The organism is Pseudonocardia sulfidoxydans NBRC 16205 (genome assembly GCF_007989085.1).
Classification (GTDB): Bacteria; Actinomycetota; Actinomycetes; order Mycobacteriales; family Pseudonocardiaceae; genus Pseudonocardia; species Pseudonocardia sulfidoxydans.
In genome coordinates this window covers 1-57,671 of the sequence record NZ_BJVJ01000027.1, presented here as the reverse complement: position 1 = coordinate 57,671, position 57,671 = coordinate 1, and the positions used below count along the sequence as shown (strand labels likewise).

The window sequence follows — 57,671 nt, the reverse complement described above, 5'->3', positions numbered from 1 at the left end:
CACCCGATCATGTCGCCGAGTTCGACATGGCGCTGGTCCGATCATGGTCGGGGCCAGTGTCACGTCGAGCTCGGCGCCTCATCGGGGTCGCCGGCCGGACTCCCGTTCGGACAGGACCGCCGCGAGGCGGGTGTGTCCGGCGTGCTCGGCCCAGCCGGCCGGGGTCGCGTCGAAGCGCGCGTCGCGGAGCGTCGGGTCGGCCCCGCGGTCCAGCAGCAGAGCGGCCAACGGCTCGTCGCCGCGGAACGCCGCCTCGTGCAGCGCGGTGTTCCACCGCTCGTGCCCCCCGGCGTCGCCCCGGCCCGAGGTGTCCACCGGAACCCCCAGCTCGAGGAGCAGCTCCACCGCGCGGGGCCGGCCGTCGGCGGCCGCGACGACGACCGCCCCGGCGTGCTCGGCGACGACCTGTGCCCGCACGCCGGCCGGGGCCGCCGCCACCGCCGCCGCGTCGCCGGACAGCGCGGCGGCCAGCAGGGCGTCGACCGGGGTCAGCTCGGGGCGCCGGGCACCGTGCGCGACGAGGACGTCGACGATGTCGGGGTAGCCGAGGCGGGCGGCGGTCCCCACGACCGACGTGTCCGCCGGCCGGCGACCCCCTTCTGCGCCGACACCGTTGCGCGCCAACAGTTCGACGCGCGCCGTCATGCCGTGCAGGACCGCCCAGTCGAGCTGGTCGGCCAGCATCCGCGCCGGCGTCGGCAGGGTGTGTCCCAGCCGGGCCTGCCACACCCCGCCGTCGCCCCGTCCGAGACCGTGCGCGAACAGCAGCTCCAGGTGCGCGTCGTCGGCACCGAACATGCGGTTGTAGAGGGTCTGCGCGTCGTTCGGGTCGGCACCGCGCTCCAGCAGCAGCGTGGCGAGCGGCTGCTCGGCCGGGTGCCGCGGCTGCGCGACGGGCCCACCCTCGCCCTCGCCGAACACCCCGGTGAGCACCGTGAACGGCGACGGCAGCCCGTGCCAGAGCCGGCCCGCATCGGGGTCGGCGCCGTGGTCGAGCAGGATCGTCGCCGCCTCGACGACGGAGGCGACGTCGATCCGCGGGTCGTGACGGGCGTAGGCCAGGTACATCAGCGGCGGCCACCGGTTCGGCCCACCCTCCCGGTCGGCCGTGTCTGGCCCCGCGAGCCGGCGCAGCGCGGCGACGTCGGCGGTCGCCGCGGCCGCGTGCACCGACGCCGACCCGAGCTCCGGGTGCGCGCCGAGCAGCGCGGCCGCCGCCCGCACGTGGGCCGGGTCGTCACCGTCGTAACGCAGGCAGGCGAGCGACAGGAAGTCGTCGACGGGATCGGCGCCCGCCGGAGCGTCACCGGTGGGCGGCACCCACGTCAGGCGCAGCACCGTCTCGACGTGGCGGACCAGCGGTGGCCAACCGTCGAACCCGTGCATCCGGGCCAGCACCAGCTGGGCCAGGTGCAGCGGGACGTCGCCGCCGGCCCGGTCGGGCGCCCAGCGGGCCACCAGCTCCAGCGCCCGGGCGTCACCGGCCCGGGCGGCGCGGCTCAGCTCACGCGCGCGCAGGCGCAGCTGACCGAGATCGGGATCCTGCGGGAGCGGAACAGGGGTGGGCACGGTGGCCTCCTCTCACCCGCCGGGGTCCGCGTACCGGGGGCTCGGGAGGAGGGTGTGCGGCACACGCATCCACGCGAGGACCTCCCAGGTGGGCTCAGCCCTGCCCGCGGACCCGGTGGCGCCCTGGCACGCCGGGCGCGACGCTACCAGCCGGTCCCCCGTGTGGACCCCGGGAAAGACGGACGCCCACGTCCGGCCGGGGCCGGGACGCGGGCGTCCGTGGAGAGTGCGTGTCAGCGCGTGGCGCGCAGCTGCTCCGCGATGTCGGCGATCCGGCCGAGGACACCGTTGAGGAACCGCGGCGAGTCGTCGGTCGACAACGTCCGCGCCAGCTCGACGGCCTCGGTGATCGCGACCGGGTCGTCGATCTCGTCGACCCACAGCAGCTCGAACACGCCGATCCGCAGCAACGAGCGGTCGACCGCCGGCATTCGCGCGACCGTCCAGCCCTCCGCGTGCTCCGCGAGCAGCTGGTCGATCCGGTCGCGGTGCTCGACCACGCCCTGCACCAGCAGCGCCGCGTAGTCCGAGACGGGCGGCGCGTCGTCGGTCTCCCGGCGGTCGGCGAGCACCTGCAACGGGTCGTCGCCACGCGCCTCGGACTCGAAGAGGATGTCCAGCGCGCGTTTGCGTGCCTTGGTGCGGGCCCTCACGTCAGGAACTGACGCGGCCGAGGTACCGGCCGTCGCGGGTGTCGACCTTGACCTTCTCGCCCGTGGTCACGAACAGCGGGACCTGGATCTCCGCGCCCGTCTCCAGCGTGGCCGGCTTCGTGCCACCGGTGGACCGGTCGCCCTGCAGGCCCGGGTCGGTGTGGGAGATGACCAGCTCCACCGACGTGGGCAGCTCGATGAACAGCGGCACGTCGTCGTGCAGGCTGATCTGCGCGACCTGGTTCTCCAGCAGGTAGTCGGCGTTGCCGCCGACGGCCGACGCCGGGATGTTGAGCTGCTCGAACGTGTCGCCGTCCATGAACACGAAGTCCTGGCCGTCGCGGTACAGGTAGGTCATGTTGCGGCGGTCGACCGTCGCGGTCTCGACCTTCGTGCCGGCGTTGAACGTCTTGTCGACGACCTTGCCCGTCATGACGTTCTTCAGCGTCGTGCGGACGAACGCGCCGCCCTTGCCCGGCTTGACGTGCTGGAACGCCGTGACCGACCACAGCTGGCCGTCCAGGTTGAGCACCAAGCCGTTCTTGAGGTCGTTGGTCGTGGCCACGTGCGGATGACTCCTACTGTCGAAACGGGGCGAGCGAGGAAACACTGCGCTGCCGGGAGGGCGGGCCCGGCCGGAACCGGGCCCCGGGCGGACCGCTGATCGACGCCGCCGCGAATGCCGGGGAACAGGATAGCGCCGCGCCGGGCGTACGGACGCGACGGCCCTGGTCGGCGACCCGCCCCGGTCCGCGGACCGGTCCGCTCAGACCTCGACGAGCTCGTGCGGGGCGAGCGTGAGCGGCTCGGTGCCGCCGTCGAGCACGGCGAGGGTGTCCTCGATCCGGACCCCACCACGGCCCTCCAGGTAGACGCCCGGCTCGACCGTCACGACCATGCCCGCGGCCAGCTCACCCGCCCCGCCCGACGACAGCCACGGCGCCTCGTGGATCTCCAGACCGACGCCGTGCCCGAGACCGTGGACGAACCGCTCCCCCTGTCCCGCCGCGACGACGACGTCGCGTGCCGCCGCGTCGACGGCGGCCACGGCCGCGCCGGGGGCGAGGGCGGCGCAGCCCGCACGCTGGGCCCGCGCGACCAGGTCGTGCAGGTCGCGCTGCCAGCCGGCGGCCGGGCCGAGGACGAACGTGCGCGTCGTGTCCGAGTGGTAGCCGTCGACGATCGCCCCGAAGTCGATCTTCACGAGGTCACCGCGGCGCAACGGGGCGTCGGTCGGGCTGTGGTGCGGGATCGCCGAGTGCGCACCCGCGGCCATGATCGTCTCGAACGCAGGGCCGCTCGCGCCGTGGCCGCGCATCCGGTTCTCCAGGTCGAGCGCCACCTCGCGTTCGGTGCGGCCCGCCGCGATCCCGCCCGCGGCGACCAGGTCGGCCAGGGCGGCGTCGGCCACCGCGCACGCCGTGCGCAGCGCCGCGATCTCCACGTCGTCCTTCACCGCGCGCAGCCCCGGCGTCAGGCCCGGGGCGCGGACGAGCTCCACCCCCTCCGAGGCCGCGTCGACCGCGGTGAGGCCGTCGACGGTGACGACGTCGGACTCGAACCCGAGGCGTGTGATCCCCAGCCCCGGCGCCCGCCGCGCCAGCGCGAGGACGCTGCCCCGGTCGACCACCGTCTCCAGGTCGGGGACCTCCTCGGCCGACTGCGTCACATACCGGCCGTCGGTGCAGAACCGGCTGCGCGCCTCGCCGTCGGCGGCGACGAGCAGCGCCGCGTTGGAGCCGGTGAAGCCCGTCAGGTAGCGGACGTCGACCAGCGCGGTGACCAGCAGCGCGTCGACACCGGCCGCGCCCAGCAGCGCCCGGAGGCGGTCGCGGCGCGCCCCGAACGGCCGCACGACCTCACGCCCCGCTGATCGCGGCGTAGGCGCGCTCGATCAGCGCCGCATCGGGCCCTTCGAGGCGGCCCGGCGTCGCGAGGCCGTCGAGGACGACGAACCGCAGCATCCCCGCGCGCGCCTTCTTGTCGCCCGCCATCGTCGCGACCAGCTCGGGCAGCACACCCGGCTCGTAGGTGACCGGCAGCCCGATCGAGGTGAGGACGCTACGGTGCCGCTCCACCGTCGCGTCGTCGAGGCGCCCCGCCGCGCGGGCGAGCTCGGCGGCGAACACCATGCCGACGCTGACCGCCGCGCCGTGGCGCCACGTGTACTGCTCGCGCCGCTCGACGGCGTGCCCGAGGGTGTGGCCGTAGTTGAGGATCTCGCGCAGGTGCGACTCGCGCAGGTCGGCGCCGACGACGTCGGCCTTGACCCGGATCGCCCGCTGCACCAGCTCGGGCAGCACCTCGCCCGTCGGGTCGAGCGCGGCCACCGGGTCCTTCTCGACCAGGTCGAGGATCACCGGGTCGACGATGAACCCGGCCTTGACGACCTCGGCCATCCCCGCCGCCAGCTCGGGCGGCGGCAAGGTCTCCAGCGTCGCCAGGTCGACCAGCACCGCGGCCGGCTCGTGGAAGGCACCGACGAGGTTCTTGCCCGCCCCGGTGTTGATACCCGTCTTGCCGCCGACCGCCGCGTCGACCATCGCGAGCAGGGTCGTCGGCACGTGGACGACGTTCACCCCGCGCATCCAGGTGGCCGCGACGAACCCGGCGAGGTCGGTGACCGCGCCGCCGCCGAAGCCGACGACGACGTCGCGCCGGGTCAGCCCGACGGTGCCGCACACCTCCCAGCAGTACCCGGCGACGGCCAGGGCCTTGCCCTCCTCGGCGTCGGGGACCTCGACGCGGTGTGCGTCGAGCCCGGCGGCCTCCAGGCTCTGGCGGACCTGCTCGGCCTCGTCGGCCAGGGGTGGCTGGTGGACCAGCACGACCGTGCGCGCCCCCGTGCCGCTGACGACCTCGGGCAGCATCCCCCGGACGCCGCGGCCGACCACGACGTCGTAGGGCCGCTCGGCCGCGACGTGGATGCGGACGGGCTCGGCGGTGCTCACGGGGTCCTCCAGAGGTCGTGCGGGACGATCGGGCCGGGGCGACCCGGCCGGGGTCAGTGACTCGACGGGTCGCGGACGAACGGGTCGGGCAGGGCGACGCCGTCGTGCGGGGTGGGCTTGTCGAGCGGGTCGTCGGCGACCGGCTCCGGCTCGGGGGTGTTCTCCCCGAGCGCGGCCAGTACCGCGGTGGCGACCTGGTTGGCGCTGCGCTTCGCCGTGTCGACCGTGACCATCGCGACCTCCGCGTACAGCGGGGCGCGCGCGTCGAGCAGGGCCTTGAACGTGGCCCGCGGGTTCACCCCCGCCAGCAGCGGCCGCGCCGTCGACATCCCGGTGCGGCGCATCCCGTCGGCCAGCGACACCGTGAGCGCGACGACCCGGTGCCCGCGCAGCACCTCCCGGGTCTCCGGGGCCAGCACCGCGCCGCCGCCGAGGGCGAGGACCCCGCAGTCGCGGCCGAGGGCCTCGGCCACGACCTCGCGCTCCATCGCCCGGAAAGCGGGCTCGCCGTCCTGGGTGAACATGTCGGAGATCGCCTTGCCGGCGCGCTCCTCGATCAGCGCGTCCGCGTCGGTGAACGCGACACCCAGCCGGCGTGCCACCACCTTGCCGACGGTGCTCTTGCCGGACCCGGGCGGTCCGACGAACACGACGACCGGCCGGCCCTCGCTCACCCCTCCGCCCCGAAGGTCGGCGCCGCCTGCTCGTAGGAGCGCAGGTTGCGGGCGGTCTCGGCGATCGAGTCACCGCCGAACTTCTCCAGCGCCGCGTCGGCCAGCACGAGGGCCACCATCGCCTCGGCGACGACCCCGGCCGCGGGGACCGCGCAGACGTCGGAACGCTGGTGGATGGCCTGGGCCGGCTCGCCCGTGGCGACGTCGACGGTGCGCAGCGCCCGCGGGACCGTCGAGATGGGCTTCATCGCGACGCGCACGCGGACCGGCTCACCGTTGGTCATGCCGCCCTCGATGCCGCCGGCGCGGTTGCTGAGCCGGTCGACCGGGGCGCCGGGGACCATCTCGTCGTGCGCGACGCTGCCGCGGCGCCGCGCGGTGCGGAAACCGTCGCCGATCTCGACGCCCTTCATCGCCTGGATGCCCATGAGCGCGGCGGCGAGCCTGGCGTCGAGGCGGCGGTCGGAGTGCACGTAGGAGCCGACGCCGACGGGCATGGCGTAGGCGATGACCTCGACGACCCCGCCGAGGGTGTCGCCGTCGGTCTGCGCCGCGTCGACCTCGGCGATCATCGCCTCGGCGGCGGCGGGGTCGACCGCGCGGACCGGGTTGGCGTCGACCTTCTCGAGGTCGTTCGGGCCGGGGACGACGTCGTCGGGCGCCTCGGCGGCACCGAGCGCGACGACGTGGGACACGATGTCGACACCGAACGCCTGCTTGAGGAACGCCTTCGCGACGGTGCCGAGCACGACGCGCGACGCCGTCTCCCGGGCGCTGGCGCGCTCGAGGACCGGCCGGGCGTCGTCGAAGCCGAACTTGGTCATGCCGGACAGGTCGGCGTGACCGGGACGCGGCCGGGTGAGCGGCGCGTTGCGGGCACGGTTGGCGATCAGCTCCGGGTCGACCGGGTCGGCGGCCATGACCGTCTCCCACTTCGGCCACTCGGTGTTGCCGATGCGCACCGCGACAGGGCCGCCCTGCGTGAGACCGTGGCGGATGCCGCCGATGATCTCCAGCTCGTCGGCCTCGAACTTCATCCGGGCGCCACGGCCGTAGCCGAGGCGGCGCCGGGCCAGCTCGGCCGCGATCTCCTTCGACGTGACCTCGACGCCGGCGACCATGCCTTCGAGCACGGCGACCAGGGCCGGACCGTGCGACTCCCCTGCGGTGATCCAACGCAACACGCCGACCATCCTCTCACCCGCCCACCTGCACTCACGCCGCGGTCGTCCCTGCTGTGCGCCGGGGTCAGCCGGGCGGCCCGGCACCGGTGACGACGGCGAGCGCGCCGCCGACCATCGCGGGCCCGAAGGGCACCTCCACCCCGCGTGCCCGGCCCACGAGCACGGCCGCGGCGACGGCGTGGACCGCGCCCAGGACCGTCGTCGTGACACCGGCGAGGGCGAGCGGGGCCCAGCCGTCCCGGCCGGCCGCGGCGCCGAGGCCGGGGGCGAGCGCGCAGTCCCCGCCACCGATCCCGCCCCGCGTGAGGGCGCGGAGCAGCAGCAGGACCCCGGCGGCCACTCCCGCGGCGGCGACGGCCCGTCCCGCCGCGGCGGGATCGTGGCCGGCGGTGAGCAGCAGAGCCACCCCCGCACCGGCGGCGGTCGCGGCGGTCAGCGGCGCGGGGAGCCGGTGCACGGCGGCGTCGACGGCGACCAGCACGATGCCGCACAGCACGACCCAGCAGCCGAGCACCGCGGCCGGCCCGTCCCGCGCGGCCGTGACGACGCCGCATGCGAGCGCGGCCACGATCTCCACCGACGCCGCGGGTAGGCCGACGGGCACCCCGCAGCAGCGGCTACGGCCGGAGACCGCAGAACCGCCGAGGGGCGCCGCACACCGTGGGCACGTGGACCGGCGCGCTCCGGGCCCGGGCACGGCGTGCCGCACGATCGCCGCGCGCAACCACGGCCCCGCACAGAACCCGGCCACGCCGGCGAGCGCCATTCCGTCGATCCTCATGCCGTCGATCATCGAGGCTCTCCCCGCGCGCAGCGGCCCGAGCAGCGTCGCCTGTGGACGGTTCCGCGGCATGTGGACAACCGCCCGGGACACCGCACGCAACCTCACTGCTGTGAAGCGGCGCCCGCACGACCGTGAGGTTGCGCGCGGACCATGGCGCGCAACCTCATCGCCGGCCGACCCCCGCCGCGACGACCATCGGGTTGCGCGCGGCCGGGGACGACCCCGCCCGGCGACACGTCCGGAATCGTCGGTGCCGTGTGCTACCCGGCCGCCGGGGCCAGCGTTCCGGGCGTGGCCGACGACGACGCACTCCTCGCCCTGATCGTGCAGGGTGAGCACCCTGACTGGGACGACTACCGGTCCGCGATGGTCGCGGAGCGCCGCGTAGCTGACGCTGCCGCTGGACCGGGTCTACGGCTGGGGCGGCATGCGAGCGGAGCCTTCCGGGCCCTGGTCCTCGGCGGGGCGGCCGAAGAACCCTGCGGGCGGTACGGGTGACGGGGTCGCCGTCCGGTCGGTGACGACGGCCGCGGTCCGGGTGAACCGCCGCAGCTCCGCGCCGTGGCGCACCGACGACGGGAACGGGTCGCCCGCGCAGGCGCGGGCCAGCTCGGCGAGCGGCAGCTCGGTGTGCGAGGCGAGCAGCACCAGGTTGCCGAAGCGGCGGCCGTGCCAGACGTCGGACGCGGCGACGACCCCGCGGTGGCCGAACACCGCGGCGACGGTGGCGACCTGGCCACGGACGAACCCGAGCGGACCGCCGTCGGCGAGGTTCACGGCGAGCACCCCGCCGGGGGCCAGCGCGCGGTCGACGAGCGTCGCGAACTCGACCGACGTCAGGTGCGCGGGGATACGGGCGCCGGCGAACACGTCGACGACGACGAGGTCGGCGGCCCCGGCCGCCAGGGCGAGGGTCTCGGCGCGGGCGTCGCCGATACGCAGGTCGAGCAGCGCGTCGTCGGCGGGGAGGCGGGTCCGGACGAGGTCGGCGAGCGCCCCGTCGAGCTCGACGACGGTCTGCGGCGACCCGGGCCGGGTGGCGGCGACGTAGCGGGCCAGGGTCCACGCGCCGCCGCCGAGGTGGGCGACCCGCAGCGGGGCGCCGGGCGGGGCGAGGGCGTCGACGACGTGCCCGAGGCGCCGGACGTACTCGAACTCCAGGTGCGTCGGGTCGTCGAGGTCGACGTGGGACTGGGCGGTGCCGTCGACGAGCAACGTCCACGACGAGGGCCGGTCGGGGTCGGACACGAGCTCGGCGAGGCCGTGGTCGACCTCGGCCCGCACGACGAGCGACGCGCCGCCGGGCGTGCCCGGTGCATCGGTCACGTCAGATCGCACCGTCGGCGATCGCCTGCCGGATGTTGGCCTGGTGCTCGGCGAGCGTCGTGCCGAAGCAGGAGGTCCCGTCGGGCTTGCAGCGCACGAAGAACAGCCACGGCCCGGGCTCGGGTCCGAGCGCCGCTGTCATGGCCGCCTTGCCGGCGGCCGCGATCGGGGTCGGGGGCAGGCCGGCGACCGCGTAGGAGTTGTAGGGGCCGACGCGGGCGCGGGCCTCCGCGGTGGTGCGCAGGGCCTGCACGTCGAGCGGGTAGTTGACCATCGAGTCGAGCTCGAGGCGCTGGCCCGCGGCGAGCCGGTTGTAGACGACGCGCGCCACCCTCGGCATGTCCGGCGTGATGCCTTCCTTCTCGACGAGCGAGGAGATGATCAGCGCCTGGTAGGGGGTGACGCCGCTGCGGGCGGCCGCGTCGCCGATGCCGGCGGCCTCCAGGCGCGGGACTGACGCGGCGAGCAGCTCGCGCCACACGTCGGGGGCGGCGGTGCCGGGGGCGATGTCGTAGATGCCCGGCGAGACCAGGCCCTCGAAGCGGCGCGCCGGCTCGGCCTTGCGGATGTCCTCGAGCGCCCAGGTGGGGGCGCCGAGCTCGCCGGGGTCGGTCTGCTCCATGGTGGAGCGCAGGTCGTCGACGCTGACGCACCGGCGCTGCCCGTCGATCTGCCCGCAGCTGGCCTGCGAGATGAGGCTGATCACGCCGGGGGCGGTGGCGCCGTCGGGTGAGCGGGTGTCGTCGAGCTGGGTGCCCCCGCGGACCTCGAGGCGGCCGACGCGGGCGGCGGGGTCGACGAGGCGGGCGACGGCCGACTCGGCCGACATCTGTCCGCTCATCTGGTAGTAGCCGGGCTGGATCGCGAGGATCCGGGCGTCGTCGGCGGCGGCACCGGTGAACGCGCCGGAGCTGGCGACGACGCCGCGACGGGTGAGCATCTGCCCGATCTGGCTGGTCGAGTCGCCGGAGACGACCTGGACGATGACGTCGCCGGTGCCGGTGCCGTCGTAGTCCTTGTCGAAGAACGAGGAGCCGACGACGTAGGCGCCGCCGCCGACGACGCCGAGGAGCACGACGGCGGCGAGGACGAGGACCCCGATGCGGCGGCGTCTGCGGGTGACGGCCTCCCGGCGGGCGGTCCGCGCGGACGTGCCGGCGGTGCGGCGGGGCCCGACCCGGGCGTCGTCGTCGGAGGGGGAAGAGGTGGTCGACGAGGACGCGCTGGTCGCGGAGGCGGCGGCTGCGACGCGGCGGGTCCCGTCGGTGCGGGGGCCGGTGCCGGAGTCGGCGCGGGAGTCGGCGCGGGAGTCGGAGCTGCGCGAGGACCGGACCGGCGCGTCGTAGCTGTCGTAGGGGTCGTCGTGGCCGGTCGCGGCGGCCTGCAACGTGGTGTCGTCGGACGAGCGGCGGGGACGGACATGGCGCGCGCGGACGGTCTCGGCGACGGCGTCGGGCGGCGGGACCGGCTCGGGGGCCCGCCGGGGTCGGCCCGGATCGCGCGGCGCGTCCGCGGCGCGGCGGCGCCCACCGGTGCGGGGGGCGGACGGGTCGTCGGGACGGTTGCGGCGGACGGCCGGGACCCGGTCGGTGCGCTGCTCGGTCTCGTTCTCGGGGCGCCTGCGACGGCCCGGCGGCGGGACCGCACCACGACGGCCCTGGTCGGGGTCCCCGGAGCGGGCCGGCCGGTGGGGCTCGCCCTGGCCTGGGGTGCGCCGGTCGTCGCCACGGGGGCCGACACGGCGCGGCCCGGGGGGCGGCGCCCATCCCGTGTCGTCGCGCCACTGATCACGCTCGCCCCGCCCCGGCACCCGGCGGGGCGGGCGGGCGTCGTCGTGGCCGTCCATCCCGCCGGTCACCGGGTACGACCGCAGCGGCGGGAGCGGACAGGCGTGGTCACGAGGCCCGACAATACCGACGGCACCTGTGTGCCGGACGCGGTCGCCTCCCGGCTCGCCGCGACATCCGGCACGAACCCGGCGATCCGGCCCCGTTCACCGGCTGCCGGCGGCTCACCGGCGGCAGCGTCTCACCGGCTGCGGCGGCTCACCGGCTGCGAGCGGCTCACCGGCTCCGGGCGTCGAGCCACCCCTGCAGGATCGCGACGGCGGCGGCCTGGTCGACGACGGCGCGCTGCCGCTTGCCCTTGACGCCGCGCTCGCGCAGCTGCCGGGTGGCGACGACCGTCGTGAGCCGCTCGTCGGAGAACTCGACCGGCACCTCCAGCACCGACGAGAGGTCCTCGGCGAACGCGCGCGCCGCCTGCGCCGCAGGGCCTTCGGCACCGGCGAGGGTGCGGGGCAGCCCGACGACGACCTGGACGACCTCGTGCTCCGCGACGAGTGCGGCGATCTCGCGCAGGTCGGAGCCGCCGCGGTCGCCGGGCTCCCGGAGGTCTCGGGCGACGGTGACCAGCGGCGTCGCGATCATGCAGTCGGGGTCGGACAGCGCCACCCCGACCCGGACGGCGCCGACGTCGACACCGAGGCGTCGGCCCCGCCCGGGAGCGGCTGCGGTCACGCGTTCGCGAGTGCGGCGCGCAGCGCGGCGATCGCGTCGGGGACGCCGGCGGGGTTCTGCCCGCCGCCCTGCGCGAGGTCGGGCTTGCCGCCGCCGCGGCCGCCGACGGCCGCGGCGAACGACGGGATGAGCTTCCCGGCGGCGAGGCCGCGGTCGCGTGCGGCCGCGGTGGTGGCCACGACGAACGACACCTTGTCGTCGTCGGCGCCGAAGAGGGCGACGACGCCGGGGCGCTCGCCGAGGCGGGCACGGACGTCGGAGGCCAGGGCGCGCAGGTCGTTGCCGCTGACCCCGGCCGGCGCGGCGACCGCGACGAGGGCGATGCCGCCGACGTCCTCGGCGCCGTCGGCGAGCGCACCGGCGGCACCGAGCGCGGCGTCGGCGCGGTGCTTCTCGAGGTCGCGCTCGGCGGTGCGCAGCCGCTCGACGAGCGCGGCGATGCGGTCGGGCAGCTCGTCGGGGCGGGCCTTGAGCTGGTCGGAGATCTGGGACAGCAGCAGGTGCTCGGTGGAGACCTGGCGCAACGCGTCGTTGCCGACGAGCGCCTCGACGCGGCGCACACCCGAGCCGATGGAGGCTTCGGAGAGGACCTTGACGATGCCGATCTCGCCGGTGCGCCCGACGTGGGTGCCACCGCAGAGCTCGCGGGAGTAGTCGCCCATGTCGACGACGCGGACGCGGTCGCCGTACTTCTCGCCGAACAGCATCATCGCGCCGAGGGTGCGGGCCTCGTCCATGGAGGTCTCGTACGTCTCGATCTCGCGGTTCTGCTGCAGGACCGTGTTGACCTCCTCCTCGATCTCGGCGAGCGCCGCGGCGGGCACGGCACCGGTCGGGGAGGTGAAGTCGAACCGCAGCCGGCCGGGAGCGTTGAGCGACCCGGCCTGCGCGGCGGCGGCGCCCAGCGCGCCGCGGACACCCGCGTGCACGAGGTGGGTGGCGGTGTGGGCGCGCGAGATCGAGGCGCGGCGGGCGACGTCGATCTCGGCGACGACGGCGTCGTCGACGGCGATGGTGCCGGCCTCGACGGTGCCGCGGTGCACGCGCAGGCCCGCGACCGGGGACTGCACGTCGTCGACGCGGACAATCGCGGACCCGGCGCGCAGCACGCCGTGGTCGGCCTGCTGACCACCGGACTCGGCGTAGAACGGGGTGCGGTCGAGCACGACCTCGACCTGCTGTCCCTCCGACGCGGCGGGCACGGCCACCCCGTCGGCGACGAGGCCGACGACGGTGCCCTCGGCGGTGAGGTCGGTGTAGCCGAGGAACGTGGTGGTGCCGTGGGCGTCGAGCAGCGGGCGGTAGACCGACCCGTCGTGGTGGCCGGTCTTGCGCGCCTTCGCGTCGGCCTTGGCGCGGGTGCGCTGCTCGGCCATCAGCGTGGCGAACCGGTCCTGGTCGACCGACAGCCCGGCCTCGGCGGCCATCTCCAGCGTCAGGTCGATCGGGAAGCCGTAGGTGTCGTGCAGCGCGAACGCCTGGTCGCCGGCCAGCGTGGTGCCGCCCGCCTTGCGGGTGTCGGCGACGGCGGTGTCGAAGATGCGCGAGCCGGCGGTCAGCGTCTGCAGGAACGCCTCCTCCTCGGCGCGCACGACCGCGGAGATGCGCTCGAAGTCGGTGACGAGCTCCGGGTAGGAGGGGGCCATGACGTCGCGCACCACCTCGGCGAACGAGCCGAGGACCGGCTCCTGCACACCCAGCAGCCGCGACGAGCGCACGATGCGGCGCAGCAGCCGGCGCAGCACGTAGCCGCGACCGTCGTTGGACGGGGTGACGCCGTCGCCGATGATCATGACGCCGGAGCGGGCGTGGTCGGCGATGACGCGGAAGCGCACGTCGTCGGAGTGCGAGGCACCGTAGCGGCGGCCGGAGAACTCCTCGGCGCGGGCGATGACGGGCCGGACCAGGTCGGTCTCGTACACGTTGTCGACGCCCTGCAGCAGGTAGGCGACGCGCTCGACGCCCATGCCGGTGTCGATGTTCTTGGCGGGCAGCTCACCGATGATCGGGAAGTCGTCCTTCGTCCCCCCGGCGGCCCGCTCCTTCTCCATGAAGACCAGGTTCCAGATCTCCAGGTAGCGGTCCTCGTCGACGACCGGGCCGCCGTCGCGGCCGAACTCCGGCCCGCGGTCGTAGTAGATCTCCGAGCAGGGTCCGCAGGGGCCGGGGACGCCCATCGACCAGTAGTTGTCGGCCATGCCGCGGCGCTGGATGCGCTCCGTGGGGATGCCGGCGATCTGCTGCCACAGCCGGACGGCCTCGTCGTCGTCGAGGTAGACGGTGACCCAGATGCGGTCGGGGTCGAACCCGTAGCCGCCGTCGGACGTCGGCGAGGTGATGAGGCGCCACGCGTGCTCGATGGCGCCTTCCTTGAAGTAGTCGCCGAAGGAGAAGTTGCCGGCCATCTGGAAGAAGGTGTTGTGCCGCGTGGTGCGGCCCACCTCGTCGATGTCGCCGGTGCGCACGCACTTCTGGATCGATGTGGCCCGCGGGTAGGGGGCCGGCGCGTCGCCCAGGAAGTACGGCTTGAACTGGACCATGCCGGCGTTGACGAACAGCAGGGTCGGGTCGTCGAGGATCAGCGACGCGCTGGCGACGCGGGTGTGGCCCGCGCCGGTGAAGTGGTCGGTGAAGCGGCGGGCGATCTCATGGGTCTGCACGGGAACAGCTCTCTGCGTGGTGCGGTCGGTGGGCCGTGGTCGGGCAGGACGCGACGCCCGGGACGGGTCAGCGTCTTGCCCGGCGCGCTCGCTGCGGGCGCGACGCGGGGTCCTCGGCGACGGCGTCGGCGAACGTGGGGACGGTCTGTCCGGTGCGGCGCTCGACCATGTCGGCCAGCTCCTGTTCGCGCGACTCCATGCCCGCGCGGACCTCGGCGCCGAACGCGCCCAGGCCGGCACCGAGCTCGCGCAGCCCGTCGGCCAGGTTGGCCCCGACCCCGGCCGGGGTGAGGCTCTGCGCGGCGCGGGTGGCGCGGCGGCTGCCGTACACGCCCGCCGCGACGCCGACGCCCAGCCAGAAGAGGCGCTTCACTTGCGGCCCTTCCGGGTCCCGGCCGCGGCCTTGCCGCTGCGGCGGGCCTTGATCGCCTTGTTGACCCCGTAGGAGAACGCGGCGGCGCGCACGAGGGGGCCGCCGAGGGTCGCGGTGAACAGCGACGACAGGACCGACACGTTGGCGGTGACGGTGCGGGCGCCCGCGGTGATGCCGTCGACGCGCTCGAGCTGGGTGTTGACCTGGTTCAGCGTGGTGTGCGCGTCGGAGAGCAGCGGTGCGCTGCCCTCGTGGGCCTTGCGGATCGCGACGGTGGCCTCGTCGAGCGTGCGGCCCAGTTTGAGCAGCGGCACCGCCACCAGCAGGACCAGCACGACGAACGCGCCGGCGGCGATCAGCGCGGCGATCTGACCAGCCGACACGTGTCCTCCTGACCCGGACGACGAGGGCCCGGTGACGATGGTGGGTGATCGTCGCCAGGCTACTCCCCGACCGGGTCCGGCCTCAGCCGACCCGGAAGTCCGGCTCCCCCTCGACGCCGGGCTCGGCGGCGGCCGCGGCGACGGCCCTGCCGAGCGGCGAGCCGGCTACCGTCGCGGCGGCCTCGTGCTCGACGAGGACCTGGCGGAGCCGGGTGAGCGCGCGGTGCTGGGTGACCCGGACGGCGCCCGGCGTCGACCCGACGGCGTGCGCGGTCTCCTCGGCCGACAGGCCCACGGCGACGCGCAGCACGATCACCTCGCGCTGGCGCGGGGTGAGGGTGTGCAGCAGCTCGCCGAGCCGCTCGCCCAGTTCGACGGCGAGGGCGCGGTGCTCGGGACCCTCGGCCCCCGACACCGAGTCCGGCACGTCGGGCACCGGCTCGGACCGGTTGCGGCCGATGGCCCGGAACGCGTCGGTGACCTTGTGCGCGGCGATGCCGTAGACGAAGGCGCGGAACGACAGCCCCTTGACCGTGTAGTTGGGCAGCGCGCGGACGACGGCGAGGCAGACGTCCTGGGCGACGTCCTCGGCCGCGCCGACGACGCACTCCTGGCGGCCGAGGCGGGCCCGGCAGTAGCGCAGCACCATGGGGTGGATGACGGACAGGAGCGCGTCGCGGGCCCGGGTGTCGCCGCCGACGGCGTCGCCGACGAGGGCCTCGATCATCTCGGCGGGCCCGTGGGGCTCGTCGTCCGCGGCGTCCGTGACACCGTCGTCGGTGACAGCGTCGTCGGCGACGGCATCGGTGACGGCGTCGTCGGTGACAGCATCGGTGACGGCGTCGTCGGTGACAGCATCGGTGACGGCATCGTCGGTGACAGCATCGGTGACGGTGTCCGGCACGACCACGGAGACGCGGTCCGGTTCCGGGGCGCGGGGCGCCGGGATCGACACCGCGATCACGGGACCGAGGGCATCGGGACCGAAGGTGTCGGGGCCGAGGATGTCGGCGTCGACGACGTGGGCGTCGAGGAGCGGCAGTGGAGCGGCCGCTGCGGTGGTCATCGCGGTGCGGCGGCGGTGGCCGCGCGCGTGAGGTCGAACATGGGGGTCCCCTCCCTGCACCGGACCGCGCCGGCTTCCCCACCGGCGCGATTCGAGAGATGCGTCCGGGCTCCGACCCGCGGCAGGGGTCGACGCAACCCGTAGTACGCGAAGGACGTCCCGACAGACCGGTCCACACACCGCGGTCCCCCGACCGCCGGCGAGCGAGGCCTCCCCCGTTCGGTTCCGACACGCTCCGCTGTGCCCTGCACGAGCGCATCGTTCAGCTCTCACCTACAGCTCCGTATTCTGGGTGAATGCCGAGTTGGAGTCAAGGGTACTTGGGCCCGAATTGGTTACGCTGAGTGCAATGATTCCGCCACGCGACCCCCATTCGTAGGATCCGCGCGCCCGCGCCGCGGCCACGAAGCGCAACCGAACGCGCCGGGCGCTGCTGGATGCGGCCGACGCGGCGTTCACCGCGCGCGGCTGGGCACGGACCCGGATCGAGGACGTCGCCACGACCGCCGGGGTGAGCCCGGCGACGGCCTACAACCACTTCCCCGCCAAGCACGCGCTGATCGCGGAGGTCTACGCCCCGCTGATCGCGCCGCTCGTCGCCACCGAGCAGGCCCGCGCCGCGAACGGCGACGACACCACCGACACCGATCCGGCCACGCTGCTCGTCGAGCAGATCCGGGCACTTGCGCGCGTCTGTGTCCGCAACCGCGGACTCACAGCGGCCTACTGGGCCGCGGTCCAGGACTACGCGGTGCGCGTCGAGGCGCCTCCGGAGCCCGACGACGAGCAGGACCCGCGCACGATCGCGCCCGTCGCCGACGTCCTGCACGACCTGGTCGAACGTGGTCAGGCGGCCGGCGAGCTGCGGCCCGACCCGTCCGCGGACACGCTCTGCCCGATCCTCGTCGACATCCTGCTGACCCGCATCGCGCTGTACCCGGCCGAGACGGCCGAGCCGCTCACGCGCCTGGTCGCGGGCCTGGCCCTGGGCGTGCTGGCCCCGGAGCGCGTCGCCGACTGACCGTCGCCGACCGCGTCGCCGTCCGACCGACCGCCGTCAGCCCCGGCGGGAGCGGTCGCGGCGCATGTCCGACAGCACCTCGCCCATGACGCGCACCGCGGTGCGCAGGTCGTCCTCGGAGATCACCAGCGGCGGGGACAGCCGGACGGTCGCGCCGTGGGTGTCCTTCACGAGCACCCCGCGGGCGCACATCCGTTCGCAGACGTCGCGCCCCGAACCGAGTTCCGGGTCGATGTCGACGCCCGCCCACAGCCCGGTGTGACGGAACGTGACGACGCCGCGACCCACGAGCAGATCCAGTTCAGTGCTCAACAAGTGACCGAGGGTCACAGCTTGACGGAGCAACGACCCTTCCGCCAGAAGGCCGATCACCACCCTGCCGACGGCCGCGGCGAGCGGGTTCCCGCCGAACGTGCTGCCGTGCTGGCCCGGCTTCAGGACCCCCATGACAGCCTCGTCGGCCACGACCGCGGACACGGGCAGGATGCCGCCGCCGAGGGCCTTGCCGAGCAGGTACACGTCGGCGTCCACACCGCCGAGGCCGCGGGTGGCCAGCACGTGGCCGGTGCGGCCCAGCCCGGACTGCACCTCGTCGGCGACGAACAGGATCCCGGCCTCGGTGCACGCCGCGCGGACCTCGGCCAGGTAGCCCGGCGGCGGCACGACCACGCCGGCCTCGCCCTGCACCGGTTCGATCAGCACCGCGACCGTGTCGGGGCCGATCGCGGCGCGCAGCGCGGCGGCGTCGCCGTGGGGCACGACGTCGAAGCCGTCGGGGAAGGGGCCGAACCCGTTGCGCGCCTCGGGATCGGTGGAGAAGCCGACGATGCTGATCGTCCGGCCGTGGAAGTTCGCGGCGGCCACGACGATCCGCGCCCGGTCGCGCGCCACACCGCGCACCTCGTAGCCCCACTTGCGGACGAGCTTGAGTCCCGACTCGACGGCCTCGGCGCCGGTGTTCATCGGCAGCACCATGTCCTTGCCGACGAGCGCGGCCAGCTCGGCGCAGAACGGGCCGAGCCGGTCGTTGCCGAACGCGCGGCTGGTCAGGGTCAGCCGGTCGAGCTGGGCGTGCGCGGCCGCGAGCAGGTCGGGGTGGGCGTGGCCGAAGTTGAGGGCGGAGTAGCCGGCGAGGCAGTCGATGTAACTGCGGCCCTCGACGTCGACGACCCGGGCGCCGCTGCCGTGGGAGAGGACGACCGGGAGCGGGGCGTAGTTGTGGGCGGAGTGCGCGGCGAGCAGGGCCTCGTGGTGCGCGGTGGCCTCACCCGGGCCGGCGTGCTGGTGCGGGGTCGTGAGGGTCATGGCGGCGCCTCCCGTCGTCGTCCTCCCACGCTAGGAACGGCCCGGACGTGCCACAACGCCGCGATGTTGCCCATCCGCGCGGGATCGTTGCGCGCTTCCCCGGCGCGGCGGTGGATCGTTGCGTGGCCGGTCAGACGGCCCGCGGGCCCGCCCCGCGGCGCAGCAGCGGTGACAGCACCAGCACCGACTTCGTGCGGGCGACGAACGGCTCCGCCCCGATCCGCTCGAGCACCCGCTCGAAGTCGCGCATGTCGGCGGCCAGGATGTGCAGCAGCGCGTCGGCCTCGCCCGAGATCGTGCTCGCGTCGACCACCTCCGCGTGCTGCTCGACCGCGGCCCGGATCGTCTCCGGCGGGGTCGACGAACGGCAGTACAGCTCGACGTAGCCCTCGACGGTCCAGCCCAGCGCGGCCGGGTCGAGCGTCACCGTGAACCCGGTGATCGCCCCGCCCTCGCGCAGCCGGTCGACGCGCCGCTTCACCGCCGACGCCGTCAGCCCCACCCGCGCTCCGAGGTCGGCGTAGCTGCGCCGCGCGTCGGCGACGAGCAACGCGAGGAGCTGCTCGTCGAGCCGGTCCAGCCGCATCGGCCCATCATCGGCCACGATGTGCCCATGGTGTCCCCCACCTTCAGGGTCGATTCCGAGGTCGGCACGCTCCGCCGCGTCGTCGTGCACCGGCCCGGGCTGGAGCTCAAGCGGCTCACCCCCGGCAACAAGGACCGGCTGCTGTTCGACGACGTGCTGTGGGTCGCGCGGGCGCAGGCCGAGCACGACCGGTTCGTGGCCGTGCTGCGCGAGCGCGGCATCCGGGTGGACCTGTTCGGTGACCTGCTGCGCGCGACGCTCGCCGTCCCCGCGGCCCGCAAGTACGTGCTCGACACCGTCGTCGACGACCGGGTCTACGGGCCGCTGGCCGTCGACGGGCTGCGCGCCTGCATGGACGAGATGGACGTCGACACCCTGGCCGAGCACCTGGCCGGCGGGATCACCAAGCGGGAGGTGCTGGAGCGGATCCCCGAGCCGGCGTCGATGGCGTTCCACGTCCTGGGCCTCGACGACTTCGTCCTCGAACCGCTGCCCAACCACCTGTACACGCGCGACACGTCGGTGTGGGTCCACGGCGGGGTGGCCGTGAACTCCATGCGGCGCGAGGCCCGGATGCGCGAGACCGTGCACTGGGAGGCCGTCTACCGCTGGCACCCCGAGTTCGCCGCCGCCGACTTCGCGACCTGGTCCGACGGTGCCGCCGACGGCCCGGCGACCGTCGAGGGTGGCGACGTGCTCGTCGTCGGCGGGGGCGCGCTGCTCGTCGGGCTGTCGGAGCGAACCACCCCACAGGGGGTGGAACGGTTGGCGCGCAGGCTGTTCGCCGGTGGTGAGGTCGACCGGATCGTGGCGCTGCGGCTGCCGTCGTCACGGGCGCAGATGCACCTCGACACCGTCATGACGATGGCCGATCCGGAGACGCTCGTGACCTACGCCGGGCTCGGGGAGCTGCCCGCCTACACGGTCCGGCCCGGGGCGCGTCCCGACGCGATGCACGTGACCGACCATGCGCCGCACCAGATGTACAGCGCCATCGCCGCCGCGCTGGGCGTCGCGACGCTGCGGGTGCTGACCGCCGAACAGGACGTCCACGCCGCCGAGCGCGAGCAGTGGGACGACGGGTGCAACGTGCTCGCCGTCGCGCCGGGGGTCGTCGTCGCCTACGAGCGCAACGTCACCACCAACTCCCACTTGCGGCGCAACGGCATCGAGGTGCTGGAGATCCCCGGCGGCGAGCTGGGCCGGGGCCGGGGCGGGCCACGCTGCATGAGCTGCCCGCTGCTGCGCGACCCCGCCTGAACCACGCCCCGCCGGCGTCCCGCGCGAACCCGCGAGCAGCGCCGGCGGCCACAACGGGTGACGAACCCGACCCGGACGGGCACCGGGCGTGACCACGCCCGCCGACGATCGTTCACCGGGAGACGCCTCCCACGAGAAGGGCTCCCCGCCGTGTCCGTCCGCCTCCGCCGTGTGATCTGCGGTGTCGCCATCGTTGCCGCCGCCGTCACCACGCTGCTGGCCGCGACGTTGTCGGCGCCCGCCTCCGCGGCCCCGGTGACCGCCCTGCTCGACCCGGCCGCCGTCAAGGCCCTCATCGACGGCCGCGCCGCGCTCGGACTGCCCGCCGAGGTCGCCGACTACGGCGTCGACGAGCAGAGCGGACGTCTCGTCGTCGAGCTCACCGGCTCCCGGACCCCCGCGGTCGACGCGCTGCTCTCCGGCGTCGACCCGAACGTCCTCGACGTCCGTACCGACGCCCCCGCGCCGCGCCACCACGCCGCCGCGGTGAAGGGTGGCGACACGATCATCAGCGGCTCGCGGCGCTGCACCCTCGGCTTCGCGGCGACGGCCCGCGGCCGCACGTGGCTCCTCACCGCCGGCCACTGCACCCGCGGGTCGGGCACCTGGAGCGTCGAGACGGCCGGTGACGTGCTCACCCCCATCGGCTCCCAGGCGCGCACCGCCTCGGCGGGAACCGACGTCGGTGTCGTGCCCGTCACCGGGTCCGGCGTGCAGGTCCGCGGCCTCGTCGGCTCGGTCGCGGTGCGCGGCTCCACCCCGGCCGCCGTCGGGTCGCCGGTCTGCCTCTACGGCTCCACCAGCGGCCGGGTCTGCGGGACCGTCACCGGGCTCGACCGGACGGTGAACTTCGAGGGCACCATCCAGTACGGGATGACGGCGACGTCGATCTGCTCGGCCGAGGGCGACTCCGGCGGCCCGTACATCACCTCGTCGGGCCAGGCGCAGGGCATCCACTCCGGCGGCGGCACCGGCCGCGGCTGCACCAGCTACCTCACCCCGATCGGGCCGGCGCTGAGCGCCTTCGGCCTGCGGTTGCTCACGAGCTGACGAGCGGCCCGTCAGGAACCGCGCACGGCCCGTCGCAGCTTCGGGAGCCGCTCGGCGAGCACCCGTTCCGCGCCGCGGTTCGTCGGCTCGTAGTAGTCACGCCCGACCAGGTCGTCCGGCGGGTACTGCTGGGCCAGCACGCCGTCGGCGACGCCGTGCGGGTAGCGGTAGCCGACCGCGTTGCCGAGCTTCTCCGCGCCCGAGTAGTGCCCGTCGCGCAGGTGCGCCGGCACCGAGCCGACCGCTCCGGCCCGCACGTCGGCCATCGCCGCGTCGATCGCCGCGATGGCGGAGTTCGACTTCGGCGCCGTGGCCAGGTGCAGCGTCGCCTGTGACAGCGCGATCCGTGCCTCCGGCATCCCGACGAGCTGCACCACCTGGGCGGCCGCCGTGGCCGCCAGCAGCGCCGTCGGGTCGGCCAGGCCGATGTCCTCGCTCGCGTGGATCATCAACCGGCGCGCGATGAACCGCGGGTCCTCCCCCGCGACGATCATCCTGGCCAGGTAGTGCAGCGCCGCGTCGGGATCGGAGCCGCGGATCGACTTGATGAAGGCGCTGATCACGTCGTAGTGCTGGTCGCCCGCCCGGTCGTAGCGCACGGCGACCTCAGTGACCGCCCGCTCCACCTCGGCCACGCCGACCGCTGTGCCGCCGTCGGCGCGCACCCCGTCGGCCGCCGCCTCCAGCGCCGTGAGCGCCCGCCGGGCGTCGCCCGCCGCGAGCCGCACCAGCACGTCCTCGCCCTCGTCGGTCAGCTCGACCGAGCCGCCCAGTCCTCGTTCGTCGGCGACCGCGCGGCGCAGCAGGCCCCGCAGCTCGTCGGCCTCCAGCGACCGCAGCTGCAGCACCAGCGACCGCGACAGCAGCGGCGACACCACCGAGAACGACGGGTTCTCCGTGGTGGCGGCCACGAGCAGCACGACCCGGTCCTCGACCGCGCCGAGCAGCGCGTCCTGCTGGGTCTTGGAGAAGCGGTGCACCTCGTCGATGAACAGGACGGTTCCGGTGCCGTCGCGGTCGAGGCGGCGACGGGCGTCCTCGATCACCGCCCGCAGCTCCTTCACCCCGGCCGAGAGCGCCGACAGGGCCACGAACCGCCGCGTCCCGCCCCCGGACCCGGCCATCAGCCGCGCCAACGTGGTCTTGCCCGTGCCGGGCGGGCCGTAGAGCAGCACCGACGCCGCCGACCCGCCGCCGAGCAGCCGCCGCAGCGGAGCGCCGGGACCGAGGAGGTGCCGCTGGCCCACGACCTCGTCGAGCGACCGCGGGCGCATGCGCGCCGCGAGCGGCGCACCCGGGCGGACGTGACCCTCGTCGGGGTCGGTCCCGTCGTCGCCCGGGGGGATGTCGAACAGCCCGTCGGTACTCATCGAGCTCAAGCCTGCCACCGGGCACCGACGGTCCCGCGCCCACCTCGCACCCACGCCGGACCGGCTCGGTCCACCCGATCCGGGTGTGCCACATGCTGGGATCACAGTTCCGGATCGCAGAAACGAGACGACAATCGACGACGGGGTCCGGCCCAACCGGCCACGCCCCACAACTCTCGCAGTGATCGATCCGCGCGGGACATGCGGTCGGGCGCCCACCAGCGCCCGACCCGACCCCCGCCCGGCGCTGCGGTTCCGCCACCGGGCAGCCGTTCCCTGCCCCGGAGGCCCGCATGAGCTCCCTCGCCCCACACCCCTACCCGCTGTCCGCCCGGCTGCGCGACGTCCGCGGCTCCGCGATCCGCGACCTGCTCACCCTCACCGCCCGCGCCGACGTGCTCAGCCTCGCCGGTGGGCTGCCCGCCGCCGACCTGCTCCCGCGCACCCGCATCGCCGACGCCACCGCCCGCGCGCTGGCCGCCCCCGGCGCCGTGCAGTACAGCGAGACCGCGGGCGTCGCCGCCCTGCGCGAGGTCGTCGCCGCGATCGAGTCCGCGCGCACCGGCCGCGACATCGGGACCGGCGACGTCGTCGTCACCAGCGGGTCGCAGCAGGCCCTCGACCTCCTCGCCCGCGTCACCCTCGACCCCGGCGACGACGTCGTCGTCGAGGACCCCGCCTACGTCGGGGCGCTGCAGGTGTTCCAGGCCGCCGGCGCGGTCCTGCACGGCGTGCCCGTCGACACCGACGGCATGGACGTCGACGCCCTCGAACTATTACTCCTGGGTGGGCTGCGGCCACGGCTCGTGCACACCGTCGCGAGCTTCCACAACCCGCGCGGCGTCACCCTGTCGCAGGCGCGCCGCGCCCGGCTGTGCGCGCTCGCCGACCGCTACGGGTTCCTCGTCGTCGAGGACGACCCCTACGGCCTCATCGCCTTCGACGGCCCGCCGCCCGTCCCGATCGCCGCCCACGGCGAGCGCGTCGCCCGCCTCGGCAGCGCCTCCAAGGTCCTCGCGCCCGCACTGCGCGTCGGCTGGCTCGTCGCGCCCCCCGAGGTGAGCGCCGGCGTCGAACGGCTCAAGCAGTCCACCGACCTCTGCGGCTCCGCCCTCACCCAGACCGTCGCCGCCGAACTGCTCGCCGACACCACCTGGTTCGACGAGCACCTGCGCAGCCTGCGCACCGCCTACCGCTCCCGGGCCCGCGCCCTCACCGCCGCACTCGACGACGCCTTCGGCGACGCCGTCACCCGCAGCACCCCCACCGGCGGGATGTTCTGCTGGGTCGAGTTCCGCGACGGCCGCGACACCGGCGCCCTGCTCCCCCGCGCCGTCGACCACGGCGTCGCCTTCGTGCCCGGCGCCGCCTTCGCCGTCGGCACCCCACGGACGTCGGCACTGCGGTGCAGCTTCGCCGGCTACCCCGAACCGGTGCTGCGCGGCGCGGTTCTCCGGCTCGCGGCCGCGGCGACGTAGGGTTGTCGATCGTGCGGGAGATCCTCGAATTGCTGGAACGCGACTCCTCGTTGAGCCACGACACCATCGCCACGATGCTGGGCCTGCCCGTCGAGGAGGTGTCCGCCCGGATCGCGGAGTGGGAGGCCAGCGGCGTCATCCGCCGCTACAAGGCCGTCGTCGACTGGGAGTCCGTCGACGACGCCATCTCGCGGGAGAAGGTCGTCGCCTTCATCGACGTCTCCGTCGCCCCGGCCCGCGGCGTCGGGTTCGACGACGTCGCCCTGCGCATCTCGCGCTTCGACGAGGTCACCAGCGTGCACCTCGTGTCCGGCGGGCACGACCTGCGCTGCACCGTCGTGGGCCGCGACATCCGCGCCGTCAGCGACTTCGTCAGCCAGCGGCTGTCCACCATCGACCGGGTCATGTCGACCGCGACGCACTTCGTCCTCAAGACCCACAAGCGCGACGGCGACGTCTTCGCCGAGCCGGAGCCCGACCACCGGCTCCGCGTCACCCCGTAGGAGCGGACCCCGTGAAGCCCCTCAACGAGGTCATCGCCGCGTGCCCGCCCTCGGGCATCCGGCGGTTCTTCGACATCGCCGCCGAGATGGACGACGTGATCTCCCTCGGCGTCGGCGAACCCGACTTCGTGACGCCGTGGCGCATCCGCGAGGCCGGCATCTACGCCCTCGAGCACGGATACACGACGTACACGTCCAACGCCGGGCTGCCCGCGCTGCGCATGCTGATCTGCTCGGACCTGCAGCAGCGCTACAGCGCCGAGTACGAGTGGGACACCGAGTGCCTCATCACCACCGGTGTGTCCGAGGGCCTCGACCTGGCCCTGCGGGTGCTGCTCAACCCCGGCGACGAGGTGATCGTCCCGGAGCCCTGCTACGTCGCCTACGAGCCGTGCGTCGCCTTCGCCGGCGGCACCACGGTGCGGGTGCCGACGCGCTGGGAGGACCGCTTCACCGTCGACGTCGACGTCGTCGCCGCCGCGATCACCCCACGCACCAAGGCCATCCTGATCGGGTCGCCCGCCAACCCGACCGGCGCCGTGCAGCCCCGCGAGACCCTGCAGGCCCTCGCCCGCCTCGCCGAGAAGCACGACCTGTACCTGATCTCCGACGAGATCTACGACCGGCTCACGTACAACGGCAGCCACACCTGCCTGGGCGCCGTCCCCGAGGCACGCGAGCGCACCGTCGTCCTCGGCGGGTTCTCCAAGGCCCAGGCCATGACGGGCTGGCGCGTCGGCTGGATCTGCGCGCCGCAGGCCGTCGCCGAGCTGTGCGTGCGGGTGCACCAGTACACGATGCTGTGCGCGCCGCACGTCTCCCAGCTCGCCGCGGTCGAAGCGCTGACCTCGGCCGAGACCGACGTCTCGGAGATGGTGGCCGACTACGACCGCCGCCGCCGCGTGTTCGTGAAGGGGCTGCGCGAGATCGGGCTGGAGTGCCCGGAGCCCGACGGCGCGTTCTACGCCTTCCCGAGCATCCGGTCCTCCGGTCTCGACTCCGAGACCTTCGCCGAGCGGCTGCTCAAGGAGCAGGGCGTCGCCGTCGTGCCGGGCAACGTCTTCGGACCGTCCGGCGAGGGGCACGTCCGCTGCTCCTACGCCACCGCGCTCCCCCAGCTGGAGACGGCGGTCGACCGGATGGCGGCGTTCCTGCAGAGCCTGTGACCCGGCAGAGCCTCTGATCCTGCAGAGCCTCCGATCCCGCAGAGCCTCTGACCCTGCGTTGTCGCGCCGGGTCCGACGTCCTGGCGGGCTCGACGATTGCGGGCGCGCGACGGTCGGACCTCCGACTGTCGCGGGGCGGACCGTCCGGGCGCCGACCGTCGGGGGCCGAGCGGAGTTGCACGATCGCAATGCCTCCGACGCCGAACGGCGGGTGTCGTTCACCGTTGCGCAACACCGTTGCGCAACCCTGGACCCATGGACGCCACGAGCAGTCTCGGAACCTGCCCCCGCTGTGCCCGGCCGCGGACCGCCACCGACGCCCGCGGGCTCGCCTGGAGCAGCGAGCACCTCGCCGACGGCACGGTCGTCCACACCTGCGGCGACTGCACCCGCGAGCAGCTCTGGCACATCGAGGCCCTCCTCGCGCCCGAGCCCGCCGCCGCGCCCGCCCCCGCCCGAGCCGCCTGACCTGCCCCCGCCGGGTTCGACGTCGGACTGCTCCCGGCGGCACCCGGGCCAGGCCGGTGTCGAACTCGGCGGGGTGTCAGCCCGCGGCGCGGACCTCCACGGCCTCGGGTCCGGCCGGGAGCTCGTGGACGGGCGCCCCGTGGACCGGCGCCGCTGCGTCCCGCACGCGCGGACCGGCGTCGCGACCGGCGCGCAGGCCGTCGACCAGCCCGGTGAGGATCACGGGACCGAGGCCGCGTCCGCGGCGCACCAGCCACGGCACTCCCTTGACGACGAGCCACGCCACCCGGTGCGCGGCGGTGACCCGCCGACCGCCCGCGCAGGTCAGCGACACGGGCCCGGCGACGTCGTAGGTCCCCGCGACGATGGCCGTGATCGCCGCGGCGAGCGTGCGGTGGCCCAGCTCCGACGGGTGGAGCCGGTCGACCGCCCACGCCGAGGTGTCGTAGCGGCCGGGCAGCTCGCCGAGATCCAGGACCGCCGCGCCTGCCCGCTGGGCTGCTGCGTCGATCGCGGTGTTGAGCGCGGTGATCCGGGCGTGCAGCGCCCGTCGCAGCGGCGCCGGCAGCCGGAACACCCGGGTGTGGTCGTGGTAGCGCATGACGACGACCAACGCACCCGACGCCCGCAGCGCCGAGATCGTCGCGGCGCAGTCGGCCTCGACGGCGACGGGGTCGAAGTCGGCGCGCAGCGTGTCGTTCATGCCGGCGCAGACGACGGCGACGTCGACCAGTGCCGCGCCGGCTGGGGTGAGCGCTGCTGGGGTGAGCGCGGCTGGGGTGCGCGCGGCTGGGGTGAGCGCGGCTGCGTCGCGAGCTGCAGCGTCGATCGCTGCGGGGAGCTGCTCGCGCACCACACAGCCCATCCGGGCGCCGGACCGTGCCCGGTTGTCGAGGACGCACCCCGGGCCGAGCGCGTCGTGGAGCAGCACGGGGAACCCGCGCCACCCTCCGTCGACCGGGTCGCCGATGCCGACGGCCGCCGAGTCGCCGAGGACGACGAGCCGTGCGACGGCGCGCCGCGGCGGGGCCGACGGTCCCGCCGGGCGACCGGGCCGCGGGTTGTGGGGACGGGCGGGCTCCGGGCCACGCGGGCGCCCGGACGCGGTGGGTTCGGCACGCAACGACGGGGCAGACGGTGCGGTCACGCCCTCACGATCGCGCGCGAGCCCTGACCCGCGATGTGCGTGCGGTGACGCGCCGCAGGCGACCGGCCGAACGTCAGGTGCCCCGGCCCCCGCACGGGCCCGGTGGCGCGGCTCAGACCGTGCCGCGGAACGCCGGGTAGAGCGGCAGCGCGGCGGGGGCGTCGGAGAACCTGGCACGCAACGCCGCGGTGATCGACTCGGCGAGCTCCACCGTCGCGCCCAGCCCCTCCGCCTCGGCCGCGGCGGCGCTGAGACGGTGCCAGTAGTCGCACAGTGCGGTGCTGATCCGCGGTGACCGGCCCGTCTCCGGGCCGACCGACGTGTCGCGCTCCCGGATGCGGGGCAGGAACCACCACGTGCAGAGCCACACCCACAGCAGCTGGGCGTCGAGGAGCCGGCGGTCGAGGCGCAGCGGGTCGTCCAGGTCGGGCCAGACGACGGCGATCTCGTCGCGCCAGGCCTCGAGCATCGCCTCGCTCATGCCGTCGGGCATCGCGAAGCTGGCCCGGCAGCCGGGGAACGGGACCCGGAAGTAGGCGGCGTCGAGCGCGACGTCGCGGAAGCAGCCCCATTCGAAATCGACGAACCGGACGCCGCGGCTGGTGACGAGATTGTTGTCGGGGCAGGTGTCGGACGGGCTGAACGCCCGGTATCGGGTGCCACCGAGCAGCCGCGCGGTCTCGTGCGCCTGGGCCTGGGCCGCGGCCGTGGTGGTCACCCCGAGGACCGACTGCAGCAGCTCGGGCACCCCCGCGATGGCGGCGCGGGCCTCGTCGGCGATGGGGTCGCGCCAGGCCTTCTCCCCGAGCCTGCGCAGCAGCGCCCCGAAGTCGTTCTCCCGGCCGGCGGTGGCGGCCTGCATCCGGCCGAGGGCGCGGGCCCAGCCGACGAGATAGCGCCGCGCGGCGGCGGGGTCGGGCCCGAAGAGCTTGTCGGCGAGGGTGGAGCTGCGCCCGAGGTCCTCGAGGACGAGGAGCCGGGCCTGCGGGTCGTGGGCGATGATCACGGGGCTGGGCCGGGAGTCGGCGGGCAGCGCGGTGAACAGCTGGCAGCTGGCGACCTCGAAGTGGAACGGATCGGGCCGGTCGACGTCGGGCTCGGCCACGTAGTGCTTGACCACGACGCTGCGCCGCATCGAGAACGGGTTGCGCGCCACGCGGGCGCGCGCCACCACGGACCGGTCGCTGCCGCCGAGGTCCTCGGGATCGGCGAGCACGACCGACGCGCCGTACCGGCGGGTCAGCAGGCGCTCCGCAGCCGCCAGCGCCGCGAGCACCGGCCTGGGGAAGTCGGCCAGGTCACGAACCATCGTGGTGGACCTTACCCGTCGCGGCCCAGGCCCAACCCACATGTCCGAAGCAGACCGCGAATACCGCGCGGCGGCGCGCGGTCGGCGCACCCCGACATCGTCGGTCGCGCACGTTCCCGGCCGCTCGCGGATCGTCGTCCTGGCGTCCGTCGCGGCACCGGCCTGCTCGCGAACCGGACGTGGCAGTCGTTGCTGCGCAACGGTTCTCACAGCAGGCTCAGCTGCTCCCCGTCGCGCGGCGCAGCCCCGACCCGCCGACGCCCTGCCCCACGGTTGCGGCCGGCGTCCGCGTCCGGGGCGCCGGCCCGGCCGCGCAGCCGCATCGTCGTCACCGGCCGGTCGAGGCCGTGGCGGCGCAGCAGCGGCGTGACCCGCTCCCCCAGCGCCCGGCGGTAGTCGGCGTCGACGTAGGCGCCGCGTCGGTAGAGCCGCGCGTACCGCTCGACCAGACCGGGGTGCTCCCGGGCCAGCCACTGCAGGAACCACTCGCGGGTGCCGGGCCGCAGGTGCAGCGCCAGCACGGTCGCACCGGTGGCACCGGCCGCGGCGATCCGCTCCAGCACTGCGTCGAGCGCCTCGGCCGAGTCGGTGAGCAGGGGCAGCACCGGCGCGACCATGACCCCGCAGGGCAGCCCGGCGTCGGTGATGCGCCGGACGAGGTCGAGCCGGGCCCGCGGTGACGGCGCGCCCGGTTCCAACCGGGAGTGCAGCTCCTCGTCGAGCAGCGCGATCGAGACGCCGAGCCCGACGGGCACGTCGTCGGCCGCGGCGGCGATGTCGGGCAGGTCCCGGGTGAGGACGGTGCCCTTGGTGAGCACCGAGAACGGTGTCCCTGTGTCGGCGAGCGACCGCAGGATGGGGGGCATCAACCGGTAGCGGCCCTCGGCCCGCTGGTAGGGGTCGGTGTTGGTGCCCATCGCGACCGGCTCGCGGCGCCACCGCGGCCTGCGCAGCTCCCGGTCGAGGACGCGGGCGGCGTTGACCTTGACGACGATCTGGCTGTCGAAGTCGGCTCCCGCGTCGAGGTCGAGATAGGTGTGGGTGTTGCGGGCGAAGCAGTTGTGGCTGATCACGCCCTCGGCGACGAAGTCGCCCGTGCCGGTGGTGATGTCGAACATCGGCTGCCGCCGACCCAGCGCACGCACCCCGACCACCTGCGCACCCGCTGCCGCGACCGTCGCACCGGCCATGTCGCGGACCGCGGCCGAGGTCGGGTCGACGCGGCCGACGAGCCGTGCCACGGTGCGTGCGTCGCCCGGCAGGACCGCCTCGACGACCCCGCCGCGGCGGCCGGTGCCCTCGACGCCGCGCGCCGTGGACGAACCGGTGAACCGGAGCCCCACGGCACGGCCGGCGGCGACCAGGTGCTCGACGAGCTCGTGGCCGCGCTGTCCGGCCGCGCGCACCACCAGATCATCGGTGGTGCGGGTGCCCGCGGCATCGAGCACGCCGGCGACGAAGCCGGCGCACCAGTCGAGCCCGGGCCGCAGCGGCCACCCGCTCGGACCGGCCGGGACGTCCGCTCCCGCACGGATGCCCCCACCGGCCGGCAATGGCACGCGCCGCGGCCCGGGCTCTCCGCCCTCGCGGCCGGGTCCGCGGGTCCGGACCCGCGGACCCGCCGCCGGGCGGTTCGGAGCCGGCGACCACACGCCGGGCTCGTTGCGGACCCGGGCCCAGCGCCCGGGACCGGCCGGAGCGGGCCGTCCCGCCGGGACCGGGCGCGTCGATCCGGGTGCCGGCGCACGCCCGGGGCCGGGCACGGCGGGCCCGCAGCGACCGCCGGGGGACGCCGCGGGACCCGTCTCGTCGACCGGCAGCACCGCCCCGCCGGCCCGTGCCGGTGCGCGTGCCGCGGCCGCACCCACGACACCCGCCGCGACCTCGTCAGCAGTACTGTCCGCGGGCCGGCCGGAGATCGCGGCCTCCGGCACGCCGGGCGCGGCGCCGACCGACACCATCCGGTGCAGCCGCGCCAACGTCGCCAGCGGGAGCCGCTCCGACGGGAACATCTCGTCCACGTGCGCCGCAGGGTGCGCCGCATCGGCCCTCGCGACACCGCACAGGTATCCGGCCCGGTAGCCGGGGGTCCACTCGGGCGCGTCCATCGGCGCGCCCGGACCGAGCATCGTCTCCCCCGCACGCAGGTGCGGGCGACGGCCGCTGCGACACCACCCCGGCGCCACGTGCCGCCAGCCGCGTGCGGTGAGGAAGCGGTGCTCGCCGCTGGTGACGAGCCGCGTCCCGTCGCTCAGCTCGACCTCCCACCCCTCCCGGTCGGTCTCCCAGTGCGCGAGGACCTCGGTGCGGACGTAGCGGCGGACGCCGTCGGCCCCCGTCTCCGTGCCGAGCACGGCGTCGCCCACCCCGAGCTCGGCGATGGGACGCGTCCGCCCGTCGGCCAGGAGGACCCGCGTCGCACCGTCGAGGCAGTAGACGCAGGCGTGCGAACAGCCGCGATAGGGGTTGACCGTCCACGAGAAGGGCATCGGGGAGCCGCCCGGGACCCTGTTCAGCATCGACTTCGCCTCCACCTCGTGGAACACCGTGCCGGCGAACTCCGGCGTCCGTACGCTGCGCAGCAACCCGCGCAGCCCTGGCAGCGCCGCATCGCCGCCCACCCCGTCGTCCCCGACCCGCTGTCCGCTCCACCGCACACAACGATTCGAACATGCGTTCGAACACCGCGCAACCCCGAGGTCGCCCCGATCGCCGACCGTGCAGCCTGGTCCGGTGAGCGGCACTACGGCACCCGGCGGCTCTCGCCCGGCCTCGACCCTCGTGGTCGCACAGGTGCAGGCTCGGGGAGCCCACGGTCTCCGAGCGGACGGGCCACGAGTCCGGCGGGGCGACGACCCGCCCCCCGGGGACCGGCCGTCGCACGACGGCCGCCGGAACCCCGCTCGGCGGCGCCGCCCGGCTGCCCGCGGCGGCGACGTGTCGGCGACCGGATCGGGGGGCCTGACCCGCGGTTGGAAGGATGCGGTGATGCCCCCGCCCGAGGACCGACGACGGCGTGCAGCGTCGCCCCCGGGTGCCGGCCCGCGACACCGGGCGCCGGAGCCGGACCCCGGCACGGGCCCCGATCCCGAGACGCCCGTCCTCGGGCTCCCCGCGGTCGAGGACGACGCCGGTCGGGCAGCGCCGCCGCCGCGGCCCGCGACGGGCGCCCCGCCCAAGTCCGCAGGCGCCACCCCATCCGAGTCCGCGAGCGGCGCCCGACCCCGGCCCGCGACCGACACCCCGCCCAAGTCCGCAGGCGCCACCCCCTCCAAGTCCGCGAGCGGCGCCCGACCCCGGCCCGCGACCGACACCCCGCCCAGGTCCGCGACCGGCACGCCGCCCAGGTCCGCGACCGACACCCCGCCCGGGTCCGCGACCGGCACGCCTCGTCGACGCGCCATCCGCACCGACCTCGGGACCGCCGCGCCCGCCGCGGCGTCGACAGACCCCGCCGCGAGCGGGGACGAGAACGGCGCCAGGGACGGGAACGGCTCCAGGGACGGGAACGACACGGACGCGGACGACCGCTCCCGGCCGCGCAGACCCCGAAGGCGCCGCCCCGTGGCCACCCCCGGCAAGACCGGCCACGACGTCGGGCACGACTTCGGGCACGACGTCGGGCACGGCCACGGCCACACCCCGGCCGGCCCCTCGGCACGCCGGGTCCGCGTCCTGATCGCGGCCCTCCTCGTGCCCTGCGCGCTCGCGACGCTGGTCGGCCTGGTCGTGCTGTGGCCGCGCGGCGGCCCGCCGTCGACGGTCGCGCAGCCCAGCTCGCCGGTGGACGCGCAGGTCGTGGCCGCCCAGCGCGCCGACTGCTCCCCCGGCGACGGCACCAACGCCTGCCTCGGGCTGACGGTGCGGATGGAGGACGGGCCCCTGCCGGGCCGTGATCTCGTCCAGATCCTGCCGGTGGAGCCGTCGACGCCGCGGTTCGCGGTGGGCGACGGGATCGTGCTGCAGTGGTCGGGTGCCGATCCTCTCGATCCCGGGTCCTACCAGGTCGTCGACTTCCAGCGTGGCCCGCCGCTGATCTGGCTGGCCGTGCTGTTCGCGGCGGCGGTGCTGGTGCTGGGCCGCCGGCGCGGGCTCGCGGCGCTGGTGGCGCTGGGCATGACGTTCGTGGTGCTGCTGCTGTTCGTGCTGCCGTCGATCGTGTCGGGCCACGACCCGCTGGCGGTGGCGATCGTCGGGTCCTGCCTGGTGATGTTCGTGGTGCTCTACCTGACGCACGGGTTGTCGGCGCGGACGTCGACGGCGGTGCTGGGGACGTTGGCGTCGCTGGCGCTGATCGGGCTGCTGGGCACCGTGTTCGCGGGCGCGGCACGGCTCACGGGCCTCGACGACCAGACGGCGAACCTGATCGCGACGCTCGGCGCGCCCGTCGACGCGCGGGGGCTGCTGCTGGCGGGGTTCGTGATCGGTGCGCTGGGTGTGCTCGACGACGTGACGGTCACGCAGACGAGCGCGGTGTGGGAGCTGCGGGCGGCGAACCCGGACCTGTCGGCGGGTGGGTTGTTCGCGGCGGCGATGCGGATCGGGCGCGATCACGTGTCGTCGGCGGTGAACACGTTGGTGCTGGCCTACGCGGGTGCGTCGCTGCCGTTGATGCTGATCTTCTCGGTGTCGGGCGACGGGCTGGGGCACGTGCTGACGATCGGTGACGTGGCGACGGAGATCGTGCGGACGCTCGTCGGCAGCATCGGGTTGGTGGCATCGGTGCCGATCACGACGGGGCTGGCGGCGCTGGTGGCGAGCCGGGAGCCGCGTCCGGAGCTCGGGAGGCGATGAGCGTCGCCGATCCGTTGCCCTCCTCGTGGGCGAGGGTCACCAGGTCGGGGAACGCCAGCTCCCCGGGAACAGCGCGGAACGGGCCCGGCTCGTCGCCGACCTCCGACAGCACGGTGAGGACCAGCAGCCCACCCGGCGCGAGTGCCGCCGCGAGTGCCGGGTAGAGCCGTGGATCGCGGAACCGCTGGCAGACGACGACGTCGTAGGGGCCGGCGCAGTCGGCGGGTAGCCCGGTGTCGAGGTCGGCGAGCACCCACCGCACGCGTGGTTCCAGCGCCGCCCCTGCGGCGAGGGCGACCGGTGACACGTCGACGGCGTCGACGTCGAACCCCTGCTGCGCGAGCCAGGCCGCGACGGTCCCGCGTCCGCAGGCGACGTCGAGTGCCCGCCCGCCCGCGGGCAGCAGGTGCTCGCGGCCGCGCAGGGCGTCGGGCGGTGCCGGTGCCCCGGCCCCTGCCCCGGCGTGCCGGGCGTCCCAGCGGTCCCGGTCGGCGACGGCCACCGCGCTCAGCCGCGGACGCGACCGGTGACCGCGTCCACGACGGTGTCGAGCGCGACGGACTCCTGGTCGCCGGAGTGGAGGTCCTTGACGCCGATCGTCCCGGCCTCGAGGTCGCGTTCGCCCAGGACCAGCGCGAACCGCGCGCCGGAGCGGTCGGCGGACTTCATCGCGCCCTTGAGTCCGCGGCCCCCGTACGAGACGTCCGCGCGCACGCCCGCGCGGCGCAGCGCCGCGGCGACCACGACGAGCCGGTCGAGCGCCTCGTCGCCCAGCGGGACGCAGAAGACGTCGACGCGCGGTGCGTCGTCGATCGCGATGCCCTCGGCCCGGCAGGCCAGCAGCGTGCGGTCGACGCCGATGCCGAACCCGACACCGGACAGCGCCTGCCCGCCGAGGATCTCCATGAGCCCGTCGTAGCGGCCGCCGCCGCCGATCCCGGACTGGGCACCAAGTCCGTCGTGGACGAACTCGAAGGTCGTCTTCGTGTAGTAGTCGAGGCCGCGGACCATGCGCGGGTTCTCGACGTAGGCGACGCCCAGGTCGTCGAGGTGGCGCTTCACCGCGGCGTGGTGCGCGGCGGAGGTGTCGGAGAGGTGGTCGACGAGCAGCGGGGCGTCGGCGAGCAGCGCCCGGACCTCGGGGCGCTTGTCGTCGAGCACGCGCAGCGGGTTGATCGTGGCGCGGTGGCGGGTGGCGTCGTCGAGCGGCAGGCCGGCGAGGAACTCCTGGAGCCGGTCGCGGTAGGCGGGCCGGCACTCGGCGTCGCCCAGCGACGTCAGCTCCAGGCGGTAGCCGGTGAGCCCGAGGGAGCGGAAGCCCTCGTCGGCGACGGCGATGACCTCGGCGTCGAGCGCCGGGTCGTCGACACCGATGGCCTCGACGCCGACCTGCTGGAGCTGGCGGTAGCGGCCCGCCTGGGGGCGCTCGTAGCGGAAGAACGGGCCGGCGTAGCGCAGCTTGACGGGCAGGCCCTGGCGGTCGAGGCCGTGTTCGATGACGGCGCGGACGACGCCGGCGGTGCCTTCGGGGCGAAGCGTCACCGAGCGGTCGCCGCGGTCGGCGAAGGAGTACATCTCCTTGCTGACGACGTCGGTGGACTCCCCCACGCCGCGGGCGTAGAGGCCGGTGTCCTCGAAGATCGGGAGCTCGATGTGGCCGTAGCCGGCGCGGTCGGCGGCGGCGACGAGCGCGTCGCGGACGCGGACGAACCCGTCGGCGGGCAGGTACTCAGGGATGCCCTTGGGGGCGGCGAACGGCTGGGTCCGTCCGGTCGACGCAGCCCCGGTCGAGGTGGCGGTCACATTCCCCTCCGCGCGGGCGGCTGCTCGCCCAGGTCCTGCAGGAACGGGTTGGTGGCCCGCTCCCGGCCGATGGTGGTCGTCGGGCCGTGGCCGGGCAACACGAATCCGGAGTCGTCGCGCACGAGCAGCTTGTCGCGCACGCTGGCCAGCAGCTGCTGGTGCGACCCGCCCGGGAGGTCGGTGCGGCCGATCGAGCCGGCGAACAGGGTGTCACCGGCGAGGATGACCTCGGTCCCGTCGTCGGACGGGGTGGTGAACACGACCGAGCCCTGTGTGTGGCCGGGCGTGTGGTCGACGCGCAGGGTCAGCCCGGCGAGCTCCAGGTCGGCCCCGTCGGCGAGCAGCTCGACCGAGCGCGGCTCCCGCAGCTCCAGGCGGCCGCCGAAGAACGCCGCCGACTCGGCGGAGATGCCCTTCATCGGGTCGGCGAGCATGTCCCGGTCGTCGGGGTGGATCCAGGCGGGGATGTCGTTGCCGTCGCACACCGGGGCGACGCTGAACGTGTGGTCGAAGTGGCCGTGGGTGAGCAGGACCGCGACGGGGCTCAGCCGATGCTCGGCGAGCAGCTCCTCGAGGGGCTCGACCGCGTCCTGTCCGGGGTCGACGACGATGCACGCCTCCCCCGCCGCGCGGGCGAGCACGTAACAGTTGGTCTGGAAGGACCCGGCCGGGAAGCCTGCAACGAGCACACGGGAAGCCTAGACGCCCGCCCAGGTTCCTCTCAGGCACGGTCGATAGGCTCGCCGCTCCCGGCGGCACCCGCAGCGCGCCGGAGGACCAGGCCAGGAGGACGTACCGCGGTGGCGACGAACCAGATGCGACGCGAGGCTGCCAAGCGCAAGCTCGCCAGCCAGCAGAAGCGCCGGGCCGAGCAGGCACGGCGCCGCAAGCAGGTCGCCACGATCACGACGGCGGTCGTCGTGGTGGTGGTCGTGGTCGGCGTCGTGCTGCTCACGACGATCGGCTCGGGCGGCGGGACGGACACCTCGTCGTCGACGGACCCCGGCAGCAGCGCGGCCGCCGCGGGCGTCACCCCGGACGCGATCCCGACGGCCACGGTCCCGCTGCCGACGCGCCCGGACCCGTTCCCGGCGACGGTGTCGTGCGACTACACGGCCTCGGGTTCGGCGTCGAAGCCGGTGAACCCGCCGCCGGGTGCCGACGTCAGCGCCCGCGGCACCGTCCCGGTGACCCTGCAGACGAGCGCGGGCGCGATCCCGATGACGTTGTCGCGCGACCTGGCGCCGTGCGCGGTGAACAGCTTCGTGAGCCTCGCCCAGCAGGGGTACTTCGACGGGTCGAGCTGCCACCGGCTCACCACGTCCGCGGGCCTGCAGGTGCTGCAGTGCGGCGACCCGACCGGCTCGGGCAGCGGCGGCCCCGGCTACCAGTTCGCCGACGAGGTGTTCCCGCAGCTCACCTACGGTCGCGGCCTGCTCGCCATGGCCAACGGCGGCCCGGACACCAACGGCAGCCAGTTCTTCATGATCTACGGCGACGCGGAGCTCCCGCCGAGCTACACCGTCTTCGGCGAGATCGCGCCCGAGGGCCTGCAGGTCGTCGACACGGTCGCGAAGGCCGGCAGCGACGGCTCGATGGAGCCCAGCCCGGGCGGCGGCAAGCCCATCACCCCGGTGACGATCGAGAAGGCCACCGCCGGCTGACGACGCGAGCCCGACGGCCCGGCCCCCGCGCTCCCCGAGTGCGGGGGCCGCGCCGTGCCGGCACCCACCGCGGCCGCGGGCGGGGTCAGCTCGCCGACGTCACACGGTAGACGTCGTAGACACCCTCGACGTTGCGGACCGTACGCAACAGGTGCCCGAGGTGCTTCGGGTCGCCCATCTCGAAGCTGAACCGCGACACCGCCACCCGGTCCCGCGACGTCGTCACCGACGCCGACAGGATGTTGACGCGCTCGTCGGCCAGCACCTTCGTGACGTCGGAGAGCAGGCGGTGCCGGTCGAGCGCCTCGACCTGGATCGCGACGAGGAACACCGACCCCGGCGACACCGCCCAGGCCACGTCGAGCAGCCGTTCGGAGCGGGCCTGCAGGTCGAGCGCGTTGGTGCAGTCGGTGCGGTGCACACTGATGCCGCCGCCGCGCGTCACGAAGCCGAGGATGTCGTCGCCGGGCACGGGCGTGCAGCAGCGGGCGAGCTTGGTGTACATGTCGCCGGCGGAGCTGCCGTCGGGGTTGACGACCATGACGCCCGCGTCACCGGTGGGCCTGCGCTGGCGGACCGTCGACGGGGTGGAGCGCTCGGCGAGCTCCTCCTCCGCGTCCTCCATGCCGCCGAGCAGGGCGACGAGACGCTGCACGACGTGCCGGGCGCTGGCGTGGCCCTCCCCGACCGCGGCGTAGAGCCCGGACAGGTCGGGGAAGTGCAGCTCCCGCGCCAGCGCGGCCATCGAGTCGGGCGAGGCGAGGCGCTGCAGCGGCATCCCGGTGCGGCGCGCCTCACGGGTGATCGCGTCCTTGCCGGCCTCGATCGCCTCTTCGCGCCGTTCCTTGGCGAACCACTGCTTGATCTTGGTCTTGGCCCGGGGCGACGCGGCGAACTGCAGCCAGTCCCGGCTGGGACCGGCACCCTCGGCCTTGGAGGTGAAGATCTCGACGACGTCGCCGGACTCCAGGGTCCGTTCGAGCGCGACGAGGCGGCCGTTGACCCGCGATCCGATGCAGCGGTTGCCCACCTCGGTGTGCACGGCGTAGGCGAGGTCGACCGGCGTCGAACCGGTGGGCAGCGTGACGACGTCGCCCTTCGGGGTGAAGACGAAGATCTCCTGCGACGCCAGGTCGAAACGCAGCGACTCCAGGAAGTCGCCGGGATCGGCGGCCTCACGCTGCCAGTCGAGCAGCTGGCGCATCCACGACATCTCGTCGATCTCGACGGTGCCCTGGGCGTTGGAGCCCTTGGTCTCCTTGTAGCGCCAGTGCGCGGCGATGCCGTACTCGGCGGTGCGGTGCATCTCGCGGGTGCGGATCTGGACCTCGAGCGGCTTGCCGTCGGGACCGATCACGGTGGTGTGCAACGACTGGTAGACACCGAACCGGGGCTGGGCGATGTAGTCCTTGAACCGGCCCGGCATCGGCTGCCACAGGGCGTGGACCATGCCCATGGCGGCGTAGCAGTCGCGGACCTCGTCGACGAGCACCCGGACCCCGACGAGGTCGTGGATGTCGTCGAAGTCGCGGCCCTTGACGATCATCTTGCGGTAGATCGAGTAGTAATGCTTGGGCCGGCCTTCGACGGTCGCGGCGATCCGCGCGCCCTCGAGCTGCTGCATGACCTCGTCGATGACCTGCTTGAGGTAGGTGTCGCGCGACGGCGCCCGGGTGGCGACGAGCCGCACGATCTCCTCGTACTTCTTGGGGTGCAGGATCGCGAACGACAGGTCCTCGAGCTCCCACTTGACCGTGGCCATGCCGAGGCGGTGCGCCAGCGGCGCCATCACCTCGAGGGTCTCGCGGGCCTTCTTGGCCTGCTTCTCCGGCGGCAGGAACCGCATGGTGCGCATGTTGTGCAGCCGGTCGGACAGCTTGATGACCAGCACGCGCGGGTCCCGGGCCATGGCGACGACCATCTTGCGGATCGTCTCGGCCTCGGCGGCCGAGCCGAACTCGACCTTGTCCAGCTTGGTGACACCGTCGACGAGGTGCGCGACCTCGTCACCGAAGTCGGTGGACAACCGCTCGAGGGAGTAGTCGGTGTCCTCGACGGTGTCGTGGAGCAACGCGGCCACCAGTGTCGTGGTGTCCATGCCCAGCTCGGCCAGGATCGTGGCGACGGCGAGCGGATGCGTGATGTACGGGTCGCCCGACTTGCGCTTCTGGTGGGCGTGTTTGGCCTCGGCGACGTCGTAGGCGCTCTGCAGCAGCCCCAGGTCGGCGTTGGGGTGCATGGTGCGGTGCACCGTGGCCAGCGGCTCGAGGACCGGTTTGACGATCGCGACGCGCTGCGGGGTCATCCGGCGGGCGATGCGGGCGCGGACGCGACGCGTCGCCGATGGCTTCGTCACCGCCGCGCCGGGGCCCTCGGGACCGGGGACCGGCGGTGCGGCCGGCTGCAGATCCGTCATGCGCGCTCCACCTCGAGAAGGATAACCCCCGCGTCCGGGCCGGGCCTCAGTACGTCAGGAGAGCGTGGACCTCGGTGTCGGCCAACGCGGCACGGCCGCCGAGGGCGGCCAGCTCGACGAGCGTCCCGAACCCGGTGACGGTCGCCCCGACGTCGGCGAGCAGCGCGCACGTCGCAGCGGCGGTCCCGCCGGTGGCGAGCACGTCGTCGACGACGAACACCCGCGTCCCGGGGGCGACGACGCCGTCGGGGAGCTCGAGGGTGGCCTCGCCGTACTCGAGGGCGTAGCTGCGGCTCGCGGCGACCCGCGGCAGCTTGCCCGCCTTGCGTACCGGGACGACGCCGACGCCCGCGACGACCGCGGCGGCGGACCCGATGAGGAACCCGCGTGCCTCGACGCCCGCGACCAGGTCGGCGTCCCCGACCAGGGCCGCGAGCTCGGTGGCGACGACGGTGAGTGCCTCGGCGTCGGCCAGTACCGGTGTGATGTCGCGGAACAGCACCCCGGGCTCGGGGAAGTCGGGGACGTCACGGACCAGCTCCGCCAGCCGGGTGAGCCGCTGCGCGGTCTCCTCGTCGTGGCCGGCCCCGACGGGCTGCGCCGTCATCGTCTGCGCTTCCCGGAGGGCTGCCCGGTGGGCCGGCCCGACTTGCCCGTCGGCCGCCCGCCGCCCTGGGGGCGACGCTGCGCGCGGGCGGGGGTGCCCGCGGCGGCCGCGACCGCCCGTTCGCGGCGCAGCGCCCGCGCGACCGACTCCTCGTCGCCTGCATCGAGCGCGTCGTCGTCGACGGTGCCGTCGGCGGTGCCCGCCTTGGCCGCGCGCGCCCGGCGTGCCGTCACACGCTCGGCCTGCTTGCGGAACCGCGGGTCGCGCATCTTGAGGTCGACCAGCAGCGGCGTGGCCAGCATCAGCGACGACAGCGCACCGGCGATGATGCCGATGAGCTGGACCAGGGCCAGGTCGGCGAGGGTGCCGACGCCCAGCAGCCCGACGCCGACGACCATCAGGCCCAGGACGGGCAGCACTGCGATCAGCGAGGTGTTGATGGAGCGCATCAACGTCTGGTTGAGCGCCAGGTTGGCCGCCTCACCGTAGGTGCGCCGGGTGAGCCCCAGCAGTCCGCGGACGTTCTCGCGCACCTTGTCGAACACGACGACCGTGTCGTACAGGGAGAACCCGAGGATCGTGAGCAGGCCGATCACCGTGGCCGGGGTGACCTCGAAGCCGATGATCGAGTAGATGCCCGCCGTGACGACGACGTCGTGCAGCAGCGCGACGAGCGCCGCCACGGCCATCGCACGTTCGAAGTAGAACGCGAGGAACACCGTCACCAGCACCAGGAACACCGCGAGCGCGATGATCGCCTGCCGGGTGATCTGCCCGCCCCAGATACCGCTGACCGCACTGTCGCTGATGGCCTGCGGCGACTGTGTGCCATCGGGGCCCAGCGGCTGGAACGCTTGGAACAGGGCGTCCTTGAGCGCGAGCGTCTGGGCCTGGTCGATCGGCTCGGACCGCAGCTGGATCGTGGCCGACGCGCCGGACCCGGCGGTCTGCACCGACGCCGGCTCCTGCCCGATGCTGCGCTCGTAGACGTCGGAGACCTGCTGGGTGGAGATCGGGCCGGCCGCCCCGGTGGCCGAGAACTGGATCTTCGTGCCGCCGGTGAAGTCGATGCCGAGGTTGAAGCCGCGCAGCACGATCGACAGCAGGCAGATCACCACGAGCGCGCCGAACGTGATGTACCAGATCTTGCGCTTGCCGACGATGTCGAACGCGCCGGTGCCGGTGTAGAGCCGGGTCAGGACGCTGGCACGGGTCTTCCCGCCGGTCGCGCTCGGCGTGCGCGTGCCCTGACCGTTGTTCTGCGGAGCCATCTCAGACCCCCTTCCCGGCCGTGGCGGCCGCCCGCCGACGTTCGGCGCCCAGCTTGGCGACGCTGCCCAGACCCGACAGGGCGGGGCTGGAGAACACCTTCGAGTTCGACGCCAGCGCCACCAGTGGGTGCGTCACGAGGAACACGACGAGCAGGTCGAGGACCGTCGACATGCCGAGGGTGAACGCGAAGCCCTTCACCTGGCCGACCGCCAGTACGTAGAGCACCGCGGAGGCGAGGAAGCTGACGGCGTCGGCCGACAGGATCGTGCGCCGGGCGCGGACCCAGCCGCGCGGCACCGCCGCCCGGAAGGTTCTGCCCTCGCGCATCTCGTCCTTGAGCCGTTCGAAGAAGATGACGAACGAGTCGGCCGTGATGCCGATGGCGACGATGAACCCGGCGACCCCCGCGAGGTCGAGGGTCAGCCCGACCCATCGGCCGAGCAGTACCAGGACCGCGTAGACGACCAGTCCCGACAGGACCAGCGACAGGATCGTCAGCACGCCGAGGATCCGGTAGTAGAACAGGCAGTAGACGAACACCAGCGCGAGCCCGATGGCGCCCGCGATGAGACCGGCCTCCAGGGAGGCTGTGCCGAGCGTCGCCGAGATCGTCTCGGCCTGCGAGGCCTGGAACGACAGCGGCAGCGAGCCGTAGCGCAGGATGCCGGCGAGGTCCTGGGCCCGCTGCTGGTTGAAGTTGCCGCTCACCTCGGTGGTGCCGAAGATCGGCTGGTTGATCGTCGGCGCGGACACGACCTGACCGTCGAGGACGAACGCCGCCTGCTTGCCGACGTTCTGGCTCGTGTAGTCGCCCCAGGCCTGCGCGGCGGCCGACTTGAAGGTCAGGCTGACGACCCAGTCGACGCTGTTCTGGTTCTGCCCGGCCTGGGCGTTGTCGATGTCGGTGCCCTCGATCAGCGTGGTGTCGAGGATGTACTTCGCCTGGCCGTCCTCGCTGCACGCGACGAGCGGCAGGGCCGGGTCGTCGTAGCCCAGCAGCGGGTCCTGCACGGAGCAGTCGAGCGCGGCGAGCGCGGCCTGCAACGTCGCCGGGTCGGTGCTCTGCCGGGTCTGCTTGGCCTCGTCGACCGCCGTCTTCAGTGCCGGGTCGACGGGCTCGGACGCGGTGCCGCCGGGGGTCGCGGGGGCCGTCGGCGCGCCGGTGTCGGGCGTCGGCGGCGGCGTCTGCTGGGCCGGCAGCGGCGACGACCACGACACCGGCGCGACCGCGCCGTGTGACGTGTCGAGAGCGCCGAGCCCCTGGGGTTGGCCGGTGGCCGGGGTGCCGGAACCGGTGCCGGTCCCGTCCTGACCCGTGCCGTCCTGGCCCGTACCGCCCTGGCCCGTGTCACCGGGTGTGGTGGGCACCCCACCCGCCGCCGGTCCGGCAGCCGCGGACTGCAGCACGGGCCGGATCCGCAGCTGGGCGGTCTGCCCGAGGGACTTCGCCTCGTCGCCACCGTCGCCGGGGACGGTGATGTTGATGTTCGTCCCGTCGAGGACGACCTCGGCGCCGCTCACGCCGAGCCCGTTCACCCGCCGTTCGATGATCTCCTGGGCCTGCACCAGCTGGTCGCGAGGTGGGTCCCCACCCGTCGTCGTCCGTGCGGTGAGCGTCACCTGGGTGCCGCCCTGCAGGTCGATCCCCAGCTTGGGGGTTGCCTTCCTGTCGCCGGTGAAGAACACCAGTGCGTACAGGACGACGACGATCCCGACGAACGACGCCAGGTACCGCCAGGGGCGGATACGCCCCGGGGTGGTTGCCACGTACAGGTCTCCAGAGGTAGCCGGGCACCCGACGTCCGGGGCCCGGACGGGCGGCCCTGTGCACCGATCACGTGGACCGGCGCGGCCGCCCTCGGGTCGTCAGTTGCGCGAGCCCGGCGTGCCGCCCGTCTGGGCGTCGTCGTCGGTGGAGCCGGCCGTGCCGTTGGTGCTGGTACCGGCGGTGCCGTTGGAGGCGGCGCCACCGGTGGGCGTGGCGTCGGTGTTCTTCTCCAGCGACGGGGTCGTCGGCTCGGCCGGGGCGGACGTGATGACGTCGTCCCCGGTCAGCGACGACGCGTCGTCGGGGGTGGTGTCGACCTTGTCGCGGACCGCGGCACGCAGCCACGTCGTGACGACACCGTCGGCGATCTCGAGGTCGAGCGTGTCCTCGTAGGAGGCGTCGACGACCGTGCCGCGCAGCCCGGACGTCGTGGTGACGACGTCGCCGACCTCGAGGGCGGCCTGGAGGCGCTGGGTCTCCTGCATCTGCCGGCGCTGCTTGCGCCCGGACAGGAAGATCGGGATGAACAGCAGGAGGATGAGCAGGGGAAAGAGCAGCGTTTCCATGATCTTCTGAGATCTCCGTATCTTCGCAGGTCGGCCCGAGTCTGCCAGCACCGCGGATCGCACGACGCCGGGGTCTCGACCGCCTCGACTAGAACAACGCCTGGGACGCCTGACCGGTGACGTCCGGCGGAGGTACCAGCCCCAGATGGGCCCATGCCGCGGCGGTCGCGACCCGGCCCCTCGGCGTGCGGGCCAGCATGCCTGCGCGCACAAGATACGGCTCGCAGACCTCCTCGACGGTACCGGGTTCCTCGCCGACCGCCACAGCCAACGTGGAGACGCCCACCGGGCCCCCGCCGAACGACCTGACCAGGGCGGACAGCACGGCACGGTCGAGCCGGTCGAGGCCGAGCGCGTCGACGTCGTAGACCGCGAGCGCCTCACGGGCCACCTCGAGGGTCACCGCACCGTCGGCACGCACCTCGGCGTAGTCGCGGACCCGGCGCAGCAGCCGGTTCGCGATGCGGGGCGTGCCCCGCGACCGCCGGGCGATCTCGACGGCGCCGTCCGGGCGCAGGTCGACCCCCAGGATGACGGCCGCGCGCCGCAGCACGAGCTCCAGCTCGGTCGGGTCGTAGAACTCCATGTGGCCGGTGAAGCCGAACCGGTCGCGCAGCGGCCCGGTCAGTGCGCCGGACCGCGTCGTGGCCCCGACCAGCGTGAACGGGGCGATGTCGAGCGGGATCGAGGTCGCCCCGGGCCCCTTGCCGACGACGACGTCGACCCGGAAGTCCTCCATCGCGAGATAGAGCATCTCCTCGGCGGGCCGGGCGATGCGGTGGATCTCGTCGATGAACAGGACGTCGCCGGGCAGCAGGTTGGACAGCATCGCCGCGAGGTCGCCCGCGCGTTCCAGCGCCGGGCCGGACGTGAGCCGGATCGCCGCCCCCAGCTCCGCCGCGACGATCATCGACAGGCTGGTCTTGCCGAGCCCTGGAGGGCCGGACAGCAGGATGTGGTCGGGCGGCGCGCCGCGGCGCCGGGCCCCTTCCAGGACCAGCTCCAGCTGCTCACGCACCCGGGGCTGGCCGATGAACTCGTCGAGCCGCCGTGGCCGCAGCGAGCCCTCGACGTCGAGGTCCTCCTCGAGCACCTCCCCGGTGACGTCCCTGTCCGGCTCGTACTCCCCCGCGGCGCTCACCGGGTGCCCGCCCGGCTCACGTGCGGCCCAGCTGCGTCAGGGCCGAGCGCAGCAGCGTCGACGGGTCGGCGTCCGGCGTCCCGGCGAGCACGCCGTCGACGGCGGCCTCGGCGGGCTTCGCGGTGAAGCCCAGCCCGACCAGCGCCTCGACGACCTGGTCGCGGCGGGCGTTACCGGTGACGACAGGCGGTGCGTCGCCGTGGGCGACCGGGACGGGGGCGACGACCTTGTCGCGCAGCTCGACGACGAGCCGTTCCGCGCTCTTGCGCCCGACCCCCGGGATCCGGGTGAGGGTGGCCAGGTCACCCTCGGACAGGGCCCGGCGCAGCGTCTCGGGGTCGAGCACGGCGAGCGTGGCCAGGGCAAGCCGCGGCCCGACGCCGGTGACCGTCTGCAGCAGCACGAACAGCTCGCGCTCCTCGACATCGGCGAACCCGTAGAGGGTCATCGAGTCCTCGCGGACCACCAGCAGCGTCGCGAGCCGGGCCTCGTGGCCGCGCCGCAGCCCGGCGAGGGTCCCGGGCGTGGCGTGGACGGCATACCCGACGCCGTTGCCGGCCTCGACGACGGCGTGGTCGAGCCCGATCGATGCCACCTCACCGCGGATGCTGGCGATCATCGGGTCGCTCCCTTCGCCGCGGCGGCGAGCCGGGCCTTGTGCTTCCTGGCGAGTTCGGCGGACCGGGCCTGGGCCTCGGCCATCCGCGTCTGCATCGGGCCGCGCCAGCAGTGGCAGATGGCCAGCGCGAGGGCGTCGGCGGCGTCGGCGGGCTTCGGTGGGGCGTCGAGGCCGAGCAGCCGCGTCACCATCGTCGTGACCTGGGCCTTGTCGGCCCGGCCCGCCCCGGTGACGGCCGCCTTGACCTCGCTGGGGGTGTGGAACGCGACCGGCAGGCCCGCCCGCGCCGCCGTGAGCGCGACGACGCCGCTGGCCTGCGCGGTGCCCATCACGGTCCGGACGTTGTTCTGGCTGAACACCCGCTCGACGGCGACGACGTCCGGGGAGAACGCGGCGATCCAGCGGTCGGCCGCGTCGGCGACGGCCAGCAGGCGCTGGGCGAGCGGCTCGTCGGCGGAGGTGCGGACGACGTCGACGGCGACGAACGCGACCCCCCGGCCTCCCGTGGAGTCGACGACGCCGATACCGCAGCGCGTCAGCCCCGGGTCGACGCCGAGCACCCGCACCCGCATCCTCCTTCACGCACGAACAGCCGTTCGAGGCGGAAGGCTACCGGCCGGGCCTGCCGGGACCGTGCGGGGCACGCCGGGACGGCATCACCCGACCGGCGTCACGTGCCCGGGTCGGCCCGCTCGACGACGTCGTTGACGAACAGCACCCGACCCTCGGGGTCGACGACCTGGATGTAGCTGCCCGACGGCTCGTGCGTCGGCCCGTCGACCTCGATCCCGGCGGCGCGCAGCGCCTCGGCGGTGGCGAGCAGGTCGTGGCACGACAACGTCAGCGTGTAGAGCCGGTCCGGTTCGCGGTGGTAGGCCCGGGCCGGGGTGAGCACGATGCTCGTCTCCGCCCCCGGCAGCGCCACCTCGACCCAGCGGGCCCCCGGCCACAGCGCCCGGTCGACCGTCTTCGCGAACCCGAGCTTCTCGAAGAACCCGACCATGACGTCCTGGTTCTCGACGGCCAGCATCGCCCCGGCGATGCGCGCGATCAGGGGCGGTCCGACGTCCATGACGATCATCCTGACCGACCCGGCGCCGCGGCGCACCCACCCGGTGGGTGACCGGCGCGGGCACGCCCACCCCGCGGCGGCCGGCGGGGGGTGAGACGGCCCTCCCCGGGCGGCGGCCGAGGGGTGGGTGTGCCGGGTCACGAGGCGGCGAGGTCGCCGAACAGCCGGTTGGACAGGCACGCGTGCAGGTAGGGGACGCCCGCGGTGTACCCGGAGCCGGGCGCGTCGCCGAGCATCCGGACGGCCAGCCCGTGATGCGCGGCCTTCCAGCGCTGGTGGGCGCTCTCCAGCCTGCCGAGCACCCGGTCGAGGGCCCGCCGTTCGGTTGCGCCGAGAGCCGTGTCGGGCACCGCCTCGAGACGGGCGGCGGACAGCGTGTCCTCGCCGGCCTCGACCGCGGCCCGTACCCGTGGGACGTTCGCGAACGCCGCCGAGTTCAGGCGTGCGCTGCCGGGCCGGGCACAGGCGGCCTCGAACCGCTTGTACTGCTCGGACTGGATCGCGCTGGCACCCTCGGTGTGCTCGCGGAAGTCGAGGAACGCGTCGACCCGCAGGGTTGCGACCAGCCGGAACAGCATCGCCGCCCGGGCGAACACGCGCTCGGCGCGCTCGAGGTGGGCGACGGCCTCGTCGGCCCGGCCCGCCCGCAGCGCGGCGGTGGCGGCCACCATCTCGTCGGCCAACGTGGTGAAGACCATCTCGTGGGCCTGCAGCGCACGGATGAAGAAGTACTCGTCGTGGCGGGCCGACACCCGCTGCACCGACAGGGCGAACCACGTCGCGAGCTCGTCGGTGGGCAGCGCGGGCAGTGGGACGGCGTCGACCTCGTCGTCGGCGGTGACCGGGGGGTCGTGGGAGGCGGCGACGAACCGCAGCGCGTGCCGGATCCGCTTGCGCCGCGTCGCCGGGTCGGGCAGGTCGGGGCCGGCCGCACGTCGCTCGAAGCGGACGACGTCGGCCAGCAGCAGCGCGGCGAACCGGTCGGGGCCGAGCCCGGCCGCGGCCTGCACCCGTTCGAGCAGCGGAAGGGCCAGGTAGGTGCGGTTGTGGAACCGGCCCTCGTGGCGGGCGAGGACGCAGCCGAGGTAGGCGTCGAGGAACGGATGTCCGGCGCCGTGGCGGCGGCGCAGCTCACCGAGCCGGACCAGCATCGCGACGGGTAACGCATGGCTACCGGACCGCCGCGCCCGGGCGGCGACCGCGGCCGCGATCGCCGGGGCGTCTAGCGCGGCACCGCGCGGGATCAGCGGGATCATCGGCACCCCGCCGTGCGGGGCCGGTGCGGGGTCTCCGCTCGTGGTGGGTTCCATGCCGGTCCACGGTCGCCGAGCGAGCCCGGCGCCGCGATCGGGTGCACCCCCGGACCGCCCGTGCCCGCCCCAGGGGGAACACCCCCGGGGCCGTGGCCCCGGCCGGTTGCTGCTCAGTGCGCCGCGGTGTCCCAGCTCGCGCCGTAGCCGACCGAGACCTCCAACGGCACCGACAGCTCGTGCGCCGCCGCCATCTCGCGGCAGACCAGCGCGTCGACCGCGTCCCGCTCGCCGTCGGCCACCTCGAGCACCAGCTCGTCGTGGACCTGCAGCAGCATGCGGCTGCGCAGCCCCTCGGCCTGCAGTGCGGCGTGCACGCGCAGCATCGCGACCTTGATGATGTCGGCCGCGCTGCCCTGGATGGGGGCGTTGAGCGCCATCCGCTCGGCCATCTCGCGACGCTGCCGGTTGTCGCTGGTCAGGTCGGGCAGGTAGCGACGGCGCCCCAGCATGGTGGCGGTGTAGCCGTCCTTGCGGGCGACGTCGACGATGCTGCGCAGGTAGTCGCGCACGCCGCCGAAGGTCTCGAAGTAGTCGTCCATGAGCCCGCGCGCCTCCTCAGTGGAGATGCGCAGCTGGCCCGAGAGCCCGAACGCCGACAGCCCGTAGGCCAGGCCGTAGTTCATCGCCTTGATCTTGGCGCGCTGCTCCGGGGTGACCGCGGAGGCCTCGACCCCGAACACCTTCGACGCGGTCTCGGAGTGGAAGTCGCGCTTGGAGTTGAACGCCTCGATGAGCGCCTCGTCCTCCGACAGGTGCGCCATGATCCGCATCTCGATCTGGCTGTAGTCGGCCGTCATCAGCTGGGCGTAGCCGTCGCCGACGACGAACGTCTCCCGGATGCGGCGGCCCTCGGCGGTGCGGATCGGGACGTTCTGCAGGTTCGGGTCGGTCGAGGAGAGCCGGCCGGTGGCCGCGATGGTCTGCGAGTACGTGGTGTGGATGCGCCCGTCGGCCGCGATCGACTTCAGCAGCCCGTCGACCGTGACCTTGAGCCGCGTGGCGTCGCGGTGCTGGAGCAGGTGCATCAGGAACGGGTGCTCGGTCTGCTCGAACAGGCTCTGCAGCGCGTCGGCGTCGGTGGTGTACCCGGTCTTGGTGCGCTTGGTCTTGGGCATGTTCAGCTCGTCGAACAGCACGACCTGCAGCTGCTTGGGCGAGCCGAGGTTGATCTCCTTGCCGATCACCGCGTAGGCGTCCTGCGCGGCCTGCTGCACCCGGCCGGCGAACTCGGCCTCCAGCGACTCCAGGTGCGCCCGGTCGACCGCGATGCCCGCGGCCTCCAGGTCGGCGAGCACGAACGCGAGCGGCTGCTCCAGCTCGAGCAGCAGGCCGTTCTGCTCTTTCTCGGCCAGCTCGGTGCCCAGCGCGTCGGCCAGTTCGGCGACGGCCGACGCGGCGACCATCTCGGCGTCGGCGTGCTCGCGGTCGGCCTCCTCCTCCCCGCCGAGCAGCGACAGCTGCCCGTCGGCCGGGGCGCCCTCCATGGCCAGCTCGCGGCGCAGGTAGCGCAACGCCAGGTCGGCCAGGTCGAACGAGCGCTGCCCCGGCCGGGCCAGGTAGGCGGCCAGCGCGGTGTCGCTGGTGAGACCGGCGAGGGTCCAGCCGCGGCCGCGCAGCGCGTGCAGCACGGCCTTCACGTCGTGCGAGGCCTTGGGCACCGACGGGTCGGCCAGCCACTGCCCCAGCGCCGCCTCGTCGTCGGGGGTGAGCCCTCGGACGTCGAGGTAGCCCGCGACCGGAACACCGGCCTGCGCGCCCTCTGCCCGGGCCTCGACCGTCGGCTCGCCGGTGGCGAGCGCGATGCCGGTGAAGTCGCGCTCGGTGATCCCGCCACCGACCCCGGAGAACGCCACGCCGACACGGCGGCCGTCGCGGGCGAACTCGTCGAGCCACACCCGCACCGAACCGGGCGCGACGACCGTGCCCGCCACCTCGAAGCCGGACTCGGCCTCGGGCTCGGCGCTCTGCAGCGTGGAGAACAGCCGCTCCCGAAGGACACGGAACTCCAGCTCGTCGAAGAGCCGGTGCACCGCGTCCCGGTCCCAGGGCCGGACCTCGAGCTCGTCGGGGACGCCGTCGAGCGCGACGTCGCGCACCAGCTCGGTGAGCTGGCGGTTGAGCAGCACGTTGGCCAGGTTGGCGCGCAGCGCGTCGCCCGCCTTGCCCTTCACCTCGTCGACCCGGTCGGTCAGCTCGGCGAGCGACCCGAACTCGCGCACCCACTTGGCCGCGGTCTTCTCCCCGACCCCGGGGATGGACGGCAGGTTGTCGCTGGGGTCCCCGCGCAGCGCCGCGAAGTCGGGGTACTGGCCCGGGGTGAGCCCGTAGCGGGTGTCGACCTCCGCCGGGTCGATCCGGCCCAGGTCGGACACGCCGCGCTTGGGGTAGAGCACCGTCACGTTGTCGGTGACCAGCTGGAACGCGTCGCGGTCGCCGGTGGTGATGAGCACGTGGTAGCCGGCGGCCTCGGCCTGCGTGGTGAGGGTGGCGATGATGTCGTCGGCCTCGTAGCCCTCGACGGCGAACACCGGGATGTTGAGCGCGCCGAGGACCTCCTTGATGAGGTCGACCTGGCCCCGGAAGTCGTCCGGGGTGCTCGTCCGGTTCGCCTTGTAGTCGGCGTAGCGCTCCGAGCGGAACGTGCGGCGCGAGACGTCGAACGCCACGGCCAGGTGCGTCGGCTGCTCGTCGCGCAGCAGGTTGATCAGCATCGACGTGAAGCCGTAGACCGCGTTGGTGGTCTGCCCCGTGCCGGTGCGGAAGTTCTCCGCCGGCAGCGCGAAGAAGGCACGGTAGGCCAGCGAGTGCCCGTCGAGCAGGAGCAGCCGCTTGCCGCCCGCCGGGCCGGGCGCGGCGGCGGACGCCTTCGCGGGTGAGGCGGGCTTCTTCGCGGTGGTACCTGTGGCGGGGCTCATCGCGGGCGAGTCTAGGACCGGGCACCGACGATTCCTCCCGCGGCGTCCACCCGCCGGTCGGCGCGGCCTGCGGGATGCGTGCGGGGGGTGCCGTGCGCGCGAACCCCGTGCCAGGATCGGCGGCGGACGGTACCGAACGGACCGGGCCGCCCGGCGTGTCGTGCAGCGTTGCGGAGCAGGCGTGGAACCAACTGCTGCGCCCGCACGTTCATCGTGCGCGGACCGCCCCATCGATCCTGTTCGTCCCGATATGCTCGCCGACCGTGCGAGCGGGGCCGGTTCACCGGCCGGGTCCCAGACCCACGCCGGCACGAGCGACACCCGCGGCGAGAAGCACCACCGCCCGCGGGGCGACACCAGCCACACCAGCGACATCGCGACACCGACAGAGTTCAACTCGACAGATTCGGAGCACGACGTGAGCGTCAGCCTCACCAAGGGTGGAAACGTCAGCCTGACCAAGGAGGCGCCCGGCCTCTCCAACGTGGTCGTCGGCCTCGGCTGGGACGTGCGCACGACCACCGGCACCGAGTTCGACCTCGACGCCTCCGCCATCGTCCTGGGTGCCGACGGCAAGGTGCTCTCCGACAAGCACTTCATCTTCTTCAACAACCTCACCAGCCCGGACAACGCCGTCGAGCACACCGGCGACAACCTGACCGGTGAGGGCGAGGGCGACGACGAGCAGGTCAAGGTCAACCTCGGTGGTCTGGGCGCCGACGTCGACAAGGTCGTCTTCCCCGTCAGCATCTACGACGCCGACACCCGCTCGCAGAACTTCGGCCAGGTCCGCAACGCGTTCATCCGCGTCGTGAACGCCGCCGACCAGAAGGAGCTCGCCCGCTACGACCTCACCGAGGACGCCTCGACGGAGACCGCGATGGTCTTCGGCGAGCTGTACCGCGCCGGGTCGGACTGGAAGTTCCGCGCGGTCGGCCAGGGCTACGCGTCGGGCCTGGCGGGCATCGCCCGCGACTTCGGCGTCAACGTCTGACGTCCGTCGTGGCGATCGACTACACGAAGCGCCCCAAGGCCTCCGCCCCGGCTCCGGCCGCGGGCGGGGCTGCGGGGCCCTCCGAAGGCGGCGCCCCGGTGTCGCTGTCGAAGGTGACGCTGACCAAGTCCACGCCGTCGGTGTCGCTCACGAAGCGGGGCGCGACGGGTGGGCAGCTGCGGGTCAACCTGCAGTGGAGCACCGGCGCGCAGCCGGTCAAGCGGGGCCTGTTCAGCCGCGGCGGGTCCGGGGCCATCGACCTCGACCTGGCGTGCCTGTGGGAGTTCACCGACGGCAGCAAGGGCGTCGTCCAGGCACTCGGCAACGCGTTCTCCGCACCCGGGTACGGGCCGCCGATCATCCACCTCGACGGTGACGACCGCTCGGGCTCGGTGGCCGGCGGCGAGAACATGTTCATCGACCTGTCCCGCGTCGCGGAGATCCGACGGATCCTGGTGTTCACCTTCATTTACGAGGGTGTGCCCAACTGGGCCAGCGCCGATGGCATCGTCACGCTGTTCCCCGCCTCCGGACCCGAGATCGAGGTGCGTCTCGACGAGCCCGACCCGCAGGCCCGTACCTGCGTCATCGCCATGCTGGAGAACCGCGGCGGCGACCTCGTCGTCAACCGCGAGATGCGCTACATCCGTGGTGGGCAGTCCGACGTGGACCGCGCCTACGGGTGGGGCATGCAGTGGGCGCGCGGCAGCAAGTGACGACGTGCGCGGCGTGACACACGCCCCGCACGTCACGCCCGGCCGCGGGTCCCGGGGCCACACCGCGGTGGCGTCGTCGTCGTGAAGGACACCTCCGCGCGGGAGCCACCCCCGCGCGGAGCACCCATGAGGAAGACGAGGAAAGCCCGTGCGGCACTTCGGATCCCTGACCGCGGCCGACGCCGCGGCGTTGTTCGAGCACCTCCCGCAGGAATTCGGCCGTGACAGCGGCGGGGACCTGTTGTCGGTGGCGCTCGGCGCGACGCTCTACATGCCCGGCGACCGGCCCGCCCTGGCCGCCGACATCGCCAAGCAGGCGGCGGCCGGGGTCACCTCGGTCGTCGTCTGCCTGGAGGACGCGGTCGCCGACGACCGGGTCGCCGACGCGGAGACCAACATCGTCGCCGCCCTCGGCGAGCTGCACCGCGACGCCACCGCGCACGACCGCGACCCGGCGGCCCCCGGGCTGCCGCTGCTGTTCGTCCGGGTCCGCGAGCCCGGCCAGATCCCGATGCTGGTCGACCGGCTCGGCCCGGCCGTCGCCGTCCTCGACGGCGTCGTCCTGCCCAAGTTCACCGCCGCCACCGGCACCCCGTTCCTCACCGCGCTCGACGAGGCCGAGCGCCGCTGCGGGCGCCGGTTGTGGGCGATGCCGGTGATCGAGTCGGGCGCCGTCCTCTACGCGGAGTCGCGGGTCGACGAGCTGGCCCGGCTGCGGGCGCTGCTGCACCGCGACCGGCACCGCGTCCTCGCGGTCAGGCTGGGCGCCACCGACCTCTGCGCCCTCTACGGGCTGCGCCGCACCGCCGACTTCTCCATCTACGACGTCAAGGTCGTGGCCGACCTGATCGCCGACGTCGTCAACGTCCTGGGCCGCGCCGACGGCACCGGGTTCACCGTGACCGGTCCGGTGTGGGAGTACTACGGGCACGCCGAGCGCCTGTTCAAGCCGCAGCTGCGGCGCACCCCGTTCGAGGAGCACGACGAGTCGGAGCTGCGCGGCACCCTCGTCTCGCGCGCCATCGACGGCCTGATCCGCGAGGTGCAGCTCGACCGCGCCAACGGCCTGCAGGGCAAGACGTCGATCCACCCGAGCCACGTCGCGATCGTCAACGCACTGTCGGTGGTGACGTCGGAGGAGTACCACGACGCGCTCGACATCGCGGGCACCGACCGGCCGGGCGGGGTGATGGCCTCGGGCAGCGGCGTGCGGATGAACGAGGTCCGCCCGCACGCCGCCTGGGCACAGCGCACCCTGTTGCGCGCCAGGGTGTTCGGGGTGTCCGCGCCGGGGGTGTCGGTCGTCGACCTGCTCGCGTCGAGCCTGTCGCGGTGACCGGCACGTCTGTTCCGGTTTCCGGCGCGTCTGTTCCGGTGACCGCCGCGCACGACACCCGGTCCCCGTCCGTCGTCGAGGCGATGGGCGTCGTGCTCCACGACGCCGGCGGCCCCGGCGACGCCGATCCGCGCGTGCTGCTGGGCCTGGCCCTGCGCCGCAACCCCCGCCGCGCGCAGCTGCTCGTGTCACGGGTGCTGGGCAAGCACGTCCCCACCGACCCGCGGCTGGTCCGCGCGGCGGGGCTGCTGCTGGGCGCCCGGGTGGCCGACGTGCTCGACGGCTGCGCCCCCCGCCCGCTGCCCGTCGACGCGCTGCACACCGCGGTCGCAGGTGACCGGGACGCGGCGTCCGCCGTTCACGCCGAGGCCGTCGACGGCTCGGGGAGGGCCCACGACGTCGCCGTCCTCGGGTTCGCCGAGACCGCCACGGCGCTGGGGCACTGCGTCGCCGAGGCGCTGCGGGCCGACTACCTGCACTCGACGCGCCGGCCCGTCGCCGGCATCGCCACGGCGGGCGGGTTCACCGAGGAGCACTCGCACGCCACCGACCACCTGCTGCTACCCACCGACCCCGCGTTCCTGACCGCACCGCGCCCGTTGGTGCTGGTCGACGACGAGCTGTCGACGGGGCGCACCGCGTTCAACACCATCGCGGCCCTGCACGAGACGGCCCCCCGGCAGCGGTACGTGCTGGCCGCGCTCGTCGACTCCCGCCCGCCCGACAGCCGCCTGGTCGACGACGTCGCAGCGCTCGGGGCGCGGCTCGACGTCGTGTCGCTGGCCCGGGCCGGGGTCGCTCTCCCGGCCGACCTGGCCGAGCGGGCCGACGCGCTGCGTGCCGCCGTCGACGCGGGCCCGACGGGCCCTGGTCCGCGGTCCCCCGACGTGGTGCGGGTACGGCTCGCCGACCTGGGCTGGCCGCACCCCACCCCGGCCGGTGCGCGGCACGGCTTCGGACCTGCCGACCACGCGCGGCTGGCCGCCGCACTGCCCGCCGTGGCCGCGGCGCTCGCCGGGACCGCCGGTCTGCACCCGGGTGCGCGCACGCTCGTCCTCGGGACCGAGGAGCTGATGGCGGTGCCGCTGCGGCTCGCGCAGGAGCTGGCCGACGCGGGCCACGACGTCTCCTTCTCGACCACGACCCGCTCCCCCGCCGTCGTCACCGACGACCCCGGCTACGCGCTGACGTCGGGCATCACGTTCCCCGCGCACGACGACCCGGCCGACGGCCCCGGGCCCCGCTACGCCTACAACGTCGGCGGTCCGGGCGATCAGCGCTGGGACCACGTGCTCGTCGTGGTCGACCCACCCGCCGACACCCCGGCCCTCGACGCCGGGCTGCTGGCCGCGCTCGCGGGCCGCACGCACGCCCTCACCGTGGTGGTGACTCCGTGACGTTCCCGGATCCGTTGCGCGGCAACCCCTCCGACCTCGCTGGGGGGTTCGGCAGCTACGCGCCCGACGAGGTCGGGTGGCTGCTCACCGATCTGTCCGGCGTCGAGCTGGAGGCGCCGACGGAGGAGCGCGAGGAGGCCGTCCAGAGCGGCGGCGCGCACTACGCCGAGTCGCTGCCGCAGGAGTTCCAGCCCGACCCGGACTACCTGGCGCTCTACCGGCGGGCGCTCGACGGGTCGGCGCTGCGGCTGGCGCGGGCGGTCGCGACCGTCACCGGGCTGGTCCTCGACGAACGCGGGCACGACGTCACGCTGGTCTCGCTCGCGCGGGCGGGCACGCCGGTCGGGATCCTGCTGCGCCGCTGGGCCGCCCACGCCCACGGCCTCGACCTCCCGCACTACGCGGTGTCGATCGTCCGCGGCCGCGGCATCGACACCGTCGCGCTCGACTACCTCGCCGCGCACCACGATCCGTCGCGCGTGGTGTTCGTCGACGGCTGGACCGGCAAGGGCGCGATCTCGCGGGAGCTGACCACCGCCCTCGACGGTCACGCCGCCGCCACCGGGGTCCGGTTCGACCCCGACCTCGCGGTGCTGGCCGATCCGGGGCGCTGCGCGCGCACGTTCGGCACCCGCGACGACTGGCTCGTCGCGTCGGCCTGCCTGAACTCGACGGTGTCGGGCCTGGTGTCGCGGACCGTGCTCAACCCGGCGCTGCTGCGCCCCGGCGAGTACCACGGCGCGAAGTTCTACCGCGAGCTCGCCGGCGCCGACGTCTCCGCCGACTTCCTCGACACCGTCACCGCCGCGTTCGCGCAGGTCGGCGCGGTGTCGGCGCCGACGGAGCGGACCGTCGACCCGGACCGCACGGCCGAAGTGGCCCGCGTCGGCGCCCGCTACGGCGTCGACGACGTCAACCTCGTGAAGCCCGGGGTCGGTGAGACCACCCGCGTGCTGCTGCGCCGGGTGCCGTGGCGGGTCCTGGTGCGCGCCGGCGCGCCCGCCGACGACATCGCCCACGTCGTGCTGCTCGCCCGGCGACGCGGCGTCCCCGTCGAGGAGGTCCCGGGTCTGCCCTACAACTGCGTCGGGCTCATCCACCCCCGGTTCACCCGCGGCGCGACCGGGGCCGACGGCCTGGCGGTGGCCGGGTGAGCGGGCCCGATGTCCCGCGGGCCGTGGTGTGCCTCGACCTCGACCGCACCGTCATCTACTCCGCCGCCGCGCTGGCCCTCGACGTCCCTGACGAGCTGGCGCCGCGGCTGCTGTGCGTCGAGACCTACCGGGCGGCGCCGCTGTCGTTCATGACCGAACGGGCGGCGGCGACGTTCCTGCGGCTGCGCGACGCGGCGACCGTGGTGCCCACCACGACCCGCACCGTCGCCCAGCTCGCCCGGGTCCGGTTGCCGGGCCCGCCCGCGTCGTTCGCGGTGGCGGCCAACGGCGGGCACCTGCTCGTCGACGGTGTGCCCGACCCTGACTGGGCCGGGCTGGTCCGCGACCGGCTCGCGCAGGTCGCGCCGATCGGCGAGATCCGCGCCCACCTCGACACGGTCGCGGGCCCGTTCGTGCGGACGTTGCGCGACGCCGACGCGATGTTCGTCTACGCGGTGGTCGAGCGGGACGCGCTGCCGGCGGGCTGGGTCGACGACCTCGCCGCGTGGTGCGCGCCGCGGGGCTGGCGGGTGTCGTTGCAGGGCCGGAAGGTCTACGCCGTCCCTGTGCCGCTGACGAAGGCGGCGGCCGCGGCGGAGGTCCGGGCCCGCTGCGGCGGTGGGCCGCTGTTCGCGGCGGGCGACTCGCTGCTCGACACCGACCTGCTCGAGGCCGCCGACGTCGCGCTCCGCCCGGCCCACGGCGAGCTGGCCGACACCGGCTGGCGGCGCCCGCACCTGACCGTCACGGCGACGAGCGGGGTCGCCGCCGGCGAAGAGCTCCTGGAACTCCTTGCGGGCCAGGTGATTCGTACCGCTGTTTCCGTTTCTGGCAATCTGGGAGCGGACGCCTGAGCGTCCGCGACACCGAGGGAAGGAAGCCATACATGGCGCTGTGGGACCAGCTCAAGGAACGGGCGGCCGACATGTCCGCCAACGCGAAGACCCAGGTGGGCAAGTTCAAGAACAAGGACTTCGCGAACGCGAGCATGGCGATCTGCGCCCTCATCGCGGCGGCCGACGGGACGATCTCGCCCGAGGAGCGCACGAAGACGGCCAACTTCATCACGAGCAACGACGTGCTGTCGATCTTCCCGGCGAGCGAGCTGCTCGAGAAGTTCACCTTCTACTCCTCGAAGCTGGAGAAGGACTACGACTTCGGCAAGGTCGAGGCGATCCAGTCGATCGCGAAGCTCAAGAGCAAGCATGACGCGGCCCGCGCGGTCATCCAGGTCGGCATCATCATCGGTGGCGCCGACGGCAACTTCGACGACGACGAGAAGCAGGCCGTCCGCGAGGCCTGCAACGCCGTCGGCATCG

Annotated in this window: 50 protein-coding genes and 1 pseudogene; 16 read left to right on the top strand and 35 right to left on the bottom strand. The window is 74.4% G+C overall.

Annotation, left to right across the window (positions count from 1 at the left end; translation table 11 throughout):
• Window positions 1-78: 78 nt before the first annotated feature.
• The 15 genes and pseudogenes from PSU4_RS14935 to shbA all read right to left on the bottom strand — a co-directional run.
• Window positions 79-1,569, bottom strand: coding sequence for an ankyrin repeat domain-containing protein (locus PSU4_RS14935; protein ID WP_222596268.1), 1,491 nt, complete (start codon window positions 1,567-1,569; stop codon window positions 79-81).
• Between the two features lie 233 nt (window positions 1,570-1,802).
• Complete coding sequence (nusB, locus tag PSU4_RS14930; protein ID WP_147108240.1) at window positions 1,803-2,222, bottom strand: transcription antitermination factor NusB; 420 nt, start codon at window positions 2,220-2,222, stop codon at window positions 1,803-1,805.
• A gap of 1 nt (window position 2,223) precedes the next feature.
• Window positions 2,224-2,787 (bottom strand): elongation factor P, encoded by a 564-nt coding sequence (efp, locus tag PSU4_RS14925; RefSeq protein WP_147108237.1) that lies wholly within the window; start codon window positions 2,785-2,787, stop codon window positions 2,224-2,226.
• Window positions 2,788-2,988: 201 nt separating this feature from the next.
• Window positions 2,989-4,077, bottom strand: a complete 1,089-nt coding sequence (locus PSU4_RS14920) for a M24 family metallopeptidase (RefSeq protein ID WP_147108234.1) — start codon at window positions 4,075-4,077, stop codon at window positions 2,989-2,991.
• Window positions 4,078-4,081: 4 nt separating this feature from the next.
• Entirely contained in the window at window positions 4,082-5,173 is a 1,092-nt protein-coding gene (gene aroB, locus PSU4_RS14915; protein WP_246115127.1) for a 3-dehydroquinate synthase, read from the bottom strand.
• A 53-nt stretch (window positions 5,174-5,226) separates the two neighbouring features.
• Window positions 5,227-5,847, bottom strand: coding sequence for a shikimate kinase (locus tag PSU4_RS14910; protein ID WP_147108231.1), 621 nt, complete (start codon window positions 5,845-5,847; stop codon window positions 5,227-5,229).
• A complete protein-coding gene (aroC, locus tag PSU4_RS14905; RefSeq protein WP_222596267.1) occupies window positions 5,844-7,031 on the bottom strand; it encodes a chorismate synthase in 1,188 nt (395 codons plus the stop codon). The genes PSU4_RS14910 and aroC overlap by 4 nt, the downstream gene beginning before the upstream one ends.
• Before the next feature lie 64 nt (window positions 7,032-7,095).
• Entirely contained in the window at window positions 7,096-7,812 is a 717-nt protein-coding gene (locus PSU4_RS14900) for a prepilin peptidase (RefSeq protein WP_186816954.1), read from the bottom strand.
• 414 nt (window positions 7,813-8,226) lie between these two features.
• Window positions 8,227-9,141 (bottom strand): spermidine synthase, encoded by a 915-nt coding sequence (locus PSU4_RS14895; protein ID WP_246115126.1) that lies wholly within the window; start codon window positions 9,139-9,141, stop codon window positions 8,227-8,229.
• Window position 9,142: 1 nt separating this feature from the next.
• A complete protein-coding gene (locus PSU4_RS32350; RefSeq protein WP_246115125.1) occupies window positions 9,143-10,999 on the bottom strand; it encodes an endolytic transglycosylase MltG in 1,857 nt (618 codons plus the stop codon).
• Between the two features lie 205 nt (window positions 11,000-11,204).
• Complete coding sequence (gene ruvX, locus PSU4_RS14885) at window positions 11,205-11,660, bottom strand: Holliday junction resolvase RuvX (protein ID WP_147108222.1); 456 nt, start codon at window positions 11,658-11,660, stop codon at window positions 11,205-11,207.
• A complete protein-coding gene (gene alaS / locus PSU4_RS14880) occupies window positions 11,657-14,320 on the bottom strand; it encodes an alanine--tRNA ligase (RefSeq protein WP_147108219.1) in 2,664 nt (887 codons plus the stop codon). The genes ruvX and alaS overlap by 4 nt, the downstream gene beginning before the upstream one ends.
• Window positions 14,321-14,387: 67 nt before the next feature.
• The gene (locus PSU4_RS14875) at window positions 14,388-14,693 is read right to left on the bottom strand and encodes a hypothetical protein (protein ID WP_147108216.1); all 306 of its coding nucleotides are present in this window, start codon (window positions 14,691-14,693) and stop codon (window positions 14,388-14,390) included.
• On the bottom strand, window positions 14,690-15,076 hold the full coding sequence (locus PSU4_RS14870) for a DUF948 domain-containing protein (protein ID WP_147108213.1): 387 nt from the start codon (window positions 15,074-15,076) through the stop codon (window positions 14,690-14,692). The genes PSU4_RS14875 and PSU4_RS14870 overlap by 4 nt, the downstream gene beginning before the upstream one ends.
• A 181-nt stretch (window positions 15,077-15,257) precedes the next feature.
• Window positions 15,258-15,803: pseudogene (gene shbA, locus PSU4_RS14865) on the bottom strand (RNA polymerase sigma factor ShbA); the annotation flags it as partial.
• Between the two features lie 769 nt (window positions 15,804-16,572).
• Here shbA and PSU4_RS14860 point away from each other — a divergent pair.
• Window positions 16,573-17,163, top strand: a complete 591-nt coding sequence (locus PSU4_RS14860) for a TetR/AcrR family transcriptional regulator (protein ID WP_147108210.1) — start codon at window positions 16,573-16,575, stop codon at window positions 17,161-17,163.
• Window positions 17,164-17,199: 36 nt separating this feature from the next.
• On the opposite strand, the gene rocD is transcribed toward PSU4_RS14860, so the two are convergent.
• Window positions 17,200-18,468 (bottom strand): ornithine--oxo-acid transaminase, encoded by a 1,269-nt coding sequence (gene rocD / locus PSU4_RS14855; protein ID WP_147108209.1) that lies wholly within the window; start codon window positions 18,466-18,468, stop codon window positions 17,200-17,202.
• A gap of 130 nt (window positions 18,469-18,598) precedes the next feature.
• Window positions 18,599-19,054, bottom strand: a complete 456-nt coding sequence (locus tag PSU4_RS14850) for an Lrp/AsnC family transcriptional regulator (RefSeq protein ID WP_147108207.1) — start codon at window positions 19,052-19,054, stop codon at window positions 18,599-18,601.
• A 27-nt stretch (window positions 19,055-19,081) separates the two neighbouring features.
• Between PSU4_RS14850 and PSU4_RS14845 the strand changes: the two genes are divergently transcribed.
• Complete coding sequence (locus PSU4_RS14845; protein WP_147108204.1) at window positions 19,082-20,314, top strand: arginine deiminase; 1,233 nt, start codon at window positions 19,082-19,084, stop codon at window positions 20,312-20,314.
• 150 nt (window positions 20,315-20,464) lie between these two features.
• Complete coding sequence (locus PSU4_RS14840) at window positions 20,465-21,364, top strand: S1 family peptidase (RefSeq protein ID WP_147108202.1); 900 nt, start codon at window positions 20,465-20,467, stop codon at window positions 21,362-21,364.
• Between the two features lie 11 nt (window positions 21,365-21,375).
• On the opposite strand, the gene PSU4_RS14835 is transcribed toward PSU4_RS14840, so the two are convergent.
• Complete coding sequence (locus PSU4_RS14835) at window positions 21,376-22,734, bottom strand: replication-associated recombination protein A (RefSeq protein WP_147108198.1); 1,359 nt, start codon at window positions 22,732-22,734, stop codon at window positions 21,376-21,378.
• A gap of 293 nt (window positions 22,735-23,027) precedes the next feature.
• On the opposite strand from PSU4_RS14835, the gene PSU4_RS14830 reads away from it, so the two are divergent.
• The 4 genes from PSU4_RS14830 to PSU4_RS14815 all read left to right on the top strand — a co-directional run bounded on the left by PSU4_RS14830 (window position 23,028) and on the right by PSU4_RS14815 (window position 26,349).
• A complete protein-coding gene (locus tag PSU4_RS14830; protein WP_147108195.1) occupies window positions 23,028-24,212 on the top strand; it encodes an aminotransferase-like domain-containing protein in 1,185 nt (394 codons plus the stop codon).
• A gap of 11 nt (window positions 24,213-24,223) precedes the next feature.
• Window positions 24,224-24,715, top strand: coding sequence for an Lrp/AsnC family transcriptional regulator (locus PSU4_RS14825; RefSeq protein WP_147108192.1), 492 nt, complete (start codon window positions 24,224-24,226; stop codon window positions 24,713-24,715).
• 11 nt (window positions 24,716-24,726) lie between these two features.
• Window positions 24,727-25,881 (top strand): aminotransferase class I/II-fold pyridoxal phosphate-dependent enzyme, encoded by a 1,155-nt coding sequence (locus PSU4_RS14820; RefSeq protein WP_147108189.1) that lies wholly within the window; start codon window positions 24,727-24,729, stop codon window positions 25,879-25,881.
• A 255-nt stretch (window positions 25,882-26,136) separates the two neighbouring features.
• Window positions 26,137-26,349 (top strand): hypothetical protein, encoded by a 213-nt coding sequence (locus PSU4_RS14815; RefSeq protein ID WP_147108186.1) that lies wholly within the window; start codon window positions 26,137-26,139, stop codon window positions 26,347-26,349.
• Between the two features lie 76 nt (window positions 26,350-26,425).
• Here PSU4_RS14815 and PSU4_RS14810 read toward each other — a convergent pair whose 3' ends face one another.
• The 3 genes from PSU4_RS14810 to PSU4_RS31290 form a co-directional block, all read right to left on the bottom strand.
• Window positions 26,426-27,496 carry an SGNH/GDSL hydrolase family protein gene (locus PSU4_RS14810; protein WP_186816953.1) on the bottom strand — a complete coding sequence of 357 codons (1,071 nt, stop codon included), beginning with the start codon at window positions 27,494-27,496 and terminating at the stop codon, window positions 26,426-26,428.
• Window positions 27,497-27,608: 112 nt separating this feature from the next.
• A complete protein-coding gene (locus tag PSU4_RS14805; protein ID WP_147108180.1) occupies window positions 27,609-28,805 on the bottom strand; it encodes a hypothetical protein in 1,197 nt (398 codons plus the stop codon).
• Window positions 28,806-29,011: 206 nt separating this feature from the next.
• On the bottom strand, window positions 29,012-31,462 hold the full coding sequence (locus tag PSU4_RS31290) for an intein-containing Rv2578c family radical SAM protein (RefSeq protein WP_186816952.1): 2,451 nt from the start codon (window positions 31,460-31,462) through the stop codon (window positions 29,012-29,014).
• 907 nt (window positions 31,463-32,369) lie between these two features.
• Here PSU4_RS31290 and PSU4_RS14795 point away from each other — a divergent pair.
• A complete protein-coding gene (locus PSU4_RS14795) occupies window positions 32,370-33,599 on the top strand; it encodes a YibE/F family protein (RefSeq protein ID WP_147108177.1) in 1,230 nt (409 codons plus the stop codon).
• On the opposite strand, the gene PSU4_RS14790 is transcribed toward PSU4_RS14795, so the two are convergent.
• The 3 genes from PSU4_RS14790 to PSU4_RS14780 are packed head-to-tail and all read right to left on the bottom strand — an operon-like array spanning window position 33,535 to window position 36,091.
• On the bottom strand, window positions 33,535-34,101 hold the full coding sequence (locus PSU4_RS14790; protein ID WP_147108174.1) for a class I SAM-dependent methyltransferase: 567 nt from the start codon (window positions 34,099-34,101) through the stop codon (window positions 33,535-33,537). The two genes, PSU4_RS14795 and PSU4_RS14790, sit on opposite strands and share 65 nt — an antisense overlap.
• A gap of 5 nt (window positions 34,102-34,106) precedes the next feature.
• A complete protein-coding gene (hisS, locus tag PSU4_RS14785; RefSeq protein WP_147108171.1) occupies window positions 34,107-35,402 on the bottom strand; it encodes a histidine--tRNA ligase in 1,296 nt (431 codons plus the stop codon).
• Window positions 35,399-36,091 (bottom strand): MBL fold metallo-hydrolase, encoded by a 693-nt coding sequence (locus PSU4_RS14780; RefSeq protein ID WP_147108168.1) that lies wholly within the window; start codon window positions 36,089-36,091, stop codon window positions 35,399-35,401. The genes hisS and PSU4_RS14780 overlap by 4 nt, the downstream gene beginning before the upstream one ends.
• Window positions 36,092-36,202: 111 nt before the next feature.
• On the opposite strand from PSU4_RS14780, the gene PSU4_RS14775 reads away from it, so the two are divergent.
• Window positions 36,203-37,066, top strand: coding sequence for a peptidylprolyl isomerase (locus tag PSU4_RS14775; protein ID WP_147108165.1), 864 nt, complete (start codon window positions 36,203-36,205; stop codon window positions 37,064-37,066).
• Window positions 37,067-37,151: 85 nt separating this feature from the next.
• Here PSU4_RS14775 and PSU4_RS14770 read toward each other — a convergent pair whose 3' ends face one another.
• From PSU4_RS14770 to polA, 11 genes are all read right to left on the bottom strand, one after another.
• Entirely contained in the window at window positions 37,152-39,482 is a 2,331-nt protein-coding gene (locus PSU4_RS14770; protein ID WP_246115123.1) for a RelA/SpoT family protein, read from the bottom strand.
• Between the two features lie 46 nt (window positions 39,483-39,528).
• A complete protein-coding gene (locus tag PSU4_RS14765; RefSeq protein ID WP_147108162.1) occupies window positions 39,529-40,089 on the bottom strand; it encodes an adenine phosphoribosyltransferase in 561 nt (186 codons plus the stop codon).
• Entirely contained in the window at window positions 40,086-41,360 is a 1,275-nt protein-coding gene (secF, locus tag PSU4_RS14760) for a protein translocase subunit SecF (protein WP_147108159.1), read from the bottom strand. Before secF ends, PSU4_RS14765 begins: the two co-directional genes overlap by 4 nt.
• Window position 41,361: 1 nt before the next feature.
• Entirely contained in the window at window positions 41,362-43,128 is a 1,767-nt protein-coding gene (secD, locus tag PSU4_RS14755) for a protein translocase subunit SecD (protein ID WP_147108156.1), read from the bottom strand.
• Between the two features lie 99 nt (window positions 43,129-43,227).
• On the bottom strand, window positions 43,228-43,695 hold the full coding sequence (gene yajC / locus PSU4_RS31285; protein WP_186816951.1) for a preprotein translocase subunit YajC: 468 nt from the start codon (window positions 43,693-43,695) through the stop codon (window positions 43,228-43,230).
• Window positions 43,696-43,783: 88 nt separating this feature from the next.
• Window positions 43,784-44,788 (bottom strand): Holliday junction branch migration DNA helicase RuvB, encoded by a 1,005-nt coding sequence (gene ruvB / locus PSU4_RS14745; RefSeq protein ID WP_147108272.1) that lies wholly within the window; start codon window positions 44,786-44,788, stop codon window positions 43,784-43,786.
• Window positions 44,789-44,852: 64 nt separating this feature from the next.
• Window positions 44,853-45,455, bottom strand: a complete 603-nt coding sequence (gene ruvA, locus PSU4_RS14740; RefSeq protein WP_147108153.1) for a Holliday junction branch migration protein RuvA — start codon at window positions 45,453-45,455, stop codon at window positions 44,853-44,855.
• Window positions 45,452-46,021 (bottom strand): crossover junction endodeoxyribonuclease RuvC, encoded by a 570-nt coding sequence (ruvC, locus tag PSU4_RS14735; protein ID WP_147108144.1) that lies wholly within the window; start codon window positions 46,019-46,021, stop codon window positions 45,452-45,454. The genes ruvA and ruvC overlap by 4 nt, the downstream gene beginning before the upstream one ends.
• 104 nt (window positions 46,022-46,125) lie before the next feature.
• Window positions 46,126-46,527, bottom strand: a complete 402-nt coding sequence (locus tag PSU4_RS14730) for a VOC family protein (RefSeq protein WP_147108141.1) — start codon at window positions 46,525-46,527, stop codon at window positions 46,126-46,128.
• Window positions 46,528-46,664: 137 nt separating this feature from the next.
• Window positions 46,665-47,837: a tryptophan 2,3-dioxygenase family protein gene (locus tag PSU4_RS14725; RefSeq protein WP_147108138.1), complete on the bottom strand. Its 1,173-nt coding sequence runs from the start codon at window positions 47,835-47,837 to the stop codon at window positions 46,665-46,667.
• Between the two features lie 113 nt (window positions 47,838-47,950).
• A complete protein-coding gene (polA, locus tag PSU4_RS14720; RefSeq protein ID WP_186816950.1) occupies window positions 47,951-50,755 on the bottom strand; it encodes a DNA polymerase I in 2,805 nt (934 codons plus the stop codon).
• A gap of 418 nt (window positions 50,756-51,173) precedes the next feature.
• Between polA and PSU4_RS14715 the strand changes: the two genes are divergently transcribed.
• From PSU4_RS14715 to PSU4_RS14690, 7 genes are all read left to right on the top strand, one after another.
• Window positions 51,174-51,749, top strand: a complete 576-nt coding sequence (locus PSU4_RS14715) for a TerD family protein (protein ID WP_147108135.1) — start codon at window positions 51,174-51,176, stop codon at window positions 51,747-51,749.
• 8 nt (window positions 51,750-51,757) lie between these two features.
• On the top strand, window positions 51,758-52,465 hold the full coding sequence (locus PSU4_RS14710; protein WP_147108132.1) for a TerD family protein: 708 nt from the start codon (window positions 51,758-51,760) through the stop codon (window positions 52,463-52,465).
• Between the two features lie 148 nt (window positions 52,466-52,613).
• A complete protein-coding gene (locus tag PSU4_RS14705; protein ID WP_147108129.1) occupies window positions 52,614-53,801 on the top strand; it encodes an HpcH/HpaI aldolase/citrate lyase family protein in 1,188 nt (395 codons plus the stop codon).
• Between the two features lie 38 nt (window positions 53,802-53,839).
• Window positions 53,840-55,198: a phosphoribosyltransferase family protein gene (locus PSU4_RS31850; protein ID WP_222596266.1), complete on the top strand. Its 1,359-nt coding sequence runs from the start codon at window positions 53,840-53,842 to the stop codon at window positions 55,196-55,198.
• Entirely contained in the window at window positions 55,195-56,352 is a 1,158-nt protein-coding gene (locus PSU4_RS31845) for a cysteine protease StiP family protein (RefSeq protein ID WP_222596265.1), read from the top strand. The genes PSU4_RS31850 and PSU4_RS31845 overlap by 4 nt, the downstream gene beginning before the upstream one ends.
• Entirely contained in the window at window positions 56,349-57,206 is an 858-nt protein-coding gene (locus PSU4_RS14695) for an HAD family hydrolase (protein ID WP_147108126.1), read from the top strand. The genes PSU4_RS31845 and PSU4_RS14695 overlap by 4 nt, the downstream gene beginning before the upstream one ends.
• 32 nt (window positions 57,207-57,238) lie before the next feature.
• A partial coding sequence (locus PSU4_RS14690) for a tellurite resistance TerB family protein (protein WP_147108123.1) occupies window positions 57,239-57,671 on the top strand: 433 nt, incomplete at its 3' end.

Bases quoted from the DNA above. Each gene is read 5' to 3' on its own strand.
- PSU4_RS14900 (WP_186816954.1), bottom strand. From the start codon at position 7,812: ATGAGGATCGACGGAATGGCGCTCGCCGGCGTGGCCGGGTTCTGTGCG.
- rocD (WP_147108209.1), bottom strand. From the start codon at position 18,468: ATGACCCTCACGACCCCGCACCAGCACGCCGGCCCGGGTGAGGCCACC.
- PSU4_RS14850 (WP_147108207.1), bottom strand. From the start codon at position 19,054: ATGCGGCTGGACCGGCTCGACGAGCAGCTCCTCGCGTTGCTCGTCGCC.
- PSU4_RS14845 (WP_147108204.1), top strand. From the start codon at position 19,082: ATGGTGTCCCCCACCTTCAGGGTCGATTCCGAGGTCGGCACGCTCCGC.
- PSU4_RS14835 (WP_147108198.1), bottom strand. From the start codon at position 22,734: ATGAGTACCGACGGGCTGTTCGACATCCCCCCGGGCGACGACGGGACC.
- PSU4_RS14830 (WP_147108195.1), top strand. From the start codon at position 23,028: ATGAGCTCCCTCGCCCCACACCCCTACCCGCTGTCCGCCCGGCTGCGC.
- PSU4_RS14815 (WP_147108186.1), top strand. From the start codon at position 26,137: ATGGACGCCACGAGCAGTCTCGGAACCTGCCCCCGCTGTGCCCGGCCG.
- PSU4_RS14805 (WP_147108180.1), bottom strand. From the start codon at position 28,805: ATGGTTCGTGACCTGGCCGACTTCCCCAGGCCGGTGCTCGCGGCGCTG.
- PSU4_RS14770 (WP_246115123.1), bottom strand. From the start codon at position 39,482: ATGACGGATCTGCAGCCGGCCGCACCGCCGGTCCCCGGTCCCGAGGGC.
- PSU4_RS14765 (WP_147108162.1), bottom strand. From the start codon at position 40,089: ATGACGGCGCAGCCCGTCGGGGCCGGCCACGACGAGGAGACCGCGCAG.
- secF (WP_147108159.1), bottom strand. From the start codon at position 41,360: ATGGCTCCGCAGAACAACGGTCAGGGCACGCGCACGCCGAGCGCGACC.
- yajC (WP_186816951.1), bottom strand. From the start codon at position 43,695: ATGGAAACGCTGCTCTTTCCCCTGCTCATCCTCCTGCTGTTCATCCCG.
- ruvA (WP_147108153.1), bottom strand. From the start codon at position 45,455: ATGATCGCCAGCATCCGCGGTGAGGTGGCATCGATCGGGCTCGACCAC.
- PSU4_RS14730 (WP_147108141.1), bottom strand. From the start codon at position 46,527: ATGGACGTCGGACCGCCCCTGATCGCGCGCATCGCCGGGGCGATGCTG.
- PSU4_RS14725 (WP_147108138.1), bottom strand. From the start codon at position 47,837: ATGGAACCCACCACGAGCGGAGACCCCGCACCGGCCCCGCACGGCGGG.
- polA (WP_186816950.1), bottom strand. From the start codon at position 50,755: ATGAGCCCCGCCACAGGTACCACCGCGAAGAAGCCCGCCTCACCCGCG.